The organism is Larkinella humicola, assembly GCF_008727875.1.
GTDB classification, from domain to species: domain Bacteria; phylum Bacteroidota; class Bacteroidia; order Cytophagales; family Spirosomataceae; genus Larkinella; species Larkinella humicola.
Map to the genome: position 1 here is coordinate 1 of NZ_VTWS01000007.1, position 57671 is coordinate 57671.

Here is a 57671-nt window from a genome sequence, read left to right on the forward strand (position 1 = left end):
TCAGGGTGCCCGACAGACTGCAGGGTGGATTGGGACACGTGCCCACCACCACCGGTGTGCTACCCACCGCCGTGCACCCGCTGCCGCTGGTCACCGTCACACTGTAAGTGCCGTTGTTGGCCGTGGTTGCATTGGCGATCACCGGGTTCTGTTGGGTACTTGAATACCCATTCGGGCCTTTCCAAACGTAGGAAACTCCGCCCGATGCCGTTAACGACAGCGACACCTGAACCGCCGTGCCTACGCAGGTGGTGGAAGAAGACACCTGGCTTAACACCGGCACGGGATTCACCGTTACCGTGATGGTTTTGGTTACACTGCAACCCGCTCCGTCGGTAATCACCACCGTATACGTGGTGCTCGTCGTCAGGTTCGATACCGACACACTGCTGCCGTTGCCCAAACCACCGCTCCATTGATAAGTCACATTCCCTACCGCATTGCTGGCTGAAGCCGTCAGCACTACACTGCCCCCCGAACACACCGCCGTCTGAGACGCCGTCAAGGTGCCCGATAAAGTACACGGGGTTGGACAAACGCCCACCACCACCGGCGTGCTCGAAACCGCCGTACACCCACTGCCGCTGGTCACCGTCACACTGTAGGTACCATTGTTAGCACTCGTCGCATTATTGATCACCGGATTCTGCTGGGTACTGCTGTAGCCGTTGGGCCCTTTCCACAGATACGATACGCCCCCGGAGGCCGTTAGGCTCAGCGAAGCCACTGTCCCCACACAGGCGGTGGACGAAGAAACCGATACCACCGGCACAGGATTCACCGTGACCGTGACGGTTTTGGTTACACTGCAACCCGAACCGTCGGTGATCACTACCGTAAAAGTACTCGTCGTTGTCAGGTTCGATACACTTACACTGCTGCCACTGCCCAAACCGCCACTCCAGGCGTAGCTCACCGAGCCGGTTTGACCCGTCGCACTGGCCGTCAACACCACGCTGCTGCCTGAACAAACCGTCGTCTGGGAAGCCGTCAGGGTGCCCGACAGACTGCAGGGCGGATTGGGACACGTGCCCACCACCACCGGTGTGCTACCCACCGCCGTGCACCCGCTGCCGCTGGTCACCGTCACACTGTAAGTGCCGTTGTTGGCCGTGGTTGCATTGGCGATCACCGGGTTCTGTTGGGTACTTGAATACCCATTCGGGCCTTTCCAAACGTAGGAAACTCCGCCCGATGCCGTTAACGACAGCGACACCTGAACCGCCGTGCCTACGCAGGTGGTGGAAGAAGACACCTGGCTTAACACCGGCACGGGATTCACCGTTACCGTGATGGTTTTGGTTACACTGCAACCCGCTCCGTCGGTAATCACCACCGTATACGTGGTGCTCGTCGTCAGGTTCGATACCGACACACTGCTGCCGTTGCCCAAACCACCGCTCCATTGATAAGTCACATTCCCTACCGCATTGCTGGCTGAAGCCGTCAGCACTACACTGCCCCCCGAACACACCGCCGTCTGAGACGCCGTCAAGGTGCCCGATAAAGTACACGGGGTTGGACAAACGCCCACCACCACCGGCGTGCTCGAAACCGCCGTACACCCACTGCCGCTGGTCACCGTCACACTGTAGGTACCATTGTTAGCACTCGTCGCATTATTGATCACCGGATTCTGCTGGGTACTGCTGTAGCCGTTGGGCCCTTTCCACAGATACGATACGCCCCCGGAGGCCGTTAGGCTCAGCGAAGCCACTGTCCCCACACAGGCGGTGGACGAAGAAACCGATACCACCGGCACAGGATTCACCGTGACCGTGACGGTTTTGGTTACACTGCAACCCGAACCGTCGGTGATCACTACCGTAAAAGTACTCGTCGTTGTCAGGTTCGATACACTTACACTGCTGCCACTGCCCAAACCGCCACTCCAGGCGTAGCTCACCGAGCCGGTCTGGCCCGTCGCACTGGCTGTCAGCACCACACTGCTGCCCGAACACACGGCTGTTTGAGACGCCGTCAGGGTGCCCGACAGATTGCAAGGGGGGTCAATGTCACATGCCCCCACCACCGGGGTGCTACCCACCGCCGTACAACCATTGCCGCTGGTCACCGTCACACTGTAAGTGCCGTTGTTGGCCGTAGTCGCATTATTAATCACCGGATTCTGCTGATTGCTCGAATACCCGTTGGGACCTTTCCACACGTAGGAAACACCACCAGCAGATGTCAACATAATCAACATCGTCGTGCCTACACAGGCTGTAGACGAGGACACCTGCGGGAATGGCAAGCCTTGCACAGTCACATTAACCGTAGCGGTACCTGTACAATTAGAACCCACTACCGTCAGCGTATAACTGCCGTTATGGGTTAATTGCGCGTTGGTAATCACGGGATTTTGTACGGACGAACTAAAGCCGTTTGGACCTTTCCAACTATACGAATTGAAGCCACTCGTTGCCGTAAGACTGACCATATCCCCCACACAAACGGTAGCAGGTAAAGCCCCCGCCAGTGGATTACAAATACAGGCTTTGACGGTTACCGGTTGTGTTACGGCCTGATTACTGCAACCGTTTTGGCTAAACACTGCCAGCGTATAACTACCGGAATGGCTTACTTGAGCATTATTCACCAATACCGTTTGCCCGGTCTCGTAGAAGCCATTGGGACCCGTCCAAATATATTGGTAGGGTTGCGTTCCCCCGCTCGCGGTTGCTGACAGACTAAAACTCCCACCCAAACAGGTGCTCGCGCTTACCGATGCAGTAACCGTAGGTTTCGGCAAAATCTTCAGGCTGGTAATGGCGGTTCCTGAACAAACGGATGTCCCCGTAATCACAACCGTATAACTGCCGGTATTGGCGGTCGTTGCGTTGGGAATCGTCGGGCTTTGCAGGGAACTTGTAAAACCGTTCGGACCGTACCATTTGTAGGTTGTTCCTCCATCGGTTGCCGATAAGGTAATGGTCCCTCCTTCGCATACCGGAGAGTTACAAATGGCAATCGGTAAAGTGCCAATCAAAGCGGTTGTACTGGACAAGGCCGTACAACCGGTTGCATCGGTTATTTTCACCGTATACACCCCCGCATTGGCGGTCGTCGCTACAGGAATGGTCTGGCTTTGACCGGTTTTCGAAAATCCATTGGGCCCGGTCCAGGCATATTGGTACGGGGCAGTGCCTCCCTGGGCGGTTGCACTCAACAATAACGGGCTGGCTTCACACGTTGGATTGGCACTGGCTGTAGCCTGAATCTGACACTCCGGCCCCGGGATGACTTCTATAGCACAACAGCCACCCACCGGGCAGCTTCCGAACATTCCCGTAAAAGAATAGAAACCAATCGATTTGATGACCAATGTACTCCCCGTCGCCACGGCCTGATCTGCCGAAAACTGGCTTAGGCCATTTCGGGTCCATTGAACATTCGTTAGCGGTATTGGTATGGAAACCGTAAATTCATCTCCGGCGTACCATTGAATTGGTACGGAAAAACAGGTCAGTGCAATGTCGTCTTCCGATAAATCGTGATTGTTGGGTACCGAGTTGGGATCCGTACCCTGCATTTCTGTTACCTCGGCGGTAGTAAACCAAACGCCCCGCTCCAGTACTTTCGCTTTTAATTCCAGTATAACCGAATCCCCCGCAGCCAGAACGCCGATGTTCCAGTTGCCACTGCCCGGCGTAAACAATCCGGAACCCCGTAAAACCGTGTGCGTACTGTATTGGGCACCGGCTGAAAGATCGTTTTTTACCACTACGCCATTCGCCGGACCGCTTCCGTCATTTCCCACCACAACCGTATAGGAAATGATCTCATTCAAGGCCGGATGAGCATTATTTATTTTCTGGTGAACATACACGTTGGGGTTCTGGGCCACTGCCATTCCAACGCTAAACAGCAGAACAAATACCGTTTGCCACAGGCGTTGGGACGCCGTGATCGCTCGCTCATAAAACAATAAATTAATTTGTTTTGACAAGCAATTGTATAAATCCAATGTATAACGACGGGTTGCTTCCGGGGAAAATAAAGTACGCACGACCATCGGATTGTAGCATGGGCTACCGTCCCTGTTTGCCTGCCCATTTCTGTCTGTACGCAAAGTAGATGTTCTTTTCATCTGATGACCTTTTAGTTCTGTTTCCGACAGACTTCGCCAGTAAACAGCGTGTACCTCTATTTCAGACTTATCCAGACGATAAAAGTCACTTCTGGCTTGAAGGATTTCCGTCAAAATAATATAGCTTCCTGATAACTAAAACATTGCTGAACATCCTGTTTGAGTTACGCTGTGCATTCCTATACCCCTCCTGTGCAGATACCTAAAAAAGGAAACATAATTTTATATTTGTACACACAATTGATAGCTAAAATTATGCCATAGCTTATCCTGCGAACGAAACAAATGGAGCCCAAACGCAAAAAACCTGCCGGATGGCAGGTTTTCTAGCAGGAAAGATGCGAAAGTTTAGAAATCGTAGCCAAGGGTCAGGTAAGCCACCGGTTTCCCAACCACATTATTTTCAACACCCCAGGCATAATCAAACTTAACGTAGTAACCAAAAAGCATCGTTCGTGCACCGGCACCATACCCCAGCAGGAAGGGATTTTTAAAATTGGTAACGGTTGCCTGGAACGGATCGCCCGCTCCTCCCACGATCTCGGTGTTCAGGCTATTCTGACGGCTGAATGGTCCTTTCCCGGCCCAGGCCGTACCAATGTCACTAAAGGCCACCAACTGGAAATTCCGGAGGAAATTGGACGTAACCGGCCCCCGATGCAAGTACCGGATAACGGGCAGACGCAGTTCGGCGTTGGCCAGCATGTGGCTATTGCCTGTCAGCTTACCCAGGCGAAAACCGCGCAGGGGAGCTGCCAGATCCAGGAAGAACACATCCCGGTTGTCCCGATTGGGTGACAGCAACAGGGGGTTGTTCGCTTTGTCTTCTTTGATGCCTTCCGAAATACCGATCCAATTTTCCATCCCGCCCAACGTACTCTTTTTGGGTGCCGCACCGGCTGAATGGCTACCGGACAACCGCAGAGCCAGAATGATGTCCCGGTGGATTTTTTGATAATGCCGAAGGTCAACCGTGATCCGGTCGAAACTGCCCGCACCCCGCCGAACACCACTTTCCACTTTTTCCGTCAAACCAATGTAATTCTCGTACCGAATTTTAAACCGGGTTCCCTCAATCATGTTCATTCCGTTGAGAGTCGTATTATCAAAAACGTACTCCGCTTTCGCCCCGGTGTAATCCGACGAACTGCCGCCCACCTGCAATAAATCCAGGTAGCGGGTCACGATGTAGAATGGCGCCACGGTAAACCGGCTGTTCACCGAAATGGGGTACGAAGCTGACAGGGTTACTTTATTAAACCGGTATTTCTGGTATTGACCCGCATCGGAGAAAATCGTCTTCCGGTCAAACCGGGCGCTATAATCAATCCGGTTTACCAGTTTGTGGTATTCCGTAAACAGATCGCTGTTCCGGAGGTTGGTGGTGATGAATAAACCGGCCCGGATGATGTGGTTTTCCAGCAGGTCATTCATGGTGAGCGACTGAAAATAGCCAAAACCCCGGATTGGATCGATCCGCCAGTCGGAACTGGCATCACTCGCCACGAACAATCCCTGGTATTTATAAGGCCCCCGAATCGTCACATTTTCCCGACGGCGGGTGCGTGGTATGGCCACCGACGCCGATGTGTTTGTACTCCGGCGTTGCTTAAATTCAATGGTTTTAGCCACATCGCTGTCAAACTGGTAGTTGTCCGTATCGACCTCTCCCGGCCCCAGTTTCAGCGCAGAGACTGTCGTGGAATCAACGGTTTTGGCCGCCGTAGCGGAACTCGTACTGGGAGCCGTTGTGGTAGTCGCCACGGCTTTGGGCACTTCCTGAACGGTGGCACGACGGGTAAGTGGCAACTGGCGCGTCAGGTTGAGGTTGACCCGGGGCCGAAATCCAATGACCTCACTCCCGTTTTTCAACTGGCTGTAAACCATGGCGCCCGAGGCAGGGTTCAGATCGTACCGACGGATATTCTGGTTGAAACCGGTTATAAATTCCTTCGTTTTGGTTTCAACATCCATTTTGGCCAGATTTCGCACACCGGTTGCGTCGTCCAGGTAATAGATCGTATTGTCGGAAGAGGCAACCGGACGCATGGCGATGCTCAGCGAGTCGGTCAGGCGGCTCACCACCTCGACGCGGGGAGTTCCGTCGTGTAAAAACAGACTGAGCTGGTTGCGAATGGATTTGTACGTGCCTTTGTCGAGACCCAGCGAGTCGATGTGCCGGTTCGACGAAAAAACAATTTGCCGGGTCCGGCCCACAAACTGCGGATACAGATCGTCGTACAAATCATTCGTCAGTTGCTGCACGGTTCCCCGGCCCATGCTGAAGAGATACAAATCATTTTGCCCCCGGCGATCTGCACTGAACACGACGCTCGCTCCATCGTCAGAAGCATCCATATCGATCACCTGGCTAACACCCCGAACAACCATCCGCTGCTTTAACTTCGGTTTTTTATCCAGGTTGTTATACACATACAAATAGGTCTGCCCCCGTTCTTCGGTCAACACCAGCAGGTTGTCACGCTGCCAGGTAACGAGCGGGGAGGCCGGTTTTACGGGCGATTCGTCCTGCTTGTAGCCGCCTTTCCGAATCACCTGCTTTTTCTGCGTCTGCGTATTGACCACGGTTACTTCAAACTTTCCACGCCAGGCTGTCCCATAGGCATACTGACTTTGGTCGGGACTCAGTTTCAGGCTGGTCAGTTGGGCAGGCTCTTTGGAACTGGAAACCGTTACCTGAAAACCATCCTCGCCTGGTTTGTAGGCATCCACAACCGGTTTGGCCATCGACGAATAATACTCCCGCCATTCCCGCAAAAACCGGGAATACGGAACTCCGAGTGTGCTGGCTATGCTGTTCTGTTCATTCCGAATGATCCGGGTCAGGTTCAGAATATTGGAAATATTGTCTTTTCCGTAGCGTTCTGCTATGTAATTCCAGATGGAATGGCCTACGTACATGGCCTCCTCGCCCACCAGCGTTGACGGTTTACGAACGGGGCGCGTCAGTGCAACATCACGCATGTAGTCGTCCAGTTCAACACTCCAGCCATCGGCAATGTAAGATGCAATGCCCGGCATATACCATTCCGGCAAGGAAAGCAGCAAGGAACTTTGCAGGGCGTCTTTCAGACTGCCACCATACAGCATATCGTAGACAAAAAGCAGCGAAACTTCCTTAATCAATTGCTTGCGAAAACTAATCTGGTCGCCCGTAAAAGCCAGTTCCAACCGCGATTTGGCCAGGCTCAACTCCTTGTAGTTCGTGCCGCTGGGCGCACTCAGACCGATGTTACTCTGGGAAAGCTCCTGGGGGGAGTTGTAAATAAAAACCTTGATGCGGTTATATGGGGTGTAGCCCAGGATTTCGGTGATCCGGTCGAAATCCGTTTCGGCATACTGCGCCGTCAAATTGGCAATCTGATTGCCTTCCTGATAAAAATAAATTTCAAAGTTGGAGGTCTTGATCACCTTCCAATCAAACTTCCGGTACTGAATACGGTTTCTCCCGAACTGTTCCTGCGAAGGATAGTTCTGTGCCACCGCTTCATTCATCACCAGCAATAGTCCGGCCAGGCAGAGTATAAATTGCTTACTCATAAGTAACGCTACTTTTAGGCATCGTTTCAGATCTGATGGTTTCCGGATCGAACAACCGGCATCAAACCTTATCCAACATTTTTTCCACTGTAATATAACGAAAAGCTACGCTCAATATTAACCTCCGGGTCTAATTCTTTCCGACCTTCCAGAAAGTCGGCGAATTGGTCGGCAAAAAACGGCGCCAGCGATACGCCCTTGGTACCCAACCCATTGAAAATCCCTACTGCCGGATGCGCCGGATGCAAGCCAATCAACGGCCGCCGGTCCTTCGTTGCCGGACGAATACCGACCCGCTGACCGACAATCCGGTACGGAACCTTCAGCAAGCCCTGTACTTTCTGCTGTAGAAACGCTTTTCCGTCCTCGGTTGTTTGCCAGTCGATGTCATGCCAGGTGTAGGTTGCCCCAATTCGGTAACGATTTGATTCAACGGGCATTATAAAGACTCCTTGATTAACGATGCTGGTAACCGGATAATTGTCCATCGTAACATCCAGGACCTGCCCTTTTACGGGATTGTAGGGCAACCAATCGAATAACGGATTTTGATACGCATGGGGGCCTTCACAGAAAATGATTTTGCCGTAAATGCCGTCTTCCCATAAAATCTCGTTCTCCCTGATTTCTACTTTCTTAGCCTCAAAATTTGTTTCGACATACCGGTTTTGTTCCTGAAAAAAAAGTCGGATGGCATTCAAGAAGACCGGCACATCCACCCAACCGGACCGGGTTACTTCCAAACCACCGAAGGGGTTGTGAATATAGGGCTGATACTGCTGATTATCAACGGATTCGGCCACATAGGGGCTAATAGAAGAGTCGGACGTCTGAGCCAGGTAATTATTTTGCTCTTCAACCGAACGGAAGGGGCGGTAAATGTTGGAATAATGGAGCAAAGGAATCTTCAGTTCCTGCTCGACTTCGCCATAAAACGTATTCAGAAATGGAAATAACTGATCGGCTTTCCAGGTGCGGACGAGCTTTTTACCCGTTAGTGGATTGAAAATTCCCGCTGCCGCCAGCGACGCCGAGGGAAGTTGGGACGAGTTGACAAGGACGACTTTTTTACCCCGCCGATGGAGCGTCCAGGCTAACACCGACCCGGCAATTCCTTGCCCGACAATCAAATAATCGGCGGTCATGCATCAATGGGTTTGAAATGCCCTTTGCGGTGGAGTTTGGAGATTTTCTCATCGGCCAGTTGAATCACCCAGTCAATTTGTTCGTCGATGGTGATGAAGGAAGTATCCAGTTCAATGGCATCCTCGGCTTTCCGAAGCGGGCCTTCACTACGGGTACTGTCGATAAAATCCCGCTTTTTGAGGTTTTCCAGAATAACATCCAGACCAATCAATTCGCCCTTTTGCAGCAACTCAATCTGTCGGCGCTGCGCCCGAATGGTGGCGTCGGCCGTCATAAAGATTTTCAGTTCCGCGTCTGGAAATACCTTCGTCCCGATGTCCCGCCCGTCCATGACCACACCCCGTCTGCGTCCCAGCTTTTGTTGCTGGGCGACCATGGCATACCGCACTTCGGGAATCGCACTGACTTCACTGACGATATTGGATATGTACATTTTCCGGATTTCCTCCTCAACATTCAAACCGTTCAGGCAAGTTTCGTTTCGGCCATTTCTGGGATTGAAATTGAAGGTAATCTGAATGAGTTGAAGCGCATCCTGAACGGCTTTGGGGTTTGTGAGGGCAACGTGATTCTGGATAAAATACAAACTCACGGAACGATACATGGCACCCGTATCGATGTAGGCATAACCCATCCGGGCAGCCACCTGTTTGGCCGTCGTACTTTTTCCACAACTGGAATAGCCGTCGATGGCAATGACTATTTTTGGCATGAGTGCAAAGAAACAACTTTCCGGGGAACCCTACTGCTTTCCGGCCAGGGAAATACGCTCCTGCCGGGTTACAAATTCTTCACGGAGCAAGGCAAATATGTGTTCGTCGAGGTATTGATTGTTCTTGATGGCGGCTTTTTTCAGAACGGCTTCAGCCCGAAAACCCGCTTGCTCCAACACCCGCATCGACACTTTGTTTCCTTCCAGAACGCAGCCAAAGAGCCGGTTTACCTGGAAATTAACAAAAATGTAGTTGACCATGGCCGGCAGCACTTCGGTCATGATGCCCTGCCCCCAGTGGGCTTCACCGAGCCAGTAGCCAATTTCGGCATTGTGCCGGTAAATGTCCTCTTTGATGGTAAACCCCACGTTGCCAACGGCTTTGCCGCCAATATCGATCGCCAGATTGACCGGTTGCTGATACGACCGGTTCATCCGGATCCAGGAACTGGCATCACGGACGGTGTAGGGATGCGGAAAAAAATCCCGGACACGGTCCCAGATTTTTCGGTTGTTGGCCTGTTCAGATAACGAAAATTCATCGCCATCACGCCAGGACCGCAGAGTGCAGGTATCTAGATAAATGGTTGCCACGTTGCTGCCCGTTTTTGGCCAATATACGGTTTTTACAATATGGCCTTTCACTTTTTAGTTATGAATTTTGCAACAAAACCACGGAAAGGCTCCGCGCGCCGTGGGCACCAATGACCAATGCCTGCTCAATATCAGCGGTTTTCGACGGCCCCGCAATGAAGGCCCCGAAGCCTGATTCACTTATGTTCAGCCGTTCGTAGGCGTCGTGCATGTTCGGCACCAGGTCTGCGGTGTTGAGCAGTAAAACCAGATGCTGGCAAATGAAGGGCAAAACGCGGTGGCCACCCCGCTCTTCCGGCACCCAAATGGCCGAGTTTTCGGCCACCCCGATAACGCCCTGAATGATAGCCAGATCGACGGTTTCCAGTTGGTGCGGATCCAGGACGTCCCAGTCTGTGGTCGCCAAATGCTGTAAAGCCGGAACTTTGCTCACCACACTGGGCAAATCATTGTACGTCTGCCGTATATAGGTCTCCGCTTCCTCGTAGTTCGCCACCAGCACCGGCGTACCGCCGATAAACCGAAGAATTTCTGAAAACTTGGCAACCAAATCCGGGTAATCGGACTGAAACCGGGTCGTTTCGGGCAACGGTTGAAACTCGGGCTTGTTCTGCTTCACAGCAGAGAGAATTCGTTCGCGACTGTTCATTTGTTCGTTTCTCTGTTCACATACCATTCCCGGAAACTCTCTTTGGGCGGTTCCGGCATTTCGCGCTGCTTAAACCAGGGATTGAGGGGATTGGAGACCGAATAAGGCAATAACCGCATCATCGTCCGACCGGCTTTCCCGGAAAACCGGAACAGTTTCGGGCTGGATAAGACGCTCGCCATCAGTTTCATGCCCTGTTTTTTGGTGCTGTCAACGTAGCCCTCAGCCACCAGCACCTGCCGCCACTTGTAAAGCTGATCGTGGATGTCGATCTTGACCGGGCAGACGTTCGAGCAGGAACCGCAAAGCGTCGACGCAAACGGCAAATCAGCGTTTTTCCGCATGTCCAGATTCGGGGCCAGAATAGAGCCGATGGGGCCAGCTACAGCATTGTGGTAACTGTGTCCGCCACTCCGGCGATACACCGGGCAGGTGTTCATGCAGGCTCCGCAGCGGATGCATTTGAGCGAGTTCCGGAAATCCGGGCGACCGAGCTGCGTAGTCCGACCGTTGTCGACAATGATGATGTGCATTGTCTGCCCTTGGCGGGGCCGGTGAAAATGGCTGGAATACGTCGTGATGGGCTGACCGGTGGCGCTCCGGGCCAGAAGCCGCAGAAAAACACCCAGGTGCTGTGCTTTCGGAATGATTTTTTCGATGCCCATGCTGGCAATGTGAACATCAGCCAGGTGAGCGCCCATGTCCGCATTGCCTTCGTTGGTACAGACCACAAAACCGCCGGTTTCGGCAATGGCAAAGTTGACGCCGGTGAGGGCGGCCCTTCGCGTCAGGAATTTCTCCCGCAAATGCTGACGAGCGGCTTCGGCCAGGTATTTCGGATCTGATGCGCCTTTTTCTGTCCCCAGATGTTCATGGAAAAGCTCCCCGATTTCTTCTTTTTTCTTGTGAATACAGGGCATCACAATGTGGCTGGGCGGTTCGCCAGCGAGTTGAACAACGCGTTCGCCCAAATCCGTATCGACCACATCGACGCCTTTTTCAATCAGAAAATCATTCAAATGACATTCTTCCGTCAGCATCGACTTGCTTTTTACCATTTGGGTGGCCCCGGTTTCCCGTAGAATCTGCAACACGATTTCGTTGTGTTCGTGCCCATCTGCCGCCCAGTGAATTTTCACCCCGTTTTTGATGGCGTTCTGCTCAAACTCCAGCAGGTATTCATCCAGATTGGACAAGGCGTTGTGCTTGATGCGGGAACCGGCTTCGCGCAGGGCTTCCCATTCCGGAATTTGAAAAACGGCCTTGTCGCGTTTTTCGCGCACAAACCACAGCGTCTTGTCGTGCCAGGTGGTTCGATCGACGTCTTCCGTAAATACTTCGGCGGCTTCGGAGTGATTCATCATGTTAGAGGTCACGGGCTTTGACCCGAACGGGTTTTCTATCCCGGGCATTCACCAGTTCTTCGTCGTTTCGTTTTGCCTGTTCAATGACGCGCTGAACAGCCCGGCGCATTCCTTCCAGAAGTTTTTCGTTTTCCGGAGTGATTTTAATCTCGCCCATTTTGGTTAATCTTCTCCCAGATTTTTACATTAAACAAATCAAGCGTGGCAGTTATTCCCCCTTGTGCAATAAATTCAGGAACTGTCCCGAAATTATTAATGACTAAAAATCGATCACTTATGGGAATGTATAAAGTCAATAAATTTTTAATACTCCGACTGTACCGTCGCTCAATCACATCCGGTGGAATTGAATGCCCACCCGCTCTTTCGCCAGCTCAACGGATTCAAGCCACACATAGAACAAAGTAACCGAATAACCGGCCTGTTTCGCTCGTTTAATGGTCTGAACGTACGACCGTGTCGAAAGCGTCGTCTCCAATGCAAAGTCAACGTTTTGTTCAAGCAAATGGTTGATACGGTGCAGCATAATTCTTCCGGCTTCAAACGCTACCGTTTCCGGCTGGAAAGGTGACAAGCCTTTTGCAATCGCTCCGGCGACCCGGTTCATCAGCGTTCACAAATTCCCGACAGTTCAATACTTCAGGCAGAATCGTATAAGCCGCCGTTGTTTTTCCGGCTCCATTACAACCCGCAAGGATATACAGATTCGGCATCGGGTTTAATCCGTTTCCTCCAGTTGAAAGATCTCGTTTACGGTTTTCTCAAACACCTGCGCCAGTTTCAACGCCAGAATCGTGGAAGGTACATAACGACCGGTTTCGATGGAATTGATCGTTTGCCGACTCACACCAATCCGTCCCGCCAAATCCGCCTGTGATAAATCCTTTTCAGCTCGCTCTACTTTAATACGGTTCTTCATAACGCCATCAAAACCGTCTTTTCATTCCGGCGAATGGCGAGCCGAAACCGGATAATGAATACAATCAATACCGTAAACAGGTTGTAAATCATGACACTAAAAAAAAGGCCACCGTGAACCAAAAGAATGAGCACCCCCAAAACCAGATAATTCACATATACCGCCCATTGCAACGACTCCAGCCGTAACTGGCTGATCATCTCGTCCTCCACTTTCTCTTTCGAAAAAGCGATCAACAACAGACCGATAATAGCCCCAAGGGCCGCCAGTTCGTCGGTCAGATTCATGGAGCTAATACCCCCATTTAAAAAATCGCCCCCGCCACTCAACCACCAGATTATTTTATAAACCCAGGCTGCATTTTCTTCTGGTGCGCTAAGCGAAATATCCAGAAAATCAAACCGAAATTCGGCATGCAAAACCAGCAAACCCAAAATCGTCGACGGAATAAACAAGATCCAGCCCATCAGCCGGTAGCGATTCGGAAATAACCAGTGTGTTTTCATAGAGATGTCTAATTATGTTGACCAAATGTAAAACTTACTTTACATATTGTCAAGATAATTGGACAACTATTTTTTCAACGTTTACGCCTGATTCAGTATTTCGGCGATGTGCATCACCTTCACCGGTAGCTTATTCCGACGAACAATGCCTTCCAGGTGCATGAGACACGACATGTCGCCACCCGTCAACACTTCAGCCCCATTGCGGATGTGGTCTTCCACGCGATCCACACCCATCCGGACCGAAACCGCTTCTTCAAAAACGCAGAACGTTCCGCCAAAACCGCAACATTCATCTTTCCGGTCGAGGCTGATCAACTCTAGGTCATCCACCATATTCAGCAGTTTTTCCGGTTTGGAATAGGGTGCAGCAACCAGTTCCGACATCTGGGAAAGATGCAAACCGCGTTGTCCGTGGCAACTCTGGTGCAGGCCGACCTTGTGCGGAAAACGGGCTGGCAGGTGATCCACTTTCAACACATCCGTCAAAAATTCGGTCAGTTCATACATGTGATTGCGGATTTGCAGCGCGTCACCCTCCCGCTTGTCCGAGTGGAGATGATGTTTAATATGAAGCGCACAACTCCCTGACGGACAGACGATAGCATCATAACTACCCCCGAAGTTTTCGACAAACAATTCGTTGCAATCGTGAGCCAGGTTTTCAAACCCCGAATTGGCCATTGGCTGTCCGCAACAGGTCTGATTTAGCGGATACGTAACCGTGCAACCCAGTTTTTCCAGCAGTTGCAGCGTGGCGATGCCAACTTTTGGGTAAAACTGATCTACGTAACACGGCAAAAAAAGGGCAACTTTCATCGTTTAGTGAGCAGTTTACGTCAGACCGTGCAGTGTCTCCAGCGGCTTTGAACCCGTTTAGCCTCGTACAACGGTCTCTTATTTTTTGGGTTTACGGAAGCGATAGGTTGCCAAAACCGGCAGATGATCCGATAATTTCGGCACATCCAAAACCCGGTATCGAACCAGTTCCAGGTCGCTTTGTTTCAGACTCAGGATGTAATCGATCCGCGCTCCGGTGCCAACCAGCGTCGAGGTATGCGAATCCCTTCCGGCATCCGACCAGCGGTCCAGCAGCTTTTCAATTTCCGGATCATCGGGATCAGTGTTCAAATCTCCACACCAGATAACGGGTTGAATGCTGTTTTCAAGGGTTTTATCAATGAACGCCAATTGCAGACTCCGGTTTAGCGGGGATTGATGGTCGAGGTGTGAATTGCAAAAACGGATCGTTGTCTTTTCTGATAATTCAACGTACGCACACTGCAAAATCCGCTGCTCGGTTTTATCCGGGTTTGGTAACATCATCTTCTGATTTGCAATGATAGGGTACTTCGACAAGATAGCTGTCCCGTACTTACCGCCCTGAAAATCGATGGCACTTCCATACAATGGATACATCGATGTTAGCCGTGACAATTGCCCCAGATGGTCCTGCCCCCGGCTTCGGGTGGTCACACTGTCCACTTCCTGCAAAGCAATGATGTCAGGCTTATATTCCCGGATCAACCGTCCGATCTGCACAATGCTATTGTGTTCCTGGGAATTGGCTCCGTGATGGATGTTGAAAGTCAGAACGGTTATAGTCGGTTGCGCCGTTGTTTTCAGAAAAAAGCCACAGACCAGCACCACAATCAATAAACAGATTCGCATACAGTCACACAGTTGGTTTCTGCCAAAATTACGCACAAATCCCGTTTCTGACAGCTTCCTCTCCGGCAGGCCGTATTAAAGCGTGAAAATGTTATCCAGCAACATCCATTTTTCGCCCGGTTTTGCCATCGGCAAGGCCTGCTGATAGGTCCACATCAGCGCTTCCCATTCCTGCACTTCCGGGTTCGCGGCATCCATAGCGGCCTTTTTTTCAAACGAAAAGGAATCATCCGTTTCCATGATCATGAACAACCGGTTGCCAATCCGGTAAATCTCCATTTCCGTAATTCCCGCCGAGCGAATGCTCTCTTCGATTTCGGGACGCAGTTTCTCGTGGTATTTCTCGTATTCGGCAATCGAAGCCGGATCATCGATGAGGTCGAGGGCGAAGCAGTAGCGCATAGAAGAATGATGGGTTATGAATGATGAACGATGAATTAGCTGACGCACGCATCCATCGTTCATCATTCATAATTCATCGTTTCGTTTTCAGGTTTGTATCCCCGCCAGCCGTAATACGCCACCACTAAAAAGCACAAAAGTGGTACGATGTAGGCGACTTTGATGTTGCTTTGATCGGAAATGTAGCCCATCAAAACCGGGAATAACGCGCCCCCGGCAATGGCCATCACGAGCAGGGATGACCCCAGTTCGGTATCTTCTTCCAGTTTGTTAATGCCCAGCGAGAAGATCGTGGCAAACATGATCGATTCAAAAAACGGTACGGCAAAGATCGCCCAAACCGCGATTTGGGAGCGCATGGTCATGGCTACCACCAGCAGCAGCACGCTGATCAGGGAATAGATGGTTAACAGGCGGTTGGCCGACACAAACCGCATGAGATACGTACCAATAAACCGGCCAATTAAAAAGCCCAGCATGGCCCAACCCAGCCATTCGGCAGCGGTTTTTTCAGGAACATCGCTGGAAAATTTGGCAAACCGGATGAAGAAACTGGTGACGCACACCTGCGCACCCACGTAGAAAAACTGCGCAATGACGCCCCAGCGCAAATGCCGGTGCCGAAACACCGAACCCAGGGTCGAAGGTGCTTTCTTCTCGCTTTCACTGATGTCCGGCAATTTGGTGAACATGAACAAAGCGGCCACAGCAACCACCACAACCCCAATGACGACATACGGCATTTTGACCTGATCGGCTTCGTATTGCAAATAGGTATTGAGCTGTTCTGCCGACATCGCCGTCAACTCAGCTTCCGAATGTTCAATGCCGCTCAGGATCACCCGACCGCCTACCACCGGTGCCAGAAAAGCCCCCAAACCGTTGAACGACTGACTGAAATTCAGCCGGGTCGTGGCCGTGGCCGGATCGCCCAGAATGGTTACGTACGGATTGGCAGCCGTTTCCAGAAACGCACAGCCCGATGCAATGATGAACAAAGCCCCCAGAAAAAAACCGTACATCCGGGTGTCGGCAGCCGGAACAAACAGAAAGGCTCCCGCGGCATACATCAATAAACCGGCAATGATACCCCGCTGGTAGCCGTATTTTTTCATCACAAAACCGGCGGGTAAGGCCATGATGAAATACCCCAGATAAACCGCCGAGTCAATCAAGGCCGACTGTAAATCCGTCAATTGACACGCTTTCTTTAAGTGCGGAATCAGAATGGGTTCCAGATTATGGACGAAGGCCCAGAGAAAAAACAAACTGGTTACCAGCGCAAACGCCAGCGTATAGCCGCGTATTGAACCGGCGGATTTGGCGGTGGTGGAAGAAGGAACGGAGGCCATGAAAAGTCCGAAAATTAGGATGTAGGATTTATTAGCGATTCACCGCACGGCGGCACTCAATCGCTCAATAACAATTCACAATTGATCAGGTCAAAGCCCGGTCCAGATGCACATAGCCCCCATCTACGTAGATGAGTTGCCCCGTCGTATGGCTGGATTTGTCGGACAGCAGAAAGACCACCATATTGGCAATCTCCTCCGGGGTCGTCATGCGCTTTTCGAGCGGTATTTTCGATACGATGCTGTCCAGCTTCTCCTGCGGATTGTCAAACGTTTTGATCCAGTTTTCGTACAGGGGCGTCCACGATTCGGCCACCACCACGGCATTGACCCGGATGCTGTACGGCAACAGTTCCACCGCCCATTCCCGCGTCAGCGCATTGCGACCGCCGTTGGCTGCGGCATACGCCGAGGTGTTCCCTTGCCCGGTTTCGGCGGTTTTGGAGGTGATGTTCACAATCGCCCCTTTGGATTCTTTCAGAGCGGGTAGCGCATGGTGAGCCATCAGGTAATAATGGACCATGTTCTTGTGCAACGATTGCATAAACCGCTCATAGTCACCACTTTCCAACCCGACTCCGTCATTGACGCCCGCGTTGTTCACCAGGCCATCGATGCGGCCAAATTGCGCGAGGGTTTGCTCGACGGCTTTTTTGCATTCGTCCGGCCGGGTCAGTTCGGCGGCAATCTGAAACGCTTTGCCCCCCGTTGCCGTGATGGCATCAACGGTTTTCTGGTTGTCGGCTGCGTTGCGTCCGATGATCACCGGGGTTGCTCCTTCGGCAGCCAGCACGGTCGAGATGCCCTCGCCAATGCCCTTAGCTCCGCCCGTGACGATGATTATTTTGTCTTGTAGGTTCAGGTTCATACACGTACGCACGGATGACTATCCGCGTAGTTTCTGGTAGGAATGGTTAAAAATCAGGCTTTCGCCTTTACAGATTATAAAACTTCACGGCATTGTCGCCAAACACCTTTTGCCGGACATCCTCCCCCCACGGTTTCACATAGTCCTCCACAATGCTCTTCATTGCTTCATACTCCGCAGCCACGAGGCAAACCGGCCAGTCGGAGCCGAAAGCCAGCCGGTTGGGACCGAAATGTTCGAAAACCACATCGAGATACGGGCGAAAATCCTCCGGTTTCCAGGTCTGCCAGTCGGCTTCCGTCACCATCCCCGACACTTTGCAATACACGTTCGGACTTTTGGCAATCTCGGCCAGGTAGTTTGACCAGGTGTTGATTTTCTGGTCCTTGATATACGGTTTAGCGATGTGGTCGATGATGAAGGAAACCTCCGGAACTGTCCGAACCAGGTGCAGCGCGGCTTTCAGTTGCGTGGGGTAAATCAGGATGTCGTACGTCAGATCAAATGCCGCCAATTGCCGGACACCGCGAATGAATTCCGGGCGCATCATAAAATCGTCAGGTTCGCCCTGGACGACGTGCCGAAATCCTTTCAGTTCTTCAAACTGCGAGAAGAATTCCAGCCGTTCGTACAGATTTTTGGCCTGCAAATCGACCCAGCCCACTACGCCTTTGATAAAATCATACGCTTCGGCCAGTTGCAGCAAAAACAGCGTTTCCGATTCCGACTGATCGGCCTGCACGGCCACACAGCCCTCCATGCCGTTCTGCTTCAAAACCGGCTCCAGATCGGCGGGCAAAAAATCCCGCCGAATCCGTTGCATTTCTTCCGTAATCCAACTGTCCCGTTCCGCATTGTAGAACCAGAAATGCTGGTGAGAATCGATCGTCATATTTCTTAACTATAAGCAACAGCCGTCTGCTTCTGGGTTCCCAAGCCTTCGATGCCGAGTTCTACCACGTCGCCGGGTTTGAGGAAGCGTTGCGGTTTGAGGCCCATGCCGACGCCGGATGGCGTTCCGGTCGAAATGACATCGCCGGGGAGCAGCGTCATGAACTGGCTGATGTAGCTAACGAGCGTGGGAACGTCGAAAATCATGTCGTCGGTGTTGGAATCCTGCAACGACTCGCCGTTGACGCGCAGCCAGAGTCCCAGTTTATTCGGATTCGGCACTTCGTCTTTCGTCACCATAAACGGCCCGAGGGGCGCAAAGGTGTCGGCACTTTTGCCTTTCACCCACTGCCCACCGCGCTCCAACTGGAACGCTCGTTCGCTGTAGTCGTTGTGAACGGCGTAGCCCGCAATGTAGTCGAAAGCGTCTTCTTTGGAAACGTACGTGGCTTTTTTGCCAATGACAATGGCCAGTTCCACTTCCCAGTCCGTTTTTTCAGACGCTTTCGGAATCATCACATTGTCATCCGGACCAACCAAAGCCGTGGTGGATTTGAAAAACAAAATGGGTTCGGCAGGAACCGGAGCGTTGGTTTCGGCGGCATGTTTGGCGTAGTTCAGACCCACGCAGACGATCTTGGACGGCCGTTTGATGCACGACGCCCGGCGAACACTTCCCGACACGCTGGGGCAGCTTGATGCGTTGGTTTCCAGCCAGGTAGCCAGTTTTTCGAGACCGTTGGTCGCAAAGAAAGTTTCATCGTAATCGTGTCCGAAAGCGGTTACATCCAGACTGGCACCCGAAGGCAGCATGACACCGGGGCGTTCGTTGTCCGGTGAGCCAAAGCGAAATAGTTTCATTATGGAGGGTTTACTTTTTTGACAATAAAGAGAAAAACCGGGGGCTTATAACCTTGCGTGCAAAAATAAAGTGTCGAAACCGGATTGTAACAGCCCCGAAGAAATCTTATTATATTTGTAAAAAGCTTTTTCTAGACGCCTGACGACTATTGACGACTTCCTGAAAGCGCCAAATTTACGAGAAATGCTGGATGAACTTGAGAAGGCCTGGCAGGATGAACAACGCCGTCGTCATCAATCATGGGCCGAGGTCGACGAAGGGAAAAAAGCCGAGTTTATTTTGGGTGAAATCATCTACCATTCACCAGTTTATGGGCGGCATTGGAAAGCTTCAACACGAATCACCCGGCGGCTCATACCGTATATCTATGATAACCATTTAGGTGAAGTCGGTTATGAAAAAGTGATGGTTCGTCTCACCCGGAACGATTACGAACCCGACATTTGCTTTTGGAATCAGGAGAAATCCGTTCAATTTGAACCAAAGCAATCGGCCTTTCCCCCGCCCGATTTTGTGGTCGAAATCTTGTCCGATAGCACCCGCGAAAGAGACTATGGTATCAAAATGACCGATTATGCCCTCCACGGCGTGCAGGAATACTGGATTGTGGATGTCGAACACGAAACCGTCGAACAATATCTGCTCGACGGAAACGCGTTTCAACTGGCTCAAAAATTGAAGGACGGTGTTCTGGAATCCGAAGTGATCAACGGTTTTCGAATCGGTATCAAAGAAATCTTTACCGAATCCTGAGTCCTACTTCCCTACCGCTTCCCGACTCTCCAGTTTCCAGGTATTGTCAAAAAAACCGGCTTTTCGGACGCCCTTGATCCCGTCTTTCGCCATGTCCAGGCCGAAAATCATGTAATCCGGAAAACCGCTGCCAGCCGCAAAATACTGGTTAGCATCAGCAGCTTTCAGGCCTGCCAAACCGGTTCCGGTCACCACCGCCACCGAAGCCACCGGGCTGTCGGCGCGGGGCCAGCTAAAGTAGGCACTGACGTCTTCGCCGGTATACTGCTCATCTCCAATTCGTAACGCCCCCCGGCTGACTTGAATCGGGCAGTCTTTCAACAGCTTGTTCCACGCTCCGTTGGTCGTTGCATTACCAAAAAGCACGACGCCCCGATCCGCAAATTGCGCCGGATTAAATTCCTTGTCTGAAACCATGTCCACGGCTCCATTGCCCCGGTAATACCAGGTTTCGGCATCGTACCGCGCTTTGTTGAACGCCCATTCATTTTCGGCCGCCGTCCCCGAAGTGCCGTAGACAAATACCATCCGGTGGTTAAACGGTTCTTTGAACGTGCCGTTCCGATGGGAACCCTTCGCTGTCAAGGCCGGTTTGCGGCCAATTTCCCATGCCGCATTTTTGACGAGAAACAGTTTTTCAGCCGGATTTTTGACCTGATACGCAATCGCTTTCAGACTATCCAGCGTAATCGTTACGGTTTCTCCAACGGCAAAATCCGCCAGATTCAACGACAGCAGGGCGACATTGTCGGTTTTCCCGGCAATCGTTTTGGCTTTTTTATCCCGTTTCAACTGAACCCGGCTATACTGCAACGGATGCTCCTGCTGCTCGACCGATACCCAACGCATTATCGGAGAAATGGCAGGGTTGGCGGTCGTGAAATCAATGACGTTGACGGCGCTGTCGGCGGCAATGCGGTGCCATTTGAAATAGTCGAAAACCGGCTTCCAGTCGACGCTCTCGTTGCCGTACCAGTGCGATCCGCCCGGATATTCGTAGTGTGTGAAATCGGGATGAAACGTACCGAGCAGCTTGCGCATCTGACGGGCATATTCCACCGAAACCGTGCGGTCGGCATCGCCGTGCAGGATGTAGACGCCCAACGGTTTGTAATTGGACGCGAGGGCCAGCACGTTGCTGGGATTGCTGGTTCGCAAGAGCATTTTTTCCAAAGCAGTTCCGCCCTCTTCGGGAATTTTCCCGTCGTGCGAACCGTAACCGGCCAGCGTAGGATACCCGGCGCAAGGTGCAATGGCCGCCCAATTGCCGGGAAACGTCGCCCCCAGATACCAGGTACCGTGTCCGCCCATCGAGTGGCCGGTCAGGTAAATGCGCTGCGGATCGGGTTTGAATTGTTTTTTGGCAATGTCCAACACTTCCAGTGCATCCAGTCGCCCCCAGTCTTCCCAGTTAAAGCCCCGGGGCCGCCGGTTGGTCGGTGCCACCAGAACGCCCCAGTCTTTCGGCTGATAGGCCCGCGCCTGCCCAATGGCCTCAACCCCCGCGCCGTGGACCGACAGAAACAAAGCCGGAGCCTGTCCATCCGGTTTGGTCTGGGGAGCCACACCGAAATACTGAACACTACCGTCGATGGCACTGATGAAGGTCTGGCTGTAATGCTCGCCCGGTGCAGCGACGGATAGCGTCAGTTCTTTTTCGTCAATCACTTTTCCAGACTGCACTAAACTAACCAAAACCGCTCCCTCTTCTTTTTTGGAAACGCCCGACGCGTTCATCCGGAAACCTACCTTGCGCGTACTCAGGGCCGGAACCGTTGGTAAATCCGTCAACACTTCTTTCCCAGACAGGCGGCTTTTCATTTTCAAGCCCACCAGCGGTTTGCTGGTGGTGTTAACGAGCACAACAGCGCCCCAGAGCGGCTCGGTCTGGTTGCCCAACACCACACTCGGCAGGGTCGGATCTTCGATTTTCAGGAACACCGGTTTTTCGGGAAAAACGAGTTTCGCCATCAGGCCCTGAAAACGCGAAAACTGTGACGTCCGCAGGTAAATTTCATTCAGTCCCTTTTTCAGCGCGACCGGAACGGCCAGCCAGCCGAGCGCATAGGGATCGCCCGCATGAGGGGCACCGTTGACATACACCATGTTATGCCCGGTAGCGTGCAGTACGGCCACCTGACCGCGGTCGGCCTGGTACGTCAGGTAGAGGTAGCCGTTGTTGAACGAACGCCCCCGGAATTTACCCTCTTTATCGGGCGTGACAACCTGCCACCGAAGCGAATCGGTGCTGCTGACCGACAGTCCCTGCCCCTCGGCCGGTTTTTTCAAATCCCCCCGGTATAAATGGTACGCCAGTTGATCGGTATACAAAGCCTCACGCCCGTATTGGTGACACGGCCCGATTGCCAGACCCTGGGGGAAGTTATAAATGCGTTGCGCCTGAATCGTCAAAACCGTAGCCATGACCAGAAACGCAGAAAGAAGAATGCGGTTTTTCATCGGAAGTTCGTTAATCCATTACCCAATTTTGACAACCCAAACCGGTTTGCCGGCCAGTTGCTGCCGCAGTTTTTCCGGAACACTCACCTCTACACCACTTCCCACTTTTTTCCACTTCAACGCCTGTTTGCTGCCCAGAATAGTCAGCGTAGCTTTGGGCTGAGTCGGCACAATCGGGAGTGTTAAAGTAGCTGGCAATACGGTTTCAGTCTCTTTTGGTAAATACGACGCATATTGGACGTTGCCGTTGGCGGTAAAAGCCCACTGGTTCTGGCGGTAGGGAGCCAGCGGTTTGGTGCCATACACCGACTCGCCGTTGACCTTGATCCACTCGCCAATTTCCGCCAGCCGCGTGTACGCTTCCTCGTGCCATTCGCCGTCGGGACCGGGGGCGATGTTCAGCAGCAGATTGCCGTTTTTGGCCACAATATCCACCAGCATTTGCACCAGTTTACGAGCCGGTTTAAAGTTTTCTTTCGGAATGTACGACCAGCTATCGCCCATGGTCAGACAGCTTTCCCACGGAATCGGCATGTAGTGATCCGGGATTTGCTGCTCGGGCGTCACGTAGTTTTCAAACTCGCCCGAAACCGTCCGGTCGACGACGAGCAAACCGGGCTGGTTTTGGCGACCCATCCCGGCGATGCGACCCATATCGATGTCCTGGCTGTAGGGAATCGTGCGCTGCCAGCTCACGGTCGAGTCGATGGTGCTGGCCGGGCGCACCCAACCGCCATCCAGCCACAGAATGTCCACTTTGCCGTACCCGGTCATCAATTCCTGAATCTGGTTGTAGGAAAAATCGCTGAATTTCTTCCAGAGTTCGGGGTATTTCTTGGGGTCGTAGCTCACGTTGCGGTCTTTCGGCGGAAAATACGGCCACCAGTACGACTCGGTATTCCAGTCGGGTTTGGAAAAATACGTGCCGACCATAAACCCTTCATTCCGAAACGCTCCCAGAATTTCCTTGGTCACATTGCTGCGCGGATTCGACGCGAACGGCGATTTGGTGCTGGTGATTTTGTAGTCGGTTTGCTTCGAATCGAACATGCAAAAACCGTCGTGGTGCTTGGTCGTGAAGATCATGTACTTCATCCCGGCGGCTTTTGCGGCCGTAGCCCAGCGTTCCGGATTGAAGCGGGTGGGGTTGAAAGTGGTTTGCAGATTTTCGTACGCCTTCTTGTACCCGTACCAATTGCCAGACTCCGGTCCCCGGCGCACACACCAGCCTTCGTCCTCCGGGCAAAGCGACCACGACTCGACCACACCCCACTGGCTGTAAGTTCCCCAGTGCATGAGCAGCCCGAATTTAATATCCTGCCACTGATTCAATTTCTTCTTCACAAGACTGTCTTTTGGCCAGACATACTTGTCGTGGTTTTGCTCGGAATGTTGCTGAGCAACGGCCGATCCGGCAAAAACGAGTCCGGTGAGTAAACCGATGAGGATGGATTTCATGGGGTAAATAAACATGGAGTTAAATGAAACGAATGGAGACTTTGCTTTTCTTAATCAATGTAGTAGCCAGTTCGAAGGCACCTCCCGGGGTTCTTCGTTGCCTTTGCTGTATTTCAGTTTGAGGGTATATCCGCCACCGCCTTCGATAAAGTCTAGTTCGACCGGGTGCAGACCCGCCTTCAACGCGACCTGCCCGCTTTTCTCAATCGGGCCGTGTTGTCCGTCGTTGTCAACCACCTCGCGGTTGGCGATGCGCAGGACGCCACCGTCGTCACAGGTCAGAAAAAAGCTGTAAACATCGGTTTCCGGAATGGCCAGATACCCCCGGAACCGGAGTCCAAAACTGGGAGCCGTGGCCTGAGCCGGCACTTGAATCGCGCGGGTTGTCAGACTATCGGTAACCGTCGCCGATGCCATTCCTTTGGAATTTTTGAACGAACCGGCGTAGTAATGGACTTGCAAGCCCGGTTGCGTCGTTCGGGTCGTAACGGGTGCCGCCAACGCCTGTTGACGGAACCGGGCGGTATAGGTATCGCCTTTCAACCCGCCGGGTGTAAAAGCCGCAAACGTCAATGTGGTCGGCTGCGTAATGGGCAGGGATCCGGGTAAAACCGTTGAGGTCGAATCGGGTTGCAAACCGTCGGTTCGGTAGCGAATAACCAGGTGATTGGCCGGTTTCTGAACCGAAAAGAGGGCCTTGTCGACATATACATTTTCTTCCGTAAACCCGGACAAATCGGGAAGACGATAGTGAACATTCAACGCATCCAGCCGGGCATAATGGCTTTTCAGCCGCTGCAAATAGTCCTCATACCGGTTTTCTTTCGTCCAGATCGCTTCGGCCAGGGCCGTCATCCGGGGCATGGCCATGTAGTCGACCCGGTTTTCGGAGGGAATGTATTCCGTCCAGATATTCGCCTGCGCCCCCTGAATCGCCGTGGCTTCGGATACGGTCAGGCCAGCCGGTATCGGGTTGAAATGATAGACGTTGTCAAGGGAATTCTTGTTGGGCAAGACATCGAAATACAGCGTATTGACGGGTGTCATCACGACTGGATTGCCGTTTTTGACCGCCTTCACTGGCGCATCTTTCACCCAACTCCGCCAGTACATGATCGTCGCCGAAGCATTGATTCCCCCTTCCAGCGCATCGTCCCAAACCAGCAATTTTTTACCTTTCGACTGAACATATTTTTCCATGCGGTGGACAAAATAACTCTGCAATTGGTTGACATCCTTCAGCCCTTCCCGCTGCATCAGCACCTTACACGCATCCGACTGCGTCCAGGTTGTTTTTTCGACCTCATCGGCTCCCAAATGAACATACGGACCTGGAAATAAGGCCATGATCTCATCCAGCACCGCTTGCGTAAATTCGTAGGTGGTTTCATTGCAGGGGCAAATCGGCACGGAGAAATCCTTGCCCCACCCCTCTTTTCCGGTGCAACTTAGAAACGGATACGCTTTGATGGCAGCCGCCAAGTGGCCCGGCATGTCGATTTCGGGAACAATGTCGATGTGTCGGGCAGCCGCGTAGGCAATGAGTTGCTTCATCTCAGCCTGGGTGTAAAAACCGCCGTACAGCGTTTTTCCGTCTTTCTGAATCAGGTGCTTCGACGGCAAGGCAAAATCCGGATTGGTTTTCGCCCGCTCCAGCACCACCGAATCCTGGTTGTTGAACGTCCGCCAGGCCCCTATTTCCGTCAGTTTCGGGTATTTTTTGATTTCGATCCGCCAGCCCTGGTCATCGGTCAAGTGCAGGTGAAATGTATTGAATTTGTACAGTGCCAACAGGTCGATGAACTTTCGAAGATACGCCAGCGAAAAGAAATGCCGCGAGACGTCCAGGTGCATTCCCCGCCAGGCATACGCCGGTTGATCTTCAATCTGCACCGCCGGAACCGCCAGTGATTGGATCGGGAAATTCGACCGGCTTTCCAAGGTAACCGGCATCAACTGCCGCAGCGTTTGAATGGCCCGGAACATCCCCGCCGGTTCCTTTGCCGTCAACGCTACGGTTTTGGGCGTGATAGCCAGGCGATAGCCTTCCGGTGCCGTCAATCCGGCGTCATACTGAAAAATGATTTGTGTCGCCGTCTGTTTGACGGCCTTCGCCAGCGGTTTTCCAAAGCCGGTTTCCAGCATGGTGCGCAAAAAGTCCGCTTCCCGCCGAAAAAGGGCGGCTGATTTTGGGATGACGATGCCGGTTTCCGGCGTCAGAATAACCTGGCCCGGTTTGGGGGTCAGCGACGTCGGATACGGGATGATGGCGTACCTTTCGGCGACGGCCTGCGCGTGAAGCGTTGACCGATTCCAGACACTGAGTATTACTAACAAAACCACTATTCTACTTTTCCTATACATACTTACACGCTGTTCATGGTGTCTTAAAAGTGGTACTGAATTTCGGATTGCAACGGGGTCGGCCGTCTGTGCTGATCGCGATTTGCAATCGCGATCCACTCTGTTTCGGATTTGTAATCCGAAATTAGCCCTGCTCGTTAGGGTCGTTAAAAAAACGGATTACAAATCCGGGACAGAATGGATCGCGATTGCAAATCGCGATCAGCGGACGCCTATTTAATTTTCATTTTTTGAATAAAAAACCGTCCGATCTGCTTGCCCTGCGCCACGCCGTTTTCAATGGAATCCCGGAAGTGAATCCCGCCGTACAAACGGGAAACGGCGGCTTCGCTGGCGGCCTGTTCAAACGACCGGAACGATCGGGCCGGAATCCCAAACTCCAGTTCTACCGTGTCGGTATAGGTAACCGGCCCACCGGCCAGCGTCGTCAAAACCGTGGCGATGGCTGCCGACATCACGCTGTGGCCACTGGTGTATTCCGGAAACGGGGGCGTTTGCAACATCGGTCGCCAATCCCGGTCAAGGTGCTGATTGATAAAGGTTTCCGGACGAATCCGGTTGCTGTGGTATTTTTCTTCCCAGCATGAGATAAACGCATCAGCCATCGTCAACCCCACCAGCGTGTGCCAGCGTACGGTTTCGGCCAGCGACAGGTTTCGCTGGAGGCAAACGATGCTGGTGATGCCCATCCAATGTCCACCCGGTGTGATTTTCTTGGTCCCGAAACTAACGTGGCCCTTCTGGTTCAGGAAAAAAGGATTGCAGTCCCAGAAATTGGCGATGTGCCGTTGCTGATCGGTGAGTGCGCGGGTGGTGTCGTATACTTCTTTCGCCAGTTGAAAAAACGGCGATCCGGTTTTTTCGTCGTACTTCACCATCGGCAAAGGCCGGAACTGCGACGCACTATCGAGCAGAAAAGGGCGCAATCTGGGCCAATGGGGCTCATACGCTTCCGAGTAGGCCGGGGGCGTCGGTTGCCAGTAACCCGGTTCGTTCGTGGGCGTGAAACGCAGATAACCGCTCGTTTTGATGTAGCCATCCTGAGCCGCATACCGGACGAGTTTTTTTACCAGCGTGTCGGCGTAGGCCCGCGTGGCCTGAATACGGGCGTCCGTCAGCCGGAACCGGTTTTTGGCCTCTTTCACCAACGCCAGCCGGTCTTTTTCAAGCGTATAGCCCGACGGCAACAAATCCTCACCCATGCGCAGAAGGGCGTATAAACTACCAAACCGGGCGTCGATTTGGGCGTCCGGCTGTCCGGTAAATGCCGGATAACTGCGCAGCAAACCGCCAAAAGGGACATAGTTGGCCGGGCGTTTTTGCTGGTATAGCAGTTCGTAGGCAGCCAGGTTGGCATACGCGTAATACCGGGCCGATGCACAGGGGCCGGTGACGTCGTTGACCATGACATCGGTCAGTTTTTTCAAGGTTTTCGCGTAGGCAGCAGCTTCCGTTTCCACCACAGGCGGTTCGGCCCGGAGGGTAAGGCTGCAAGCCAGCAGCAACAGAAATAGGAGTCTTTTTTTCATACTCAACGGGTCTTTTGGTAAACCCGGATGCTGTCATTATTACGGCTAAACAAGATGGTCAGGGTGTTATTCTGTTCCAGAGTGACGATGTCCCGCACGTCGCCCTCGACCCGAAAACCGGCTTTTGACTGCGGCACGTACGAAAACCGGAACGTTCCGTTGTTTTTAAACAGCGAACCGTAGTTGGCATCCATCTTGCCAATCTTGATGCGGGTATACGACTGGTTTCCTCCGACCAGCAAATCCTTCAACCCGTCGCCATCGTAGTCAACCAGTGCCAGGGCAAAAATGGGCGCAAACTGGGCTTCAATGGGCAGGTCGTGTTTGGCAAAGGTGCCGTCGCCCTTGTTTTCCAGGAGGATAGAACAGAACGTGGTCGCCTGAAGTGTGTCGGCCCGGGTCAGTTGTTCCGGCGTCAGGATCTCTTTCAGGGTGGCGTCGGCGAAGGACTGATAGGTCGGAAATTTTCGGCGAAGCGGAAAAAGCTGGTTGAGAGCTTCATCGCGGCTCACCAACGGATACGAACGGCCCTGGTTGTAATAACACAGGAACGGGTCGATGGCTTCGTTCTGGTCAAAATCGCCGTATACCATCGTCACCGGCTCGGTTTCGGTCGGTTTCATCTGGCTGTTGCGGCCAAAATTGCCGACCACCAGATCCAGATCGCCATCGTTGTCAAGGTCGGCGGTTTCGATGCGGTTCCACCAGCCGTTTGATTGAGTGATTGAGCGATTGAGTGAGTTAGTGAATACCCTGCCGGATTCATTTTTTAGAATCGTAACGGGCAACCATTCACCGACGAGGACGAGGTCTTGCCAGCCATCTTGGTCAAGGTCCAGCGCGACGGCGTCGGTAACCAGACCGATTTTGGTTAGAAAGGGCGCAAGCTGAGCGGTTTGATCGGTAAAAATGCCTTTGCCATCGTTGATGAGGATGCGGCTGCTGGTGGGTTCGGGATACCGGCCCGGAATGACCCGGCCCCCTACGAACAAATCGAGGTCACCGTCTTTGTCAAAATCCAGGGAAACGACGCAGCCATCACTGATGGTTTCGTCGGGAAGTGCCCCGGTTTGCCGCGCAAAATTCCCTTTTCCGTCGTTTAGGTACAACCGGTCCTGCAACAGCAGATCGTCGGGCAAATAGGCAAAACCACCACTGGCTACGTACAAGTCCGGATCGCCATCGCCGTCGGCATCGAAAAACAGCGCGTCCGTGTCTTCGTGCATTTTATCCGCATCGAAAGCGGATTGCGGACTTACTTGCCAGCTTCCATTCTTTTGCTGCAAAAGCAAGCTTCCCGGCTGGCCTTTCGCACCGGCGGCATACAAATCGACCAGACCGTCTCCGTTGACATCGGCCTTCGCCAGATGCGGCCCCTGAAATGATAACATATTGGGAATCAACAACTGCCGCTTGAAATCATTATAAGCGTCCTCCGTATGCCGGTACGGGAGCGAATCTCTAAGAACTTCCGTAAAAACCGGTTTCTCCAAGACGGTTTTGGTCCAGTCGTATTTTCCCGCTGCGTCTTCCGGTTTCAAAACCAGCTTTTGGTTGGCCTTTACGCCCCGCAACACCTGCATGTGGTCGTTCGGCCAGACAATTCGCAGACTATCGACGGTCGTCGCTTTGCCCAAACCAAAATGCAGGGGCGTATACAGACCGGACTGAAAACCACGCGAGGTGTTAAACTCCTGATACTGCGTCATTCCCTGGCTATACACCCATACTTTCGCCCCGGCAGCGAGCGTCGCCGGACTGTTCCCGAGCTGAACCTGCACATAATGCTGCTCCGAAACCCGGCTGTCATTGCGGTAAATCGAGGGCGGAACGTTGATGTTGTTGGTGATGATTTCCAGATCACCGTCGTTGTCCAGATCGGCATAAACCGCCCCGTTCGAAAGCGCTTTCTGGTCAAGTCCCCAGGCTTTTACCTTGTTTTCGAACGTTAACTGACCGGTATTCCGGAAAATGTAATGTTGGGTTGTGGTCGACGGCATTTGCCTGAGAATGTCCATCATGGCCGTCGAATCGCCCCGCGCAATCTTCAACTGCTGGTCGGCGTAGAACTTCATGAAGTCCATGTTGGTGTAATCCCGCAGGTAGCCGTTGGTGACGTACAGATCCTTCCAGCCGTCGTTGTCAAAATCCGCAAATAGCGGACACCAGCTCCAGTCGGTATTGGAGATACCCGCCAGTTGCCCGATTTCGCTGAATTTGGGCACCAGAAAACCGTTCTCTTTTTGAACGCCGGTGTGTAACTGCAACATATTCCGCATCAACTGGTGGTCAAATCCGTTGCGGAGCATGTTCTGGTAGCTTTCGTAATTCTCCGGGCCATAGAGCAGTTTTTGCCGCCTGTTGTCTTCGGGCAGCATATCGAGCGTAAAAATATCCGGCCAGCCGTCGTTGTTGATGTCCGTCACCTCGTTGCCCATTGAAAAGTAGCTCAAATGCCCGACCGACTTTTCCAGCGAATCGTAAAAGTGGCCCTTTCCGTCGTTGAGATAGAGGTAATCCTGTTCGATGTAGTCGTTGGAAACGTAAATATCGGGCCAGCCATCGAGGTTGATGTCCGCAATGGCAACGCCCAGTCCGAAACCGATCGGATTGCCTTTGATCCCGGCGGCTTCGCTGACATCCACGAACGTCCCGTTATCGTTCCGCAGCAAGCGGTCGCCCGCAAACTCGTCGCGCATGGCTTTCACGGCAGCCGCATCGAACCGCTTGAAATCCTTGATGTTGTGGTTGAGCAGGAAACAGTCCAGATCGCCATCCTTGTCGTAATCAAAGAAAGCCGCCTGGGTGCTGTGGGTTGGCAAATCCAGCCCGTATTGGGCGGCCTGATCCGTGAACGCTAGGTTTTTATTGTTGATATACAGCCGGTTGCGCCGTTGTTCCGGTCGGCCGCTACCGGAGTAGCAGACGTAAATATCCAGCCAGCCATCGCGGTTGATATCAACCAGCGTCACCCCGGTTTTCCAGCCCAGCCCTTTGCCGATTCCCGCCGAAGACGAAATATCTTTGAACTTCAAACTACCCTGATTGAGGTACATCCGGTCGGCCACCATGTTCCCGGTGAAGTACAGATCCGGCAAACCGTCGTTGTTCAAATCACCGACCGCCACGCCCCCGCCGTTGTAGAAATACTCGTAGGCCAGCACATTGTTTTTTTCGGTCTCGACCAGTTTGTTGACAAATTTTACACCGGTTTGCTGGGGATTGAGCAGGGTAAACTGGGCCAAAGCAGGTTGGGCGGTCAGCAGACCGACGAGGCAGCGTATCAGGCCGGAAAGCCGTCCGATGCGAAGAAAGTGTACGGTAGTAATCATTAAAAAGACTTACGGGTTAACAAGCCCACATAGCGACAGCCTATTAACCCGTAAGTTACGAAATTATACAAGTTACTTATTGTTTATCCCACCAGATCCGGGTCGTAAACAGATCGGGGCCCTGCACCGCAATGGCCGCGTTGTACTGAGCCGCGTTCCGGCTGGCTTCCGACGATGGATACCGCAACCGGCGCATGATGGTACCACCGGTTTCGTTGCCCGCGTAGTTGGTCGGGGTCAAAACCGGGTAGCCCGTCCGACGCCAGTTGGCGTAAGCTTCGTACGAATTCAGGAAGTTAACCGCCCAGTATTGCGTGCCGATTTGCTCCATTTGTTGTGCCGTCGTACCGGTTGCCAGATACGGATGCGCCGTCAGGTAAGCCGTGATGGAAGCCGCCGGAATGGTTCCGCCGTACAACGACATCATGCTCATGGCCGCTGTCACGCCTTTGTTGTAGTGTGCAGCCGCCTGACCGTCACCCCAGCCGCGAAGGGCTGCTTCTGCCAATAGGTATTCCACTTCGGCATAGCTCTGGAAAACCGTCGGGGCCGAGTTGCTCGCGATTTTGTTCAGGTTGGCTTCCGAATACGTCGCCATCGACTGGTCGGTCCAGGTTGGAATAAGCGTTTTGATCGTCGTCACGTCATACCCGTTTGGCAAGCCTTTCTGTACAGCCGGGGCCGATGCGGTGGCTTCTTTGGTCGGGTCAGCATTTCCCTCCCACAAGGTTGCGATAAACGGCAGACGCGGGTCGTTGTTGTTTTTCAGGAAGTTAACAAACGTCTGGCTGAGTTTGCTGTTGGCATTGCCTTTCAGGTTGGCCGCGTCGTATTCCTGCGTTTTCAGCGTGTTGCTGTCCAGGTTCCGTTTGTTGTCGTCGCCCTCGGCATGGTTCACTTTGGCAATGTCGTCATTGCTCTGCATCACGCCCCCGGCAATCGCTTTTTTCACATAGGTTTCCGCTTTGGCCGGGTCCACTTTCGTGAGCCGCATGCCCAACCGGAGCATCAACGAATAGGCAAACTTCTTCCATTTGGTCAGATCCCCCGCGAAGATGATATCGCCCGCACCGTAGCCGGTTTTGGTGGCATCGAGGGCCGGAGCCGCCAGATCCAGTTCATTGAGCATATCGGCATAAATGTCGGCCTGCTTGTCGTATTTCGGTGAGTACGTATTGTTCAGATACCCTTTTGCGGCTTCGGAATACGGAATGTCGCCGTACAGATCCGTTACGCGGTGGTAGGCAAACACCCGGAAAATCCGGGCCACGTTGTAGAGGTTCGACTGCGCCGGATCGTCTTTCGTCAGGGCAATGATCTGTTCCAGTTCCTTGATGTGCGAACCGTAGGCCGTCTCGAAAAACGCATCGGAATACGGACCGTTGTACAGGTACTTATCTCCCGACCAGTAGGTGTTCAGGGCGGCAAAATGCTGGATGATAGCACCGGCATAAATCAGATTTCCCCGGTGGTTTTCGTAACCTGTTCCGGCGGTTTTCACCACACTGTAAGAAAACAGGTTGGGAATCACCGGCGTTGTGAGGGCGTTCGGGTTGGTGTTGAGTTCCTCAAACCCGTTGTCGCAAGAGGAAAACAGGAGACTGGCGCTCAGGAGACTCGTCAGGATCGGCAGTCGTCTTCTTTTTATTGTTTGTAACATGATGCTGTAGTGTTAAGATCAGTAGTTCCTAGAAACGAACCATCAGGTTCAGACCAAAGCTGCGGGCCGGTGGTACGCCGAACATTTCGAGTCCCTGTGCATTTCCGCTGTTGTAGGTCGATTCCGGATCGACATTTGGCACTTTGCTGTACAATAACAGCAGGTTCCGGGCGACGAACGACAAGCTAACCGACTGAATGGGCGTTTTTGCCAGGAACGACTTCGGCAGGGTGTAGCCAAACGTCAACTGGCGCAGTTTGGCGAAATCCGAGCTATAGATGAACTGGTCGGTGATCGTCGTCAGACCGCTGTAGTAGTCCTGAACGTCTTTGCCCGCAAACGTTTTCGTGAACGCATCGCCGGTCGGCGAAACACCGGTTACGGTCAAACCGCCTTCACGGCCCACCAGCGTTTCTTTGGCCAGGCCTCTGGCGTAGGCGAAATAGTTGGTCGCACTGTACAGTTTGGCCCCAAATTTCGCATCGATCAGGAAGCTCATCGAGAAGTTCCGGTAGCTGAAGGTGTTGGTCAACCCCATCGTCAACGGCGGCACACCACGACCCAGCATCGTAAATTCGCTGCGCATCGGAACGCCGGTAGCCGTGTTATAAACCGTGTTGCCATTGGCATCTTTCAGGGCTCTATACCCCGCCAGCATCCCATAAGGCTCACCCTCAAAGTGATAGACGTACGCACTTTGTGTCCGCGACTGGTCAAGTTCCAGGCGTTTCAGACCATCGGCGATTTTTACGACTTTGTTATCGTTATACGCCATGTTGTAGGCCACATTCCACGTCAGACCGCTGGCCGCTTTAACGGGCGTACCGGTCAGCAACACTTCAATCCCTTTGTTCACGACTTCACCCACGTTCAGCAACACGTTGCCGTAGCCGGAAGCCGATGAAGTTGACGCCGTCACCGGATCATTTTTCGTCACCCGGTTATAATACGTCAGGTCAAGTCCCAGTTTGTTGTTGAACAGCTTGGTTTCCAGACCAATTTCCGTGGTCGTCGAGGTGTTGGGCTGCAACAGGGCGTTCGGAATGGTTCCGCCGTTGATGCGCATCAGCGGGACGCTGCCCACGTAGGAGTTACCTTCCAGGGCGTAGGTCAGGTTCAGGGCGTATGGGTTCGGATAACCACCCCCTACCTGCGCCAGCGAAGCGCGGATTTTCCCGTAATTCAGCCAGTTGCCTTTGTTGGGCAGCACGTCGGAGAACACGAAGCTCAAACCGGCCGACGGATAGAACAGGCTATTGTTGGCCTTCGCCAGCGTCGAGAACCAGTCCTGGCGACCGGTCAGGGTCAGGAACAGCACATTCTGGTAACCCACATCCGCCGAAGCAAACAGGGAGTTGATACCAAAACCGCTGTAGCCGTAGCCCGACGATTTGTTGATCGTGTTGTCGAGGAAGTAGTTGAAAGGCACGTTGAACTGGCTGCCGTTGTAGCTCATTTCCTCCGTCGAGCGACGCATCCGGTTTCCACCCGCCAGGGCATTGACCGAGAAAGCCCCGAACTCTTTGTTAAACCCAAGCAGCACTTCGGCGTTGGTTTCCTGAATCTGCACCTGACGACGGTTCATGCTCCCAAGCGTCGAATAGGCCAAACCGGTCGGTTCGATGCTCAGGTATTTCATCATGTTGTTGTCGGTACCCACCCGGCCCCGGATGTAGAGGAAGTCGGTGATGTTGTAGCGCATCGAAAACGATCCCAGGAAGCGGTTCCGAATGTCTTCGTTTTTCACTTTGTTCACCACGAAATACGGGTTCTGTGCATACACGCTGCTGTTCCAGAGAGCCTCATATCCACGGGAATCGTAACCCGGATCCAGCGAACGGATGTCGACCGTATTGGCAATCATCTGCACCCCGTAGTTCGGGTTTTTGGGCGTATCCGACAGGAAGGTCCGGTTGGTTCCGGTTTCAATGTTGTACTGAGCAACGCCTTCGAAAAGCACTTTTTTCGACAGGTTGGCATTGGCGCTGAGGTTGAACGACTTCCGGTTGAACCCGGAGTTTGGAATGCTGCTTTTCGAGTCGAGGTTCGAGGCAGAGAAACGGAAGCTGGCGGCTTCGTTTCCACCGGCCACCGCCACGGTGTTGGTGAAGGTGCTACCGGCGTTGTAGAAATTCTTGACGTTATCTTTCTGGGCTGAATACGGCCGGGTTACGCCGTCGAACTGAATCACCGGCGAACCGTCGATCCGGGCACCCCACGATTGCGCTCCCGTGTTGATGGCTTCCTGCTGGGTCAGGGGTTTGGCCTGCCGGATTCCCTGCCCGTAGTCATACTGCCAGTCGGTCAACGTAAAGGGACGATCGCTGGTGTAGGTTCCGTTGTATTCGACCCCGATTCCTTTCTGGCCTTTCCCGGTTTTGGTCGTGATCAGAATGACCCCGTTCGAAGCGCGTGAACCGTAGAGAGCCGCAGCCGTTCCCCCTTTCAACACCGAAATGGTTTCGATGTCGTCCGGGTTAATGCTGTTCAAACCGTCGCCCGTGTCCGTTCCGCCCCACATTCCGGCCGAGTTGACGTTCGTGTTGTCGATGGGCACCCCGTTGACAACGTACAGGGGCTGGTTGTTACCACTCAGCGAACCGTTCCCCCGGATAATGACCCGGCTCGATCCGCCCGGTCCCGTTGCCGTTGCGGTTGCGTTCACCCCGGCGACTTTCCCCGACAAGGCGTTGCCAAGGTTGATTTCGCGGGCCTGCGTAAAATCCGATCCTTTCACTTCCGTCACCGAATAACCCAGGGCTTTTTTGTCTTTGGCGATCCCCAACGCCGTTACGACGACCTCCTCCAGCGTCTTGTCATCTTCAACCAGCGCGACATCGATGGTCGTCTGGTCGCCCACGGTAATGTTCTGGGCCACAAACCCGAGTGACTGAATTACCAGCACACTACCTTTGCCGACGCTGATGGAATACCGGCCGTCGGAATCCGTGATCGTTCCTTTGTTCGTTCCTTTAATCAAAACGTTGGCACCTGGAATGGCGCTCTGGCTCGCATCCGTCACTTTTCCCTGTACGTTCAGGAGTTGCGCCCACGACACGCTGCAACTCACGAGCAGAACGAAAAAAAGGAGAGTAAACCGCTCTTTACATAGCTTCATTGGTTTTCTGTAGGTTGGTTGATGTTAAGAAATAAGCGCAATAGCATTCCGGGAAACGGAACAGTAAGAAAATGGAAATAAGCAGATTAAGGGATTAGTGATAGGGTATTCAGAACAATCTTTTCTATAAATTACCTTCTTTATTGGGGATAAATGGCGTGCAAGCTTCAATAAAATTTGGCTTTCTACTGAATTAGCAAGCAAATATACTATTTGTTAATTTTTTTAAAAAATAGAGCCTGAATTATAAATAAATGAGTTTTATTACTTTCCAAAGGTTAAGTTTTACTAAATGGATATTTTCTGGATTACAATATTATTATTGCGTTACGCTGAATAAACCCGGTTTTTCAGAGTCAAATAAGTTCTCTAAAAAGTACCGTGAATATTTTCAGACAAGCCGATCTGCTCAACCTACAAACGGGCATCTGAAGCAAAATTGAGGAATGTAAACTGCCAAAAAGGCAAAGAAAGGGCGATCAGAGCAGGGGCTTAACACCGGCTTTTTTAAATTTAGCCACGACGAAGAGGCCGATGGCTTTTCCCTGAGCTTGCCCGTTCTCAATCGCATCGCGGTAATGAATACCGCCGTAAAGTCGGGAGATGGCCGCTTCTTCGGCGGCTTGCCGGAACGACGTAAAGTTCCGGGTGGGCAGTTCAAACAGGACTTCGGTATCGTCCGTAAATGAAAAATTCTCTCCGATCAGATACGTCAACACTTCGGCCACGGCGGTCGAAATGACGCTGTGACCGCTGGTGTATTCCGGAAAAGGTGGCGTCTGCAACAGTGGCTGCCAGCGCGCATCGATGTAGCGGTTGATGACGGTTTCGGGTCGGACGCGGTTACTGCGGTATTTTTCGTCCCAGCAACTGATGAAAGCATCCATCAACGTGGCGGCAACCAGCCAGTGGGCCTGGAGTGTTTTGTCGAAATCCAGTTTGGCTTTCCGGGTCGCAATGCTCGTGATGTTCATCCAGTGTCCTCCCGGACTGATTTTTTTAAAGCCAATCGACATGTGGCCGGAGGTGTTGATGGCGAAGGGGTTGCAGTCCCAGTACGAGGCAATAAACCGTTTTTTTTCATCCAGATTTTTCCCTTCCCGGTATACTTCGTAAGCCAGCTTGTAGAATGCACTGGTGGAATCCTTGCTAAAAACGACCGCCGGTTTGGGGGTAAACTGCGTGCAGGTATCGATGAACATTGGGCGGATGGTTCGCCAGTGGGGTTCGATCGCTTCGATGTAACCCGGTGGGGTTGGATACCAGAATTGGTCACCTTTGGCGGGGCGGTGGCGCAGGCGGGTGCTTAGTTTCAGGTAATTATCGGTTGCGGCATACGCCGTTACTTGTTTAGCCACTTCCTGCGCAACGGCAATCGACGGGTTGATAACCGCCTGGTCGTACCCTTCTTTCCGGAGTGTTTCCATCAGCTTTTTCTGTTCCTCCTCCAGCATATAGCCCGAGGGAAGCATCAGCCGGCCGGTTTCCAGCACACAAAAAAGGGCAGCAATCTGGTAGTTGTAAGGACCTTTCGGTTCAATCACGATCTTTTTATGGCTGCGAACCAAGGCCGAAGGGGCTGTTAAAGCGGTATTGTGCTGCGCCATGATTTCATACGCCCCCAGTAAACTGTACGAATAAAACCGGCTGGCAGCGGGTGGATTGGCCACATCATGAATCATCACCATCGTCACCGCGAAAATCGTGGGCTGCAAATGACGCCCAAGATCCGGCCTGGCCTTTTGCCCCTGCACCGAATGACAAACCAGGAAACCAAGCAGAAATAAATACCGCATCACCTTCATTTTTTGTAAACCTGAACCGGTTCGTTGAAGGCCCCGATTACCAAATACTTCTGCTCCTTTACCTGTAATTCGACCACCGCTTTGACATCCCCAATCACCGATAAACCGGCTTCGGGTTGACTCACATACGAAAAACCGCCTTTCCCGTCTCCTTTTAATAAACAACCATAATTGGCATCCAGACTGCCAATTTTCAGCCGATTATCGGATTTGTTTCCCAGCAGCAAAACATCCATAAAACCGTCGTGATCGAAGTCTTCAACCAGTGATTTCGTTATTGGAGAAAATTGGGCCTGAAGCGGCAGAATCCGTTTTTCAAATGCGCCATCTTTCGCCAGAAAACAGACGGAACGGCATTCCGTAACCGTTATTTTTTTAGCTTTCGCTAAATCCTCCGCCGAGAAAATGTCGTTAATGGTTGCCGTCGAATAGTCTTTGTAGTAGCCAAATTTCCGACGCATGGGGAAGATCTGATCATTCAATTCGTCCCGGCTGACAAACGGATAGGATGTTCCCTGCACAAAAAAACTGAAGAACGGATCAATGGAACCGTTGTTATCAAAGTCGGCATACACCAGCTCGGCGGGTTCTTTTCTCGAGTATTTAAGCTGCGAATTGATGCCCAGATTTCCGGCGATAAGGTCTTTTTTACCGTCACCGTTTACATCAGCAACCGTGATCGAAAACCAGAAACCGTTTTCTTCTTCTGGAAAGTAGTGAGCGGTTTTATCCACAAAACCGTCTTTGGTATTGACAAACACTTTAATTGGCATCAGTTCCCCACACAGCATCAAGTCTTTCCGGCCATCGCCATCCAGATCTTCCCATTGGGCATCAGTAACCATGCCGACGGTCGAGAACGGCGTTTTTACGATTTTAAACTGTCCCTTTCCGTTATTTTCCAGCAAATAGGAAGCGGGTGGTTCCGGATACCGCCCCGGAATAACCCGCCCGGCGACAAACAGATCCAGATCGCCATCACTGTCGAAATCCACTACCCGAACACAGGATTTACTGCTGGCCGTCAGCACGGGTAAAGCGGTTGTAATCAATTTTAAATTGCCTTTGCCATCATTGATATACAGGACATCCTGCAACGATGGCGTGTTGGGTTCAAACAAGGAATAACCGCCTTTGGCAACGTATAGATCATCGTAGCCATCGCCATTGGCATCGAAAAAAACAGCCGCCGAAAGCGCCGAAACGTTCTCGTCTCCAATGGTTAATTCGTCAATTTTTTTGAAGGTGCCGTCCGTTTGCTGCAACCAGATTTTGCCGTTGGTATTTTTATCCCCGCCAATAAAAAGATCCTCCAACCCGTCTTTATTCACATCGCCTTTTGCCAGAACCGGCCCAACCTGCGAATACATAAACAGCATCAGCGGCTGGCGTTTGAAATCATTTTCGTTGTAGCCTTCGTGAAGAAAGGAAATGACCTTCTCGGTTTTTTGAAAAATACCGGGTTTGTTTTTCTGGACCACCCCTCCTTTGGACTTTAAAGGACTGGTAGACTGCGTAATCGTGAGAAGCTGATTAGCAGCTACTTGCCTCAGCCTTTGTTCAGTTTGGTCGGGCCAGATCACTTTGATGGAATCGACCATCGTGGCCTGATCGAGGCCAAAATGCAGCCGGGTCGATTGCGAAGACAGGTAACCCCGAACCGGTTGTTGCTCCTGATACTGCAACCCGCCTTGGGTATAGACCGTAACCTTGGCTCCCACCGCCTGTTTATTCTTGCCAGCCGAAACCAGTTTGAGTTGAATGTAAGACGTTTTTAATTGCTCCCGGCTCAGGTTCTGGTATACAAAAGCGGGTTCGTTGATGTTGTTGACGACCAGTTCCAAATCGCCGTCGTTATCCAGATCGGCATACACCGCCCCGTTCGAAATCGAAGCGGTTTGAAATCCCCAATCCGTCTGTTTATTCGCAAAAGTCAGATCCCGGTTATTCTTAAAAATATAATTGGGCAATTTGGTCGATGGCATGGCCCGGATCAAATCCATGAGCTGAATCGATTCGCGTTTGATCGCTTTCTGCACTTTATAATCACCCCAGTATTTCAGAAAATCCTTGTTGGTATAATCCCGCAAATACCCGTTGGTGATAAACAGATCTTTGTAACCGTCGTTGTCAAAATCAGCCAGCAAAGGCGCCCAGCTCCAATCCGTATTCGAAACACCGGCGGCCTGTGCAATTTCGCTGAAGGTTCCGTCGCCGTTGTTCAACTGCAACATGTTGCGCATGTATTGCTTGTAGAGTTTTTGCTGAACCATGAGTTCAAAAGACTCGTAGTTTTCCTGGAGTTGCAGCAGTTTTTGCCGCCGATTGTCTTCGGGTAACATGTCCAGTGACATAATATCCGGCAGACCGTCGTTGTTGTAATCGGCAATGTCAATGCCCATCGAAAACTGCGCCAGATGCCGGAAATAGTGCTGGGTTTCGTCTTTGAACGTCCCGTTTTTCTGGTTGATGTAGAGGTAATCCGATTCGTTGTAATCGTTGGTGACGTAAATATCGGGCCAGCCATCCTGGTTCACATCGGCAATGGCCATACCCAACCCAAACGTGAGCGGATACTGGTGAATACCGGCTTTTTTGGTGACATCGACAAAATGGTTATCCCGGTTTTCATAGAGTTTATTCCCGGCCAGTTCATCCACTTCGTTCCGCAGTTTGGCCAGTTCCATGTTGTCGTATTTCTTCACATTGTGATTCAACAGCATCATGTCCAGATCGCCGTCGTTATCAAAATCGAAAAAAGCCGACTGGGTGCTGTAGCCCGGATCATCGAGACCATATTGCCTGGCCTGTTCGGCAAACCGCACTGACCCATCGGACGAAACGCCCTGGTTGATAAACAATTGGTTCCGGCGTTTGTCGTCTTCTCCTTTGCCGGAATAACAGACATAGATATCCAGCAGGCCATCGCCGTTTACGTCGGCCATGCTAACGCCGGTTTTCCAGCCGCCCGACCGACCGCCCAAGCCCGGCGCAGCGGTTTTGGTGACGTCTTTAAATTTCAGTCCACCCAGATTCAGGTAGAGTTTGCTGGGTTTCAGATTGGCGGTAAAAAACAGGTCCTCCAGGCCATCGCCGTTCAGATCGCCGACGGCGACACCGCCCCCGTTGTAAAAATACTCGTAGGATAAGACGTTCAGGCTTTCGTTTTCGTCAATGTCGTTGCTGAAATCGATGGCGGTTTGTTTCGGGGAAAGGAGTTGAAACAGAGTCGTTTGGGCTTGCAAAAAGGTTACCGGGAGACTCAACAGCAAGAGAAGCCCTACTTTAGGCACCCACGCTGTTTTTAAACCGGATGCGTACCTTTTGTATTCCGAACCGAGGACAATCATGGTAGCTTAAAACGAAAAACTTCAACAGGAGAAGTTGAAGTTAAGGTAATTTCTGAAACAAATAAAAATAGGGAAGGCTGCCGGATGGCACCTTCCCTATTTCGTCGTATTACTTATCCCACCAAACCCGGCCAGTGAGCAAATCACCACCCGTCAGGCGGCTAACCGCTTCGGTGTAACTGGTTTTGTTATTGATAATTTCCGTTGACAGGTAAATCATGCGTCTTGGAATGGTGGCATTCGTGACATTCCCCGGATAGTTGACCGGCGTCAGCACCGGATAGCCCGACCGTCGCCAGTTGATCCAGTTTTCAACAAAGTCCATGTAGCTTCCCGTTGCCAGCCAATACTGCGTGTTGATGGCATTCAGTGACGCTTCCGTCGACGTCGCATTCAGCGGATTGGCGGCTACGTAAGCGGCTGCGGCTGCGGGCGTGATGGCGGCCGTGGCATCCAGTTGCGACAGTGACGTCATGGCAGCCGTTACACCGTTAGCGTAATGTTCGGCGGCCGTTCCCGGCACGTTCCAACCCCGCACTTTGGCTTCCGCCAGCAGCAGTTCGGTTTGCGCGTAGGTAATCGTTTCCAGTGTGCCGTTCCGTTTCAGGTACACCGAAATGCGTGGTCGGGAATATTTTCCCAGGGGCGCCACGTCGTTGCCGGTTCCTGTCGCTCCCGGATAGCCCGCTGCCGTCCGGATGTCCCGGGCACCACCGCTCAGGTCGTAACCATTTGGCAAGCCAACCTGAACAGCAGGATCGTTAACCCCCACCAGCGTTTGAAGCGCATTGTTGGCCAGGCCCGGCTGTGGCACTTCGGCAATGGCACTCAAACGCGGGTCATTGGTCGCTTTCAGGGCGTCGATGAAGGTTTTAGACCACCGCAGTTCCCGGAAATCATCCGCAACCTGGTACACGTTGAAAATCCCGGACGTCGCATTATTGGCATCCGATACGATTTTCGCGTTGTCGTCGTTGGACGTGAACACCCCGCCCGCAGCCGCTTTTTCGGCCCAGGTTTTCGCCGTGGCCGGATCGATCTTGGTCAGACGCATGGCCGCCCGCAACATCAGCGAATAGCCCAGTTTTTTCCATTTGACGATGTCACCGGCGTAATACAAGTCGCCGGTTGGCTTCAGCTTGGTGGCATCCAGGGCGGCCGTTGCCTGCTCCAGTTCGGTCAGAATACCGGTATAAATCGACTGTTGCGTATCGTATTTCGGGTTCGCAACACCTTCTTTCACTTTGAAAGCTTCGCTGTACGGAATATCGCCGTAAACGTCGGTGGCCCGCTGCATGTTCATGGCCTGCATGATCCGGCCAACGTTATACAGATTCGTGTACTGCTCCTTGCCTTTCGTCAGGCTGATCATTTCAGCCAAAACCGTACCGATGCTGTAAGCCCGGCTGAACAGGCTGCCCTGATAGCTGGTCGAGTTCTGGGTGTTGACATATTTGTCACCATTTCCGTAATACGTAAAGGTTGACGCCAGAACCTGCATCGAGGTGCTTTGGTAGAGAATCCCATCGTAGCCCAGGTTGATGTACGACATCTGGGCGTTGGGTAAAAAGAAGTTCGGGTCCCAGGTTGACTCACTCGACCGGGTCGGGTCGGTGTTGATTTCGTCAAATTTGTCGGTACAGCTTGTCGCACAAACCAACAACAGCGCTGCTATATAGATTGAAGTTTTCTTCATGGTTTTCAATTATTTTTTGAACCGGGCATTTAAGGTGAAACCAAACGTTCTGGTTGAAGGCAACTGGGCACCTTCCGTCCCGGCGTAGCGCAGGTCGGACGAGAAACCAGCTTCCGGATCGAAGTTTTCGGTGTGCTTCAGCAGCGTAGCCAGGTTACGGCCAACCAGTGACAGGGATATGTCTTCAAACGGCAGTTTGCTACCCGTAAACCATTTTTCCGGCAGGTGATAGCTCAGGACGACCTGACGCAGTTTAATGAAATCGGCATTGAACACGTTCAGTCTCGAGATGTTGGTCACCAGAGCCGGATAGTAGGTGTAGGCCGGTACGTTCCGGGTGTTGGTTTCGCCGGTAGCCAGCACACCCGATGCCACGACTCCGGTTTCACGACCCACCAGCGTCATCTTGTTCAGCCCGTCCACGATGGAATAGTGGTTGGTCGCCGACAGCACTTTTGCGCCAAATTTATAGTCGAACAGGAACGAAAGGCCAAAGTTTCCGTAGTTGAAGCTGTTGTTCAAACCGCCGTATACTTTCGGAATGGCTGACCCCATAGGCGTCAGTGCTCCCCGTTCCGGAACCCCGTTGGCACCGACGATGACCTGCCCGCTGGCGTTGTATTTGTAATCATAAGCCATAATTTGCGCGGCCGGCAAGCCTTTCACGTGGGCGATGTTTCCGTTCAGAGGCCGGTAGGTTCCCAGTCCGAGGGTGGTCGTTCCGCCATCGCCGTCGATGTCCACAATCGTATTTTTGACGTTGGTGATGTTGAATGACACATCCCACTTGAACGATTTGTTCACAATCGGCGTACCGGTGATCAACAACTCAAGCCCGGTATTTTTGGTCGAACCCAGGTTCAGAACCCGCGACGAGTACCCGGTGGTGGGCGACAACGGACCGCTCACAATTTCATCCTTGGTTTCCCGGTTAAAATAGGCGAAGTCGATTCCCAGACGGTTTTGCAAAAATTTGGTTTCAAAACCAATTTCAAACTCTTTCAGCCGGAACGGTTTCAGGTTGAGGTTGGGCAACTGAGAACTAAATCCGCCTTGTGGAACGCCATTGATGGTGTTCCCCAGCGAGTAATACTGGCTCGTCAGATAGGCATCAAACGCTTCACCGCTGGTTTGGGCATACGACGCCCGCAGTTTACCAAAATCCAGGGAAGGCACTTTGAACAATTCCGAGAACACAAAACTGGCGGAAACCGAAGGCGCAAAAATACCCCGGTTGGCCGACGGCAGGGTTGAATAGATGTCGTAACGACCCGTGGTTGACAGCGTCAGGAAGTTCTTGTAGTCAAAATCCGCCGTATAATACGCCGATTGGACCTGCCGTTCGTTAAATCCGTAGGATTGCCCTTTGGTCAGTGTATTCGACAGGGTATACAGGTACGGAATGCTCAGACTACCGCCCGAAACCCCAACACTCTCGGCTCTGTTTTTTCTGAGGTTGGCCCCCAGCGCCATATTCAGGTTCAAATCCGGAAGCAGTTTGCGGTTAATTCCCAACAAACCGTCGATGTTCATTTCGTGTTTCTGCTCCTTGCTGTAATTGACGCTACCCAGCCGCGAGTAAGCGGTTCCGTAGGGCGTTACACTAAAGCCGCCGTCATTGATCAGGTCATACCCAATCCGGCCCTGCAGGTAAATCCAGTCCGCAAACTGGTATTTACCGGTAATGGCCGAAATCAGGCGTTTCCGATCCAGACTACTTTTATACTGATTCACGACAAACCAAGGGTTGGTTTTGTACGTGTCATCGCTGAATGTCAACTCATTACCCGTTACAGGATCGAAACCCGGTTTCAAAGCGGCCTGGTTGAAACTTGTCGCCAGGAGCATAATCCCGTAGTTCGGGTTCTGGGGAGCATCGCTCAAAGCTGGCCGGTTTTTATCCTGCTGGTCGATGTAGTTCCCCATAATGGTCACATCGAACTTATCGGTAACTTTCTGATTCACATTGAGGTTAATGGTTTTCCGTTTCATACCGCTGTTCCGAACGGTAGTCTGGGCGTCCATCGACGACAGGGATAACCGGAAGCTGGTTTGCTCATTTCCGCCCGACATCGCCACGGTATTCGTCAGCGTAGCGGCTGTCCGGTAGAACTGGTCGATGTTGTCTTTGACGGGTGAATACGGATACTGTTTGCCGTCGAACTGGGTATACATGGCACCGTCCATTTTTTCGCCCCAGCTGTAAATCCCCGAATTTCGGGCGCTGTTGACGTCGGTTGGCCGTTTACCCTGCGTTCCCTGACCGTATTCATACTGATAGTCGGTCCAGTTAATGACCTTGTCAAACTGCATGTTTCCGTTGTATTCCACCGAAAGACCGGAGTTTTTGCTGCCACCTTTGGTCGTAATCAGAATGACCCCGTTGGCCGCCCGCGTACCATACAAAGCCGCAGCCGTAGCTCCTTTTAACACCGTCATGGTTTCAATATCATCCGGGTTAATGTTGGCAATCCCGTCGCCGTTATTGTTTCCGCCCCACTCACCGGCGTTTCCGCGCGAGGAGTTATCCATCGGAACCCCATTGATGACAAACAAAGGGCTACCACCGCTGAAGTTGCTCACCCCCCGAAGGTTGATCCGGGACGACGAACCAGGACCGCCGGTTCCGGGCGTAATGCTTAAACCGGCCACCCTCCCCTGCAGGGAGTTGATGACGTTGGTTTCGCGCGCCTGGTTGACCGATGACGCATCGATGGTCGTTACGGAATACCCCAGCGAGCGCGTGTCCCGCTTGATCCCCAAAGCCGTTACGACGACTTCTTCCAGTGAAGCGTCGCCGGGTTGCAACTGAACTTCGATGGTCGAGCGGTTTCCGACTGCAATTTCTTGTTTTGCGTAGCCAATATAAGAAACCACCAGAACGGCGTTATCGTCGGGTACGACAATTCGAAAACTTCCATTTCCATCGGTGTTGGTGCCGCGGGTCGTTCCCTTGATGGTGATGGTTGCGCCAGCCAGCCCGTTCCCTTTCTCATCCGACACCTTTCCGGTAACTGCTTTATCCACAGCCAATGAAGGTGAAGCCGCAAAGAGTAGCCAGGCTCCGGCAAAGACAAAAACCTTTAAGCAGGTTTTAAGTAGTTTTTGTTTCATAAACTTCATTATTAGGATTGTTTTAGGTGAATATACGTAAAAAGCGCACTGAATTCAAGTAGGAAAACTGAAGGCTAATCTGCCGATTCTTAGCCTGTTACAGCCCAAAAAGAATGACTCTACTTCCAAAATATACTGAAAATGGCAAAAAAACAGGCAGAATATTCTGCACGATGAGGTATCAACTGCAAAGATATTCCTTTTTTAAAAAATTTAATAATACCGTCATTAATTTTAAATTAATATTGAATTTATACAGTTCCTATATAGGATCACTTTTAACGTACCCTGACCGACTTCACTACCACACGATTGTACTTTAGCAATAAAAATGCAGGGAATCCGCAACAAACCTCGTCACGAAATGGTACAAAAAAAACGGCGGCTATCCCTAACGTTTATAACCCGGCGGTTTTGGCGTAAAAAGAAAGTCCCGGAATTTTCATGTTCCGATTCAGCCGCTGGCCCGTCAAAAAAAATAATTTGCAACCTAAATTTCTGTCTTGCGACCATTAAAAAACCGGTTTAAACTATCTTCCAGCCCTGTTTTCCAATTTTATACTGCAAACGACTCCCGAATGTCCTCTCTTCAAACCAGTCTATTTTTTTTCATCGTCTTCGGGGTAGCCTCTTTCTCTTTCGTAGAAATAGACGCCCCCCAGGCCCGTCTTCATAGTAGAACTGCGGATGGAAACGATTCCATTTCTGTCGGGAAGCAACTGGCCATGCGCCATTGCGGGAGTTGCCACCTCGTTCCGGAACCGGCGTTGCTGGACAAGAAGACCTGGGTAGCGGGGGTGCTTCCCAACATGGCCATGCGGCTTGGCATCAAATTACCCGGTCAGGATACGCTAAAACCGCTCTCGCCCGAGGAGGAAAAAGCCGTTGGCAGGCTGAACATTTACCCCGAAACCGCCCTGCTTTCGGCAGACGAATGGGCGGAAATTGTGCGGTATTACGAACATCTCGCACCCGCCGAACCGTTGCCGCAAAAACCCTATCAGCCCCTGACCAATCAACTTCCGCTGTTCAAAGCGCGGGAAATTGCACTCGGCGATAAACCGGTTCCGCAAACGACCTTGCTGAAATATGACAAATTTACCAGCCAACTTTACGTAGGCGATGCCCAGAACGCCTTGTATGTGCTCGGCAACCCGCTGCAAGCTGGTGATGCGTTCCTGAACGATACCTGGTGGATCGATACCGCCCCGACGGATATTGACTTTCCTAAAAATGCCGCTCCCCGCCTGCTCACCATTGGGATTTTCAGCCCGTCGGACCAGCACCTTGGACGACTCATGACGCTGGAACGGGCGGCCAAACCCGGCACCTCTCCCATCAATATCCGGGACCTGCCCCGGCCGGTGCAGTTTGCAACCGGCGACCTGAATGCCGACGGCAAAGAGGATGTGATCATCTGCGGTTTTGGCAATAATGCGGGCAAGCTATTCTGGTACGACGGTTTCGAGCCGACCAAAGAACACGTTTTGAAAGCCTTGCCCGGTGCCCGAAAAGTGGAGATTGCGGATTTTAACCGCGATAAAAAGCCCGACATCATGGTTGTGATGGCCCAGGCGCGGGAAGAAGTCGTTATTTTTTACAACCAGGGCAACGGGCGGTTCAAGGAAAAAACCGTGCTGCAGTTTTCGCCCCTGTTCGGTGCCAGCTATTTTGAACTGGCTGATTTTAACCAGGATGGTTTTCAGGATATTCTGCTGACCAATGGCGACAACTGGGATTACTCGTCCGTCAACAAAAATTACCACGGCGTGCGGATTTATCTGAACGATCGGAAAGACAACTTCAAAGAAGCCTGGTTTTATCCGCTCTACGGAGCCAGTAAAGCCATCGCCCGGGATTTTGACCAGGACGGCGACCTCGACATTGCGGCCACGTCGTTCTATTCCAATCTGGCCCAGCCCGAGCAGGGCTTTGTGTATTTGTCCAACGAAGGCCGACTGAACTTCAAACCGTTTACCACGACGGAAGGTGCTCACGGAAAATGGCTCACCATGGAAGCCGCCGATTTCGACAAAGACGGTGATGTTGATCTCGTGTTAGGCTCGTATTTCCACACGGTTGGCGAAATGACCCAGTTGATTTTTAAGGGTATTCTATCGTTTCCGCAACTGCTGGTGCTGGAAAACCGGAAGAGATAAAAACATCAGGCTTCCGCCTTTTGCCCCGTTCCCTAATTGCTTTAACCACCGGATTACGAGTTTGACTTATCAGCCCACTGCTTTAGCTGTGGGTATAACGAAAAGTATCCCTGCCAACCGAACCGTTTTAACGGTTTCGTAATGATTCGGTCTCATGATAATGTACCCACAGCTAAAGCAGTGGGCTAATAAACATCTTCTCCGGCGGTTATTAAATTTAAATCAATTAACGGATGTAGGGGCAAACGGCGGAAGCACTATCAACAGAAAGAGGCAGACCAAACGGTTTGCCTCTTTCTGTAATTATCAGTCAAAATTACTGATTTATTTTCAAGCCGAGCTTTACTTCACATCCCAGAAAAGCTTGGTTTTCAAATTATCCGCTGCTTTTACGGCCGAGTAGTTCACCGCATTGTAAGTAATTTCATTGCCCGGAATCGTCCATTTCACCGGCGGCAGCGTCTGGTTGTTGGCGTTGTCAACCTGGAAGCTCAGAACCGGCAGGTCTAACCGACGCAGATCGGCCCAGTTTTCGTAAGGCTGAACTACGTTGTAGTGCAACCATTTCTGGGTAGCAATCAGGCTCAGTTTCTGGGCGTTGGTCGTTGCTTTCGCCCAGCTTACGCCGTCACCTGCAATGTAGGCGGCAACCGAAGCAGGCGTTGCCGCCGTCGGAATGGTTGAACCCGTGATCCCGGTGGCGTTGGTCAACGACAGAATCTTGTTGTAGAATTCCACCGACTGCGTAATCGCCGTTTCGTATGCGGTTTTGGCTGATGCATCATTGTTCGTCCGCAGGTAATATTCTGCCTTGATCAGGTTCATCTGCGCAGCGTTGATGATCACACCGGGGAAAAACTGGTTGTGGCTTGTGGTATACCGGTTGTAAATCGCCAGTTGGCCAGCATTGTATTGAGCCGTTTGAACGGCTTCGGTCGCCAGGGGATCGATGCCAATAAACTTCCCGGCTGCATTCAGACCCGGTTCAAACAGGATGGGCAAACGCGGGTCTTTGTTGGTGTTCATGTGGTCGATCATTGCCTTGCCCGCGGTGTTTCCGTACCAGCCGTCTGATGCCAAACCGCCCTGAAACCCTTTTGAGTTGATGTCGGTGTTGATGTCGAAAACGTTGATCTGGATGTTCTGCGCGTTGGTTTCCACAATTGGATAGGTGGTTGCGTTGCCCAGAATCTCCGCGATCTCGGTGTTGGAGCGCGTTTTCATGCTTTCCACATCCGATACGCGGTTCAGCAGCCGCAGCCGCAGCGAGTTGGCATAGCGTTTCCAGGCCGCAATGTCACCTTTGTTAATAAAGTCCTGCGTCTGAAACGATTTCTGATACCCGGCATTCAGCGTGATGCCGTTCAACTCGGTGGCAATGCGTTTCAGGTCATCCAGCAGAAAAGCGTAAATCCCTTCTGCCGTATCGAATTTCGCCAGCGAAGACGCGTATTCACCACCATTCGTACTCAGCATCCCGGCTTCCGAGAACGGGATTGCCCCGTGTACATCCACCAGCCGCTGCGTCTGATCATAGACGTAGATCGCAGCCGCCAGCATGAAAATTTTCCGGTCGGCCTGCTGATCGGCGGGTCTGGAAGCGTAGATTTTCTGCAATTCGCGGTACTGCGCGAGCATGTTATAGTAGTTATACCACACGTTTTCGACCCCTGCCGAACCCGGAACGTAAAGACCGGACTGGTTCAGCCGACCAATCGCCTGGGTATACGGATTCAGCGAAAGCCGCAGGGTTGTAAAATAGTGCGTATAGCCCGGCAGAACATACTCCCGGTTGGCGTACAGCACGCCGGTAAATTGTTTTTCAACGGTCGACTCGGCAATTTTGGCCGGATCGGGGTAGGCTTCGGCAAACTCGGATTCCTTACAGGATACGGTTCCCAGTAAAAGCCCGGCTAAAGCAACTATGGCTATTTTTTTCATTTTGAGAATTTCGTTAAGATTAGAAACTGGCGCGAAGCATGACCCCCATGGTCCGGAACGATGGGTTATTCCCGGCGTTGTTGATGTTATCATACCATCTCGTACTGGAATTGGTCTGTTCAGCATCCAGGTCTTTGATGGTCCGGTAGAAGAAGAACAGGTTGCGGCCAAACACCGACAGCGTCAGGTTCTGGGTTCCGATTCGGCGGGTAATGTTGGCCGGAATCCGGTAGCCCAGGGAGATTTCCCGCATTTTGATGTAGGAATTTTCCTTGACAAACAGTTCGTACCGGGCATTGCCGTATTGCGGGCCACCCCAGTTGTAGGTTGCATTGTAATAGGTCGCCTGCGAAACCACGTTGGTGTTGGCTTCCCCGTTGGCCAGTACGCCCTGCATCAGCATCCCATCGTTGTAAACGACTTCGCCTTTGGGGCCGGCAGCGGCTGTAGTCTGCACCCCTTTGCCGTTGGCGTCTTTGTAGTAGCTCAGTCCACCGCGTTCCTTATCCATGGCAGTCAGGCTTTCTTCGGTCAAACCGCGTGAGGTCAACCAGTTGATCCCCGTCGGCATGATGTGACCGCCAAACCGGAAATCAGCCACCAGATCCAGGTTAAATCCTTTGTAGTTCAGGCTATTGATCAAACCACCCGTCAGTTTCGGCATGGCGTTTCCGACCTTGATCCAGTTGGCACCATCCAGTTGGTACAGACCATTCGGACCGACAATACCCTGTCCGTTCGCATTTTTCAGGATTCCGTGGGCATAAATATCCCCCATCGGTTGGCCGACCACCGACCGCAACTGGGCCGCATTGCCATCGTAATCCGCATGGATCAGTTCCGTCGAGTTGTTGGCCAGTTTTTCAACTTTGTTGCTGTTCTTCGCCAGGTTCAGCGTGATGTCCCAGTTGAAAGCATTGTAGCCTAACCCTTTGATCGGCGTCGCGTTCAGGGCCAGTTCCAGCCCCTGGTTCCGCAGCGTACCGATGTTGGCGAGCACCGAACGGGCACCCGAGCTGGCGGCAATCGTCAACGGCAGAATCTGATCGACGATCTGGGCGTTGTAATACGACAGGTCAAATCCGATCCGGTCTTTCAGGAAGCGGGCTTCCAGACCAAATTCAAATTCACGCTTCTGTTCGGGACGGATTTTGTCGTTTCCGTAGGAACTGTTGATCGTCGTGTAAAGAACGGAGCTTCCGCCGGTTTGCTGGAGGCTCAGGTTCCCCTGGCTGTAGGCATTGTTGGCGCTGTAAATCTGCGGGTAGTTCCCCACAATCCCGAACGACGCCCGCAGTTTCCCGTAGCTAACCACCGTAGGCAACTTCAGAAAGTCACTAAACACCAAACCGGAGTTAACAGAAGGATAGGTAAACGCGTTGTTGCCGGTGATCAGCGTAGAAGTCCGGTCCCGGCGGATGGTTCCTTCCACAAAGAAGAAGCCTTTGTAATCAAAATTCAGCGTTCCCAGATAGGCATCCCGAACATAGCGGTCGCGGGTGTTGCTGCCGTTGGGGGTGTTCACCGAGGCCGAAACATCGAAGAAATTTTCCGTGCTCAACCCACCGTTGGTCGAACGGCTGATAAAGGTATTCAACTGCTTGTTGGCCGTATATCCCGCCATGGCCGTCAGGTTCATATCCTGATTCAACTTTTGGGTATAGGTCAGCAGCAGGTCTCCGTAGACGTTGTTGTATAAGTTGTTGGTCATGGAAAACGATCCCGAATACCCAAAGGCCAGCGGAACGGAGCTGCGTTGTTTGTCTTCCAGCCGTTCCGACGTAATGTCGGTTCCGATCCGGCCCCGCAATTTCAGGTTGTCCAGAATGTCGTAGTGCTGCGTCACGGCCGCGATCACGCGGTTGCTATATTCATCGTAGGTGTTGGCACGGGTGCTCCACACGTAATCCCCGATATCCGATTTGAAACCGTTCCGGATGATGTTCTCACTCGGCGTCAGACTCTGGTTGGTTCCGGTTACGAATTTGTAGCCCTGGCTGGTTTGGTATTTATTGAAATACCAGTCGGCGGATTCAAAGCGGTTCATCATACCCGTAAAGTTGTTGATCATACGATCCACTTTATAGGGGCGGTTGTGCGTATACTGGTTGACATAATTCACCATCAAATCTGTCCGGAGCTTTTTGTTGAGGCTAAAGCTCGTGTTCAGGTTCATGATGTTCTTACTGTTCTTCGCGTTGTAGCTGATCATGCCGTTGTCCTGACGGGTGTAGGAAAACCGCAGGTTGGAATTGTCCGTTGCCTTGGAAATCGACAGGTTGATGTTGGAACTGTTGGCGTTCTGGAACAAGTCCGCGTAGCTGTTTTTGGAAGGCGAATACGGCCGGATCACACCGTCGAACGCCATCACCGGCTGTCCGTCAAACTTGGGTCCGAAATTGACCGTGGCATTCAGCAGACCCCGCGTGTCACCCACGCCATCTCCGTTGGTATCGTAGGAGATAAAACCGTTGGCATCCTGGCCGCCGTTTGCGTAGTTCAGCATGTAGCCCGGCCCCCGAACATCCTGATACCGGGGCAGATAAGCAATTTTGTCGACGCTATAACTGGCGTTAAAATCAACGCCTAATCCTTTTTTCCCTTTTCCGGTTTTAGTCGTCACCAACACCACCCCGTTCACGGCTTCCGAACCGTAGAGGGCAGCCGCCGAAGCGCCTTTCAAAATCGAGATGTTTTCAATATCCGCCGGGTTCAAATCCAGCAGACCGTTCCCCCGAATCCGTTGGTCTCCCCAATAATCCGTGTTCCGTACTTCGCCGTTCCGAATGGGAATACCGTCCATCACGATCAAAGGCTGGGTATTGCCGGTAATGGAAGCAAACCCGCGAACGCTGATGCTGACCGCACTGGTGGCACCACCCGGTGTTGCGTTGATGACCACACCCGGCGCTTTTCCGTACAGAGCAGTGGCAAAGTTCGGAGAAGCGGCTTTGACCAGCGCGTCGTTCTTGACCACCGTCGTCGCATACCCCAGCGCCCGTTGTTCTTTCGTAACCCCCAAAGCGGTCACGACCACTTCATTGATCATGGTCGCGTCTTCGGTCAGTGCAAGGTCAACCACCGACCGGTTGGCAATGGCGACTTCCTGCGTTTTGTAACCGATGAAGGAGAAAACCAGCGTTCCGTTTTTACTGGCGGAAAGACTATACTGGCCACTGGCATCCGTCGTAGTCCCTTGAGAAGTGCCTTTCACCACAATGGAAACGCCCGGCAAAGGCTGGCCATCGGTGCTTGCCGTAACCTTCCCCGTAATCGTCTGGGCGAAGACGGGTGAACTTACCATCAAAAGCATGACGATAAGCCTAAGTAGATTTTTTGACATAAAGGAGATGTAGTAAGATGGAAATAGAAGAAATTTAATACAAGATTAATAATTTTTTTAAATATAAAAGCCCGTTATATTAAAAAAAATTATTAAGTCTTTGCGGTATTGGTTTTGCCTGATCCGACAACCAGGTGCTATCGGGCTGATTGTGTTGAAATTGATACGACAACCAATAAAAATAAAGCAAAAAGATGAGTCTGACAAATTATCGCACTTTCGCTTTTGCCCCGTTCCCCTGAAGGGGACTTTTAGCATTTAGAGGAGTGCGTCCAAGTCCTCTAAATGCTAAAAGTCCCCTTCAGGGGAACGGGGCAAAAGCGAAAGTGTAAAAGAATTACCAGACATAATTTCTATAATCAGACAATTCATATGAAGACCAAAAGCCAGGGCGAGGTAGAAAGGAAATCACCAGCTACCACCGGCAATCCCGTTCTTTCTACCTCACCCCGGCTCCCCTGTCTTTCCTCTCGTATCTATATACTCAACTCTTTACGCTCCCCTCAATTATTCAACCGAACAAAACCGCCGTCGATGGGATAATCGCAACCGGTATTGAAACCGGCTTCGTCCGAGCAGAGGTACAAGGCCAGCGCGGCAATTTCCACCGGTTTCGCCATCCGGCCAATGGGCTGAGTAGCCGCCAGTTTGGCAAACATCTCCGCTTCCTGTCCGGGGTAGGTCCGGGCAATAAAACCGTCGACAAACGGCGTATGAACGCGGGCGGGTGATATGCAGTTGCAGCGAATGTTGTGTTTCAGGTAATCCTTGGCCACCGACAGGGTCATCGAAACCACCGCGCCCTTGGTCATCGAATAGGCAAACCGATCCGGAATACCGACCGTAGCAGCAATCGACGCCATGTTTAACACGACGCCCCCGCCATTGGCTTTGAGGTGTGGAATGGTGGCATACAGGCAGTTGTAAGCCCCTTTGACATTAACCGTAAACACCCGGTCAAAATCGGCCTCTGTCGTCGTTTCAACGGTACCGATGTGCGAAATACCGGCGTTGTTAACCAGAATGTTGATGGCTCCACCAGCGGCAATCCGGTTAATCACCTCAACAACCTGCGCCTGATTCGACACATCGACGGCATGCGCGTGCGCCCGCCCTCCATTGGCATTGATCTCCTCGGCCACCTGGCGGGCCAGGTCCGCATTCAACTCCAGAATATGAACCAGGGCACCCGCCTGCGCGAAGGTCTGCGAAATCGCCAGCCCAATTCCACTGGCTCCACCCGTGATGATGGCAACTTTATCCTTTAGACTAAACATAGTTAATTGTGAATGAGTGAATGAGCGAATGAGTGAATGATAAATAGCCGGGTTCTTGACACACTATTCACTCATTCTATCATTCACTCATTCAAAATTAAAGAGAAACGCCCCGCTTCCAGGGGATAAAATCGTCCTGACCCAGTTGCTGGGCTTTGGTTTTGACTTCGCCACTGGCGAGCCGGATCACGTATTCGAGCAGTTCTTCGGCATTTTGCTCGATGGTTTCTTCGCCTTCGATGATCGGGCCGCTGTCGAAGTCGATGACGTCGGGCATGCGCCGGAGCAGGGCGGTATTGGTCGAAATTTTCACTACAGGGCAGATCGGGTTGCCCGTGGGCGTTCCCAAACCGGTCGTAAACAGAATGATGTTGGTGCCGGAACCGGCCATGCCCGTGGTGGCTTCCACGTCGTTGCCGGGCGTACAAAGCAGGTTCAAACCGGGTACAGTGGCGGGTTCGGTGTAATTCAGAACATCAGCAACGGGTGACGTACCCCCTTTCTTGGCCGCTCCCGCTGATTTGATGGCATCCGTAATCAACCCGTCGCGGATGTTTCCCGGCGAGGGGTTCATGTCGAAACCGGAACCAACGGCTTCCGCTTTCGCCGAATAATCCTGCATCAAGTGAATGAATTTCAGGGCTTTTTCGTCAGAAACCGAGCGATTGATCAGCTCCTGTTCCACCCCGTTCAGTTCAGGAAACTCCGCCAGCACGGTTTTAGCCCCCAGGGTTACCAAAATATCCGACAGATGCCCGATGGCCGGGTTGGCCGAAAGGCCCGAAAACCCGTCAGAACCGCCACATTTCAGGCCAATAGTCAGGCTGCTCAAAGGAGCAGGTTGCCGCTCCAGTTTGTTGGCTTCAACCAGTCCCAGGAACGTTTCGCGGATGGCATTGGTCAGCATGGCATATTCGGTGCCGTCCTGCTGTTCAAAAATTAGCATCGGTTTGTTGAATTTCGGATTGCGTTTCCGAACTTCATCGACCAGCATCGAGGTTTGTGTATGCTGGCAACCCAGACTCAACACCGTGACACCGGCCACGTTGGGGTTGTTGATAAAACCGGCAAACAGGCCACACAGGGCTTCGGAATCCTGGCGCGTGCCGCCACAACCCATTTCATGCGTCAGAAACTTGATGCCGTCGATGTTTTTAAAAGGCCGCTTGACAACGGGTTCATCCAGCGTTCGGACCTGCGACGGATCGAGAAAAGCTTCCATTTTATGAACCCGGTCCATATCGCCCACTTTATAGAGCTGCAGCAACTCATGAACCTGCTCCCGGTAAATCTCCGACTGGGCATAGCCCAACTCCCGCTCAAACGCATCTTTCAGAATCAGGATGTTGCGGTTTTCGCAAAAAACGAGCGGCACCACAAGCCAGTAGTTGGCGGTTCCCACCATACCGTCGGCGCGGTGGTAGCCCATGAACGTCCGGTTGTGCCAGGCCGACACGTCGGGTTGTTGCCAGGTGTAGGGCTGTTTTTTGTCGATTCCGTACTGATCGGCGTCGTGTTTGAGATTGAACGTCGTGATGGGTTCGCCCCGTTTGATAGGTTGTGTGGCTTTCCCGACCAGCACGCCGTACATAATCACCGAGTCACCGGTTTGCAGATCTTCGGTTACAAATTTGTGTTTCACCCCGACCCCAACCGGCAGGGTATACGTTTGTCCCTCAAAATCAACCTGTTCGCCCGACTGGAAATTTTGCAGGGCTACAATTACATTATCGGCGGGGTGTACTTTCAGAAGTTTATGCTGCATAGTTATAAGAGTAGGAATAACATCCGGGGCTGATCCATCAGAATACCGGTTTATTTCAAGAGACAAAAGTCTGTGAATTATCACTAATATTGAAATAAAAAAATCAAGATTCTTCCCTATTCATGCAAGTTTCCGGCAATCTCCTTAATCTTTTTGACCGCACCATCCGTTTCAGCCAGTTGACCATTGAGCAGAGCCGGATTCACCAAATCGACGAACTGGGTCCCGAACGTCCCGGGGAACCGTATCTCCTGCCCGGTTTTGTCGATGCCCACGTTCATGTTGAAAGTTCACTGCTCACGCCCGCCCAGTTCGCCCGGTTGGCGGTGGTTCACGGCACCATCGCTACCGTGTCGGACCCGCACGAGATTGGAAACGTCCTGGGTGTCGAAGGGGTGGAGTATATGATTGCCGACGGCAAACGCGTGCCGTTCAAATTCTGTTTTGGTGCTCCCTCCTGCGTACCGGCCACCCTGTTCGAAACTGCTGGTGCTACCATTGGTGTTCGGGACCTCCGGCGGTTGCTGGGGCTGAAAGAAATTGGCTACCTGGCCGAGATGATGAATTTTCCGGGCGTCCTGAACCAGGACCCCGACGTGATGGCAAAGATCGCGCTGGCCAATGCCTTCAACAAGCCCATCGACGGCCACGCCCCCGGTTTGCGGGACGACGACGCCCAACGCTACATCGATGCGGGTATGACCACCGACCACGAGTGTTTTACGTATGAGGAAGGGCTGGACAAAGTGCAGCGGGGGATGGCTATTCTGATTCGCGAGGGAAGTGCGGCCAAAAATTTCGAAGCACTGATTCCGCTGCTCGCCGACTTTCCGGAGAAGATCATGTTCTGCTCCGACGACAAGCATCCCGACAGCCTGGTGGAAGGCCACATCAACCAACTGGTTAAACGGGCGTTGGCAAAAGGACACGATTTATTCAATGTCCTGCGGGCCGCCTGCC

36 protein-coding genes (1 of these 36 running past the window's edge) are annotated in these 57671 nt (G+C 52.2%); 3 read left to right on the forward strand and 33 right to left on the reverse strand.

The annotated features are described in order from the left end of the window. From F0P93_RS24170 to F0P93_RS24250, 18 genes are all read right to left on the reverse strand, one after another. On the reverse strand, positions 1 to 3949 hold a 3949-nt coding region (locus F0P93_RS24170; protein ID WP_225309622.1), incomplete at its 3' end, for a DUF11 domain-containing protein. Positions 3950 to 4438: 489 nt separating this feature from the next. Further along, positions 4439 to 7651 carry a hypothetical protein gene (locus F0P93_RS24175; protein WP_150880317.1) on the reverse strand — a complete coding sequence of 1071 codons (3213 nt, stop codon included), beginning with the start codon at positions 7649 to 7651 and terminating at the stop codon, positions 4439 to 4441. Between the two features lie 68 nt (positions 7652 to 7719). Further along, positions 7720 to 8796, reverse strand: a complete 1077-nt coding sequence (locus tag F0P93_RS24180) for an NAD(P)/FAD-dependent oxidoreductase (protein WP_150880318.1) — start codon at positions 8794 to 8796, stop codon at positions 7720 to 7722. Next, positions 8793 to 9509, reverse strand: coding sequence for a (d)CMP kinase (cmk, locus tag F0P93_RS24185; RefSeq protein WP_150880319.1), 717 nt, complete (start codon positions 9507 to 9509; stop codon positions 8793 to 8795). Before cmk ends, F0P93_RS24180 begins: the two co-directional genes overlap by 4 nt. Positions 9510 to 9539: 30 nt before the next feature. Continuing rightward, positions 9540 to 10103 carry a GNAT family N-acetyltransferase gene (locus tag F0P93_RS24190; RefSeq protein ID WP_150880320.1) on the reverse strand — a complete coding sequence of 188 codons (564 nt, stop codon included), beginning with the start codon at positions 10101 to 10103 and terminating at the stop codon, positions 9540 to 9542. 58 nt (positions 10104 to 10161) lie between these two features. Further along, positions 10162 to 10752, reverse strand: a complete 591-nt coding sequence (locus F0P93_RS24195; RefSeq protein WP_150880321.1) for a LutC/YkgG family protein — start codon at positions 10750 to 10752, stop codon at positions 10162 to 10164. Beyond that, positions 10749 to 12113 (reverse strand): lactate utilization protein B, encoded by a 1365-nt coding sequence (locus F0P93_RS24200; protein ID WP_150880550.1) that lies wholly within the window; start codon positions 12111 to 12113, stop codon positions 10749 to 10751. Before F0P93_RS24200 ends, F0P93_RS24195 begins: the two co-directional genes overlap by 4 nt. 4 nt (positions 12114 to 12117) lie before the next feature. After that, complete coding sequence (locus tag F0P93_RS31580) at positions 12118 to 12273, reverse strand: hypothetical protein (protein WP_191908910.1); 156 nt, start codon at positions 12271 to 12273, stop codon at positions 12118 to 12120. A 174-nt stretch (positions 12274 to 12447) separates the two neighbouring features. Next, complete coding sequence (locus F0P93_RS31760; RefSeq protein ID WP_225309623.1) at positions 12448 to 12723, reverse strand: zeta toxin family protein; 276 nt, start codon at positions 12721 to 12723, stop codon at positions 12448 to 12450. A gap of 111 nt (positions 12724 to 12834) precedes the next feature. Continuing rightward, positions 12835 to 13035 (reverse strand): helix-turn-helix transcriptional regulator, encoded by a 201-nt coding sequence (locus tag F0P93_RS24210; protein WP_150880322.1) that lies wholly within the window; start codon positions 13033 to 13035, stop codon positions 12835 to 12837. Then, entirely contained in the window at positions 13032 to 13541 is a 510-nt protein-coding gene (locus tag F0P93_RS24215) for a hypothetical protein (RefSeq protein ID WP_150880323.1), read from the reverse strand. The genes F0P93_RS24210 and F0P93_RS24215 overlap by 4 nt, the downstream gene beginning before the upstream one ends. Positions 13542 to 13622: 81 nt before the next feature. Then, positions 13623 to 14360, reverse strand: a complete 738-nt coding sequence (locus F0P93_RS24220; protein WP_150880324.1) for a (Fe-S)-binding protein — start codon at positions 14358 to 14360, stop codon at positions 13623 to 13625. Positions 14361 to 14438: 78 nt separating this feature from the next. Then, the gene (locus F0P93_RS24225; protein ID WP_150880325.1) at positions 14439 to 15212 is read right to left on the reverse strand and encodes an endonuclease/exonuclease/phosphatase family protein; all 774 of its coding nucleotides are present in this window, start codon (positions 15210 to 15212) and stop codon (positions 14439 to 14441) included. Positions 15213 to 15287: 75 nt separating this feature from the next. Then, a complete protein-coding gene (locus F0P93_RS24230) occupies positions 15288 to 15614 on the reverse strand; it encodes an L-rhamnose mutarotase (protein WP_150880326.1) in 327 nt (108 codons plus the stop codon). Positions 15615 to 15676: 62 nt separating this feature from the next. Beyond that, on the reverse strand, positions 15677 to 16966 hold the full coding sequence (gene fucP / locus F0P93_RS24235) for an L-fucose:H+ symporter permease (RefSeq protein ID WP_150880327.1): 1290 nt from the start codon (positions 16964 to 16966) through the stop codon (positions 15677 to 15679). 85 nt (positions 16967 to 17051) lie between these two features. Next, a complete protein-coding gene (locus tag F0P93_RS24240; protein ID WP_150880328.1) occupies positions 17052 to 17834 on the reverse strand; it encodes an L-fucose dehydrogenase in 783 nt (260 codons plus the stop codon). Positions 17835 to 17901: 67 nt separating this feature from the next. Then, on the reverse strand, positions 17902 to 18726 hold the full coding sequence (locus F0P93_RS24245; protein WP_150880329.1) for an amidohydrolase family protein: 825 nt from the start codon (positions 18724 to 18726) through the stop codon (positions 17902 to 17904). 5 nt (positions 18727 to 18731) lie between these two features. Then, positions 18732 to 19586, reverse strand: coding sequence for a fumarylacetoacetate hydrolase family protein (locus F0P93_RS24250; RefSeq protein WP_138992033.1), 855 nt, complete (start codon positions 19584 to 19586; stop codon positions 18732 to 18734). Positions 19587 to 19770: 184 nt separating this feature from the next. Here F0P93_RS24250 and F0P93_RS24255 point away from each other — a divergent pair, with 184 nt between their 5' ends. Next, a complete protein-coding gene (locus F0P93_RS24255) occupies positions 19771 to 20340 on the forward strand; it encodes a Uma2 family endonuclease (protein ID WP_150880330.1) in 570 nt (189 codons plus the stop codon). Positions 20341 to 20343: 3 nt separating this feature from the next. Here F0P93_RS24255 and F0P93_RS24260 read toward each other — a convergent pair whose 3' ends face one another. From F0P93_RS24260 to F0P93_RS24310, 11 genes are all read right to left on the reverse strand, one after another. Then, a complete protein-coding gene (locus tag F0P93_RS24260; RefSeq protein WP_150880331.1) occupies positions 20344 to 22800 on the reverse strand; it encodes a carboxylesterase family protein in 2457 nt (818 codons plus the stop codon). Positions 22801 to 22818: 18 nt separating this feature from the next. Continuing rightward, positions 22819 to 24258, reverse strand: coding sequence for an alpha-L-fucosidase (locus F0P93_RS24265; RefSeq protein WP_150880332.1), 1440 nt, complete (start codon positions 24256 to 24258; stop codon positions 22819 to 22821). Between the two features lie 54 nt (positions 24259 to 24312). Beyond that, positions 24313 to 26595 carry a family 20 glycosylhydrolase gene (locus tag F0P93_RS24270; protein ID WP_225309624.1) on the reverse strand — a complete coding sequence of 761 codons (2283 nt, stop codon included), beginning with the start codon at positions 26593 to 26595 and terminating at the stop codon, positions 24313 to 24315. Between the two features lie 239 nt (positions 26596 to 26834). Continuing rightward, the gene (locus tag F0P93_RS24275) at positions 26835 to 28151 is read right to left on the reverse strand and encodes a vanadium-dependent haloperoxidase (RefSeq protein ID WP_150880334.1); all 1317 of its coding nucleotides are present in this window, start codon (positions 28149 to 28151) and stop codon (positions 26835 to 26837) included. Positions 28152 to 28153: 2 nt separating this feature from the next. Continuing rightward, positions 28154 to 31483 carry a VCBS repeat-containing protein gene (locus F0P93_RS24280; protein WP_150880335.1) on the reverse strand — a complete coding sequence of 1110 codons (3330 nt, stop codon included), beginning with the start codon at positions 31481 to 31483 and terminating at the stop codon, positions 28154 to 28156. A gap of 76 nt (positions 31484 to 31559) precedes the next feature. After that, positions 31560 to 33143 carry a SusD/RagB family nutrient-binding outer membrane lipoprotein gene (locus tag F0P93_RS24285; protein ID WP_150880336.1) on the reverse strand — a complete coding sequence of 528 codons (1584 nt, stop codon included), beginning with the start codon at positions 33141 to 33143 and terminating at the stop codon, positions 31560 to 31562. 28 nt (positions 33144 to 33171) lie between these two features. Next, entirely contained in the window at positions 33172 to 36261 is a 3090-nt protein-coding gene (locus F0P93_RS24290) for a SusC/RagA family TonB-linked outer membrane protein (RefSeq protein WP_150880337.1), read from the reverse strand. A gap of 479 nt (positions 36262 to 36740) precedes the next feature. Continuing rightward, positions 36741 to 38060: a vanadium-dependent haloperoxidase gene (locus tag F0P93_RS24295; protein ID WP_374756784.1), complete on the reverse strand. Its 1320-nt coding sequence runs from the start codon at positions 38058 to 38060 to the stop codon at positions 36741 to 36743. Between the two features lie 2 nt (positions 38061 to 38062). Beyond that, complete coding sequence (locus tag F0P93_RS24300) at positions 38063 to 41416, reverse strand: VCBS repeat-containing protein (RefSeq protein ID WP_191908911.1); 3354 nt, start codon at positions 41414 to 41416, stop codon at positions 38063 to 38065. Between the two features lie 109 nt (positions 41417 to 41525). Beyond that, positions 41526 to 43112 (reverse strand): SusD/RagB family nutrient-binding outer membrane lipoprotein, encoded by a 1587-nt coding sequence (locus tag F0P93_RS24305; protein ID WP_191908912.1) that lies wholly within the window; start codon positions 43110 to 43112, stop codon positions 41526 to 41528. 9 nt (positions 43113 to 43121) lie between these two features. Further along, the gene (locus F0P93_RS24310) at positions 43122 to 46226 is read right to left on the reverse strand and encodes a SusC/RagA family TonB-linked outer membrane protein (RefSeq protein WP_150880340.1); all 3105 of its coding nucleotides are present in this window, start codon (positions 46224 to 46226) and stop codon (positions 43122 to 43124) included. Positions 46227 to 46804: 578 nt separating this feature from the next. Here F0P93_RS24310 and F0P93_RS24315 point away from each other — a divergent pair. Next, positions 46805 to 48385: an FG-GAP repeat domain-containing protein gene (locus F0P93_RS24315; RefSeq protein ID WP_150880341.1), complete on the forward strand. Its 1581-nt coding sequence runs from the start codon at positions 46805 to 46807 to the stop codon at positions 48383 to 48385. Between the two features lie 342 nt (positions 48386 to 48727). Here F0P93_RS24315 and F0P93_RS24320 read toward each other — a convergent pair whose 3' ends face one another. From F0P93_RS24320 to F0P93_RS24335, 4 genes are all read right to left on the reverse strand, one after another. Then, complete coding sequence (locus F0P93_RS24320; RefSeq protein ID WP_150880342.1) at positions 48728 to 50326, reverse strand: SusD/RagB family nutrient-binding outer membrane lipoprotein; 1599 nt, start codon at positions 50324 to 50326, stop codon at positions 48728 to 48730. A 19-nt stretch (positions 50327 to 50345) separates the two neighbouring features. Further along, positions 50346 to 53669 carry a SusC/RagA family TonB-linked outer membrane protein gene (locus F0P93_RS24325; RefSeq protein WP_150880343.1) on the reverse strand — a complete coding sequence of 1108 codons (3324 nt, stop codon included), beginning with the start codon at positions 53667 to 53669 and terminating at the stop codon, positions 50346 to 50348. 503 nt (positions 53670 to 54172) lie between these two features. Further along, positions 54173 to 54946 carry an SDR family NAD(P)-dependent oxidoreductase gene (locus F0P93_RS24330; protein WP_150880344.1) on the reverse strand — a complete coding sequence of 258 codons (774 nt, stop codon included), beginning with the start codon at positions 54944 to 54946 and terminating at the stop codon, positions 54173 to 54175. Positions 54947 to 55043: 97 nt separating this feature from the next. Further along, positions 55044 to 56711, reverse strand: coding sequence for a UxaA family hydrolase (locus F0P93_RS24335; protein WP_150880345.1), 1668 nt, complete (start codon positions 56709 to 56711; stop codon positions 55044 to 55046). Between the two features lie 122 nt (positions 56712 to 56833). Here F0P93_RS24335 and ade point away from each other — a divergent pair, with 122 nt between their 5' ends. Beyond that, positions 56834 to 57671: the 5' portion of an adenine deaminase gene (ade, locus tag F0P93_RS24340; protein ID WP_150880346.1), read on the forward strand. It continues 818 nt past the right edge of the window; the window shows 838 of its 1656 coding nt (coding positions 1–838); it begins with the start codon at positions 56834 to 56836; its stop codon lies beyond the right edge, outside the window.

Bases quoted from the DNA above. Each gene is read 5' to 3' on its own strand.
- F0P93_RS24175 (WP_150880317.1), bottom strand. From the start codon at position 7,651: ATGAGTAAGCAATTTATACTCTGCCTGGCCGGACTATTGCTGGTGATG.
- F0P93_RS24180 (WP_150880318.1), bottom strand. From the start codon at position 8,796: ATGACCGCCGATTATTTGATTGTCGGGCAAGGAATTGCCGGGTCGGTG.
- cmk (WP_150880319.1), bottom strand. From the start codon at position 9,509: ATGCCAAAAATAGTCATTGCCATCGACGGCTATTCCAGTTGTGGAAAA.
- F0P93_RS24195 (WP_150880321.1), bottom strand. From the start codon at position 10,752: ATGAACAGTCGCGAACGAATTCTCTCTGCTGTGAAGCAGAACAAGCCC.
- F0P93_RS24200 (WP_150880550.1), bottom strand. From the start codon at position 12,113: ATGAATCACTCCGAAGCCGCCGAAGTATTTACGGAAGACGTCGATCGA.
- F0P93_RS31580 (WP_191908910.1), bottom strand. From the start codon at position 12,273: ATGGGCGAGATTAAAATCACTCCGGAAAACGAAAAACTTCTGGAAGGA.
- F0P93_RS31760 (WP_225309623.1), bottom strand. From the start codon at position 12,723: ATGAACCGGGTCGCCGGAGCGATTGCAAAAGGCTTGTCACCTTTCCAG.
- F0P93_RS24210 (WP_150880322.1), bottom strand. From the start codon at position 13,035: ATGAAGAACCGTATTAAAGTAGAGCGAGCTGAAAAGGATTTATCACAG.
- F0P93_RS24215 (WP_150880323.1), bottom strand. From the start codon at position 13,541: ATGAAAACACACTGGTTATTTCCGAATCGCTACCGGCTGATGGGCTGG.
- F0P93_RS24220 (WP_150880324.1), bottom strand. From the start codon at position 14,360: ATGAAAGTTGCCCTTTTTTTGCCGTGTTACGTAGATCAGTTTTACCCA.
- F0P93_RS24225 (WP_150880325.1), bottom strand. From the start codon at position 15,212: ATGCGAATCTGTTTATTGATTGTGGTGCTGGTCTGTGGCTTTTTTCTG.
- F0P93_RS24230 (WP_150880326.1), bottom strand. From the start codon at position 15,614: ATGCGCTACTGCTTCGCCCTCGACCTCATCGATGATCCGGCTTCGATT.
- fucP (WP_150880327.1), bottom strand. From the start codon at position 16,966: ATGGCCTCCGTTCCTTCTTCCACCACCGCCAAATCCGCCGGTTCAATA.
- F0P93_RS24240 (WP_150880328.1), bottom strand. From the start codon at position 17,834: ATGAACCTGAACCTACAAGACAAAATAATCATCGTCACGGGCGGAGCT.
- F0P93_RS24245 (WP_150880329.1), bottom strand. From the start codon at position 18,726: ATGACGATCGATTCTCACCAGCATTTCTGGTTCTACAATGCGGAACGG.
- F0P93_RS24250 (WP_138992033.1), bottom strand. From the start codon at position 19,586: ATGAAACTATTTCGCTTTGGCTCACCGGACAACGAACGCCCCGGTGTC.
- F0P93_RS24255 (WP_150880330.1), top strand. From the start codon at position 19,771: ATGCTGGATGAACTTGAGAAGGCCTGGCAGGATGAACAACGCCGTCGT.
- F0P93_RS24260 (WP_150880331.1), bottom strand. From the start codon at position 22,800: ATGAAAAACCGCATTCTTCTTTCTGCGTTTCTGGTCATGGCTACGGTT.
- F0P93_RS24265 (WP_150880332.1), bottom strand. From the start codon at position 24,258: ATGAAATCCATCCTCATCGGTTTACTCACCGGACTCGTTTTTGCCGGA.
- F0P93_RS24275 (WP_150880334.1), bottom strand. From the start codon at position 28,151: ATGAAAAAAAGACTCCTATTTCTGTTGCTGCTGGCTTGCAGCCTTACC.
- F0P93_RS24280 (WP_150880335.1), bottom strand. From the start codon at position 31,483: ATGATTACTACCGTACACTTTCTTCGCATCGGACGGCTTTCCGGCCTG.
- F0P93_RS24285 (WP_150880336.1), bottom strand. From the start codon at position 33,143: ATGTTACAAACAATAAAAAGAAGACGACTGCCGATCCTGACGAGTCTC.
- F0P93_RS24290 (WP_150880337.1), bottom strand. From the start codon at position 36,261: ATGAAGCTATGTAAAGAGCGGTTTACTCTCCTTTTTTTCGTTCTGCTC.
- F0P93_RS24300 (WP_191908911.1), bottom strand. From the start codon at position 41,416: ATGATTGTCCTCGGTTCGGAATACAAAAGGTACGCATCCGGTTTAAAA.
- F0P93_RS24305 (WP_191908912.1), bottom strand. From the start codon at position 43,112: ATGAAGAAAACTTCAATCTATATAGCAGCGCTGTTGTTGGTTTGTGCG.
- F0P93_RS24310 (WP_150880340.1), bottom strand. From the start codon at position 46,226: ATGAAACAAAAACTACTTAAAACCTGCTTAAAGGTTTTTGTCTTTGCC.
- F0P93_RS24315 (WP_150880341.1), top strand. From the start codon at position 46,805: ATGTCCTCTCTTCAAACCAGTCTATTTTTTTTCATCGTCTTCGGGGTA.
- F0P93_RS24320 (WP_150880342.1), bottom strand. From the start codon at position 50,326: ATGAAAAAAATAGCCATAGTTGCTTTAGCCGGGCTTTTACTGGGAACC.
- F0P93_RS24325 (WP_150880343.1), bottom strand. From the start codon at position 53,669: ATGTCAAAAAATCTACTTAGGCTTATCGTCATGCTTTTGATGGTAAGT.
- F0P93_RS24330 (WP_150880344.1), bottom strand. From the start codon at position 54,946: ATGTTTAGTCTAAAGGATAAAGTTGCCATCATCACGGGTGGAGCCAGT.
- F0P93_RS24335 (WP_150880345.1), bottom strand. From the start codon at position 56,711: ATGCAGCATAAACTTCTGAAAGTACACCCCGCCGATAATGTAATTGTA.